Annotated in this window: 53 protein-coding genes, 1 rRNA gene and 1 pseudogene; 24 read left to right on the top strand and 31 right to left on the bottom strand. The window is 50.4% G+C overall.

Going from position 1 to position 57,671, the window contains the following annotated elements; translation table 11 throughout:
* The first annotated feature begins 48 nt into the window (after positions 1-48).
* The 12 genes from rpmH (at position 49) to yieF (ending at position 10,931) form a co-directional block, all read left to right on the top strand.
* Positions 49-189, top strand: a complete 141-nt coding sequence (gene rpmH / locus ACJHX4_RS09245) for a 50S ribosomal protein L34 (protein WP_000831330.1) — start codon at positions 49-51, stop codon at positions 187-189.
* Positions 190-205: 16 nt separating this feature from the next.
* Entirely contained in the window at positions 206-565 is a 360-nt protein-coding gene (gene rnpA, locus ACJHX4_RS09240; protein ID WP_000239730.1) for a ribonuclease P protein component, read from the top strand.
* Positions 529-786 carry a membrane protein insertion efficiency factor YidD gene (gene yidD / locus ACJHX4_RS09235; RefSeq protein WP_001307474.1) on the top strand — a complete coding sequence of 86 codons (258 nt, stop codon included), beginning with the start codon at positions 529-531 and terminating at the stop codon, positions 784-786. The genes rnpA and yidD overlap by 37 nt, the downstream gene beginning before the upstream one ends.
* 2 nt (positions 787-788) lie before the next feature.
* On the top strand, positions 789-2,435 hold the full coding sequence (gene yidC, locus ACJHX4_RS09230) for a membrane protein insertase YidC (RefSeq protein ID WP_000378258.1): 1,647 nt from the start codon (positions 789-791) through the stop codon (positions 2,433-2,435).
* Between the two features lie 105 nt (positions 2,436-2,540).
* Positions 2,541-3,905, top strand: coding sequence for a tRNA uridine-5-carboxymethylaminomethyl(34) synthesis GTPase MnmE (mnmE, locus tag ACJHX4_RS09225; RefSeq protein ID WP_001282361.1), 1,365 nt, complete (start codon positions 2,541-2,543; stop codon positions 3,903-3,905).
* A gap of 241 nt (positions 3,906-4,146) precedes the next feature.
* Positions 4,147-4,221: a tryptophanase leader peptide gene (gene tnaC / locus ACJHX4_RS09220; protein WP_001364348.1), complete on the top strand. Its 75-nt coding sequence runs from the start codon at positions 4,147-4,149 to the stop codon at positions 4,219-4,221.
* 220 nt (positions 4,222-4,441) lie between these two features.
* The gene (gene tnaA, locus ACJHX4_RS09215) at positions 4,442-5,857 is read left to right on the top strand and encodes a tryptophanase (protein ID WP_001296579.1); all 1,416 of its coding nucleotides are present in this window, start codon (positions 4,442-4,444) and stop codon (positions 5,855-5,857) included.
* Between the two features lie 91 nt (positions 5,858-5,948).
* A complete protein-coding gene (gene tnaB / locus ACJHX4_RS09210; RefSeq protein WP_000132074.1) occupies positions 5,949-7,196 on the top strand; it encodes a low affinity tryptophan permease TnaB in 1,248 nt (415 codons plus the stop codon).
* A 131-nt stretch (positions 7,197-7,327) separates the two neighbouring features.
* Positions 7,328-8,503, top strand: a complete 1,176-nt coding sequence (mdtL, locus tag ACJHX4_RS09205; RefSeq protein ID WP_000085967.1) for a multidrug efflux MFS transporter MdtL — start codon at positions 7,328-7,330, stop codon at positions 8,501-8,503.
* A complete protein-coding gene (gene yidZ / locus ACJHX4_RS09200; protein WP_001296580.1) occupies positions 8,478-9,437 on the top strand; it encodes an HTH-type transcriptional regulator YidZ in 960 nt (319 codons plus the stop codon). The genes mdtL and yidZ overlap by 26 nt, the downstream gene beginning before the upstream one ends.
* 156 nt (positions 9,438-9,593) lie before the next feature.
* A complete protein-coding gene (locus ACJHX4_RS09195) occupies positions 9,594-10,343 on the top strand; it encodes a 4'-phosphopantetheinyl transferase family protein (RefSeq protein ID WP_001296581.1) in 750 nt (249 codons plus the stop codon).
* 21 nt (positions 10,344-10,364) lie between these two features.
* A complete protein-coding gene (gene yieF / locus ACJHX4_RS09190; protein WP_001291261.1) occupies positions 10,365-10,931 on the top strand; it encodes a class I chromate reductase YieF in 567 nt (188 codons plus the stop codon).
* A gap of 52 nt (positions 10,932-10,983) precedes the next feature.
* Here yieF and adeP read toward each other — a convergent pair whose 3' ends face one another.
* Positions 10,984-12,321 (bottom strand): adenine permease AdeP, encoded by a 1,338-nt coding sequence (gene adeP, locus ACJHX4_RS09185; RefSeq protein WP_001296582.1) that lies wholly within the window; start codon positions 12,319-12,321, stop codon positions 10,984-10,986.
* Positions 12,322-12,487: 166 nt separating this feature from the next.
* On the opposite strand from adeP, the gene yieH reads away from it, so the two are divergent.
* From yieH to cbrC, 3 genes are all read left to right on the top strand, one after another.
* Positions 12,488-13,153, top strand: coding sequence for a 6-phosphogluconate phosphatase (gene yieH, locus ACJHX4_RS09180; RefSeq protein ID WP_000078061.1), 666 nt, complete (start codon positions 12,488-12,490; stop codon positions 13,151-13,153).
* Between the two features lie 66 nt (positions 13,154-13,219).
* Positions 13,220-13,687 (top strand): hypothetical protein, encoded by a 468-nt coding sequence (locus tag ACJHX4_RS09175; RefSeq protein ID WP_000116776.1) that lies wholly within the window; start codon positions 13,220-13,222, stop codon positions 13,685-13,687.
* A gap of 48 nt (positions 13,688-13,735) precedes the next feature.
* Positions 13,736-14,323 (top strand): PF03691 family colicin E2 tolerance protein CbrC, encoded by a 588-nt coding sequence (cbrC, locus tag ACJHX4_RS09170; protein ID WP_000193060.1) that lies wholly within the window; start codon positions 13,736-13,738, stop codon positions 14,321-14,323.
* 60 nt (positions 14,324-14,383) lie between these two features.
* Here the strand turns inward: cbrC and ACJHX4_RS09165 are convergent, their stop codons facing one another.
* The 26 genes and pseudogenes from ACJHX4_RS09165 to asnC all read right to left on the bottom strand — a co-directional run bounded on the left by ACJHX4_RS09165 (position 14,384) and on the right by asnC (position 42,619).
* Positions 14,384-15,106, bottom strand: coding sequence for a glucosamine-6-phosphate deaminase (locus ACJHX4_RS09165; RefSeq protein ID WP_000766877.1), 723 nt, complete (start codon positions 15,104-15,106; stop codon positions 14,384-14,386).
* Between the two features lie 14 nt (positions 15,107-15,120).
* Complete coding sequence (locus tag ACJHX4_RS09160) at positions 15,121-16,290, bottom strand: alpha/beta hydrolase (RefSeq protein ID WP_001296584.1); 1,170 nt, start codon at positions 16,288-16,290, stop codon at positions 15,121-15,123.
* Positions 16,291-16,316: 26 nt separating this feature from the next.
* A complete protein-coding gene (gene bglH / locus ACJHX4_RS09155; protein ID WP_000489811.1) occupies positions 16,317-17,933 on the bottom strand; it encodes a carbohydrate-specific porin BglH in 1,617 nt (538 codons plus the stop codon).
* An 85-nt stretch (positions 17,934-18,018) separates the two neighbouring features.
* Positions 18,019-19,413: a 6-phospho-beta-glucosidase BglB gene (gene bglB / locus ACJHX4_RS09150; protein WP_000643260.1), complete on the bottom strand. Its 1,395-nt coding sequence runs from the start codon at positions 19,411-19,413 to the stop codon at positions 18,019-18,021.
* Between the two features lie 18 nt (positions 19,414-19,431).
* Positions 19,432-21,306 (bottom strand): PTS beta-glucoside transporter subunit IIABC, encoded by a 1,875-nt coding sequence (gene bglF / locus ACJHX4_RS09145; protein WP_000137323.1) that lies wholly within the window; start codon positions 21,304-21,306, stop codon positions 19,432-19,434.
* 133 nt (positions 21,307-21,439) lie between these two features.
* Positions 21,440-22,276, bottom strand: a pseudogene (gene bglG / locus ACJHX4_RS09140) (transcriptional antiterminator BglG).
* Positions 22,277-22,561: 285 nt separating this feature from the next.
* Positions 22,562-23,287, bottom strand: a complete 726-nt coding sequence (gene phoU, locus ACJHX4_RS09135; protein ID WP_000377784.1) for a phosphate signaling complex protein PhoU — start codon at positions 23,285-23,287, stop codon at positions 22,562-22,564.
* 14 nt (positions 23,288-23,301) lie between these two features.
* A complete protein-coding gene (gene pstB / locus ACJHX4_RS09130; RefSeq protein ID WP_000063125.1) occupies positions 23,302-24,075 on the bottom strand; it encodes a phosphate ABC transporter ATP-binding protein PstB in 774 nt (257 codons plus the stop codon).
* Positions 24,076-24,165: 90 nt separating this feature from the next.
* Positions 24,166-25,056 carry a phosphate ABC transporter permease PstA gene (gene pstA / locus ACJHX4_RS09125; protein ID WP_001251986.1) on the bottom strand — a complete coding sequence of 297 codons (891 nt, stop codon included), beginning with the start codon at positions 25,054-25,056 and terminating at the stop codon, positions 24,166-24,168.
* Entirely contained in the window at positions 25,056-26,015 is a 960-nt protein-coding gene (pstC, locus tag ACJHX4_RS09120) for a phosphate ABC transporter permease PstC (protein WP_000741620.1), read from the bottom strand. Before pstC ends, pstA begins: the two co-directional genes overlap by 1 nt.
* A gap of 85 nt (positions 26,016-26,100) precedes the next feature.
* The gene (pstS, locus tag ACJHX4_RS09115) at positions 26,101-27,141 is read right to left on the bottom strand and encodes a phosphate ABC transporter substrate-binding protein PstS (protein WP_000867146.1); all 1,041 of its coding nucleotides are present in this window, start codon (positions 27,139-27,141) and stop codon (positions 26,101-26,103) included.
* A 313-nt stretch (positions 27,142-27,454) separates the two neighbouring features.
* Complete coding sequence (gene glmS, locus ACJHX4_RS09110; protein WP_000334086.1) at positions 27,455-29,284, bottom strand: glutamine--fructose-6-phosphate transaminase (isomerizing); 1,830 nt, start codon at positions 29,282-29,284, stop codon at positions 27,455-27,457.
* Positions 29,285-29,445: 161 nt separating this feature from the next.
* Positions 29,446-30,816: a bifunctional UDP-N-acetylglucosamine diphosphorylase/glucosamine-1-phosphate N-acetyltransferase GlmU gene (gene glmU, locus ACJHX4_RS09105; protein WP_000933735.1), complete on the bottom strand. Its 1,371-nt coding sequence runs from the start codon at positions 30,814-30,816 to the stop codon at positions 29,446-29,448.
* Between the two features lie 353 nt (positions 30,817-31,169).
* Positions 31,170-31,589 (bottom strand): F0F1 ATP synthase subunit epsilon, encoded by a 420-nt coding sequence (locus ACJHX4_RS09100; protein ID WP_001251965.1) that lies wholly within the window; start codon positions 31,587-31,589, stop codon positions 31,170-31,172.
* Between the two features lie 20 nt (positions 31,590-31,609).
* Positions 31,610-32,992: a F0F1 ATP synthase subunit beta gene (gene atpD, locus ACJHX4_RS09095; protein ID WP_000190506.1), complete on the bottom strand. Its 1,383-nt coding sequence runs from the start codon at positions 32,990-32,992 to the stop codon at positions 31,610-31,612.
* 26 nt (positions 32,993-33,018) lie between these two features.
* Positions 33,019-33,882, bottom strand: a complete 864-nt coding sequence (gene atpG / locus ACJHX4_RS09090) for a F0F1 ATP synthase subunit gamma (protein ID WP_000896498.1) — start codon at positions 33,880-33,882, stop codon at positions 33,019-33,021.
* Between the two features lie 50 nt (positions 33,883-33,932).
* Entirely contained in the window at positions 33,933-35,474 is a 1,542-nt protein-coding gene (gene atpA, locus ACJHX4_RS09085) for a F0F1 ATP synthase subunit alpha (RefSeq protein WP_001176745.1), read from the bottom strand.
* A gap of 12 nt (positions 35,475-35,486) precedes the next feature.
* Entirely contained in the window at positions 35,487-36,020 is a 534-nt protein-coding gene (gene atpH, locus ACJHX4_RS09080; RefSeq protein WP_001288587.1) for a F0F1 ATP synthase subunit delta, read from the bottom strand.
* Between the two features lie 14 nt (positions 36,021-36,034).
* Positions 36,035-36,505, bottom strand: a complete 471-nt coding sequence (gene atpF, locus ACJHX4_RS09075; RefSeq protein WP_001052219.1) for a F0F1 ATP synthase subunit B — start codon at positions 36,503-36,505, stop codon at positions 36,035-36,037.
* 61 nt (positions 36,506-36,566) lie between these two features.
* Positions 36,567-36,806 carry a F0F1 ATP synthase subunit C gene (atpE, locus tag ACJHX4_RS09070; protein WP_000429386.1) on the bottom strand — a complete coding sequence of 80 codons (240 nt, stop codon included), beginning with the start codon at positions 36,804-36,806 and terminating at the stop codon, positions 36,567-36,569.
* A 46-nt stretch (positions 36,807-36,852) separates the two neighbouring features.
* Positions 36,853-37,668, bottom strand: coding sequence for a F0F1 ATP synthase subunit A (gene atpB / locus ACJHX4_RS09065; protein WP_000135618.1), 816 nt, complete (start codon positions 37,666-37,668; stop codon positions 36,853-36,855).
* 8 nt (positions 37,669-37,676) lie between these two features.
* Complete coding sequence (gene atpI / locus ACJHX4_RS09060; RefSeq protein WP_000116695.1) at positions 37,677-38,057, bottom strand: F0F1 ATP synthase subunit I; 381 nt, start codon at positions 38,055-38,057, stop codon at positions 37,677-37,679.
* Between the two features lie 615 nt (positions 38,058-38,672).
* On the bottom strand, positions 38,673-39,296 hold the full coding sequence (gene rsmG, locus ACJHX4_RS09055) for a 16S rRNA (guanine(527)-N(7))-methyltransferase RsmG (RefSeq protein ID WP_000932839.1): 624 nt from the start codon (positions 39,294-39,296) through the stop codon (positions 38,673-38,675).
* Between the two features lie 63 nt (positions 39,297-39,359).
* A complete protein-coding gene (gene mnmG / locus ACJHX4_RS09050; protein WP_000499788.1) occupies positions 39,360-41,249 on the bottom strand; it encodes a tRNA uridine-5-carboxymethylaminomethyl(34) synthesis enzyme MnmG in 1,890 nt (629 codons plus the stop codon).
* Between the two features lie 378 nt (positions 41,250-41,627).
* Positions 41,628-42,071: an FMN-binding protein MioC gene (gene mioC, locus ACJHX4_RS09045; RefSeq protein ID WP_000763739.1), complete on the bottom strand. Its 444-nt coding sequence runs from the start codon at positions 42,069-42,071 to the stop codon at positions 41,628-41,630.
* An 89-nt stretch (positions 42,072-42,160) separates the two neighbouring features.
* Complete coding sequence (gene asnC / locus ACJHX4_RS09040) at positions 42,161-42,619, bottom strand: transcriptional regulator AsnC (protein ID WP_000432970.1); 459 nt, start codon at positions 42,617-42,619, stop codon at positions 42,161-42,163.
* 151 nt (positions 42,620-42,770) lie between these two features.
* Between asnC and asnA the strand changes: the two genes are divergently transcribed.
* The gene (gene asnA / locus ACJHX4_RS09035; RefSeq protein WP_000845115.1) at positions 42,771-43,763 is read left to right on the top strand and encodes an aspartate--ammonia ligase; all 993 of its coding nucleotides are present in this window, start codon (positions 42,771-42,773) and stop codon (positions 43,761-43,763) included.
* A 4-nt stretch (positions 43,764-43,767) separates the two neighbouring features.
* Here asnA and viaA read toward each other — a convergent pair whose 3' ends face one another.
* Positions 43,768-45,219: an ATPase RavA stimulator ViaA gene (gene viaA / locus ACJHX4_RS09030; RefSeq protein ID WP_000956632.1), complete on the bottom strand. Its 1,452-nt coding sequence runs from the start codon at positions 45,217-45,219 to the stop codon at positions 43,768-43,770.
* Positions 45,213-46,709, bottom strand: a complete 1,497-nt coding sequence (gene ravA, locus ACJHX4_RS09025) for an ATPase RavA (protein ID WP_001296585.1) — start codon at positions 46,707-46,709, stop codon at positions 45,213-45,215. The genes viaA and ravA overlap by 7 nt, the downstream gene beginning before the upstream one ends.
* Positions 46,710-46,931: 222 nt before the next feature.
* Here ravA and kup point away from each other — a divergent pair, with 222 nt between their 5' ends.
* The 7 genes from kup to rbsR all read left to right on the top strand — a co-directional run bounded on the left by kup (position 46,932) and on the right by rbsR (position 54,835).
* Positions 46,932-48,800, top strand: a complete 1,869-nt coding sequence (gene kup, locus ACJHX4_RS09020; protein WP_000102319.1) for a low affinity potassium transporter Kup — start codon at positions 46,932-46,934, stop codon at positions 48,798-48,800.
* A gap of 166 nt (positions 48,801-48,966) precedes the next feature.
* Positions 48,967-49,386 carry a D-ribose pyranase gene (rbsD, locus tag ACJHX4_RS09015; protein ID WP_001296586.1) on the top strand — a complete coding sequence of 140 codons (420 nt, stop codon included), beginning with the start codon at positions 48,967-48,969 and terminating at the stop codon, positions 49,384-49,386.
* Positions 49,387-49,393: 7 nt separating this feature from the next.
* Positions 49,394-50,899 (top strand): ribose ABC transporter ATP-binding protein RbsA, encoded by a 1,506-nt coding sequence (rbsA, locus tag ACJHX4_RS09010; RefSeq protein ID WP_021537225.1) that lies wholly within the window; start codon positions 49,394-49,396, stop codon positions 50,897-50,899.
* Between the two features lie 4 nt (positions 50,900-50,903).
* The gene (gene rbsC / locus ACJHX4_RS09005) at positions 50,904-51,869 is read left to right on the top strand and encodes a ribose ABC transporter permease (RefSeq protein ID WP_000211858.1); all 966 of its coding nucleotides are present in this window, start codon (positions 50,904-50,906) and stop codon (positions 51,867-51,869) included.
* 24 nt (positions 51,870-51,893) lie between these two features.
* The gene (gene rbsB / locus ACJHX4_RS09000; RefSeq protein ID WP_001056273.1) at positions 51,894-52,784 is read left to right on the top strand and encodes a ribose ABC transporter substrate-binding protein RbsB; all 891 of its coding nucleotides are present in this window, start codon (positions 51,894-51,896) and stop codon (positions 52,782-52,784) included.
* Between the two features lie 125 nt (positions 52,785-52,909).
* The gene (gene rbsK, locus ACJHX4_RS08995; protein ID WP_001361791.1) at positions 52,910-53,839 is read left to right on the top strand and encodes a ribokinase; all 930 of its coding nucleotides are present in this window, start codon (positions 52,910-52,912) and stop codon (positions 53,837-53,839) included.
* Between the two features lie 3 nt (positions 53,840-53,842).
* Positions 53,843-54,835 (top strand): ribose operon transcriptional repressor RbsR, encoded by a 993-nt coding sequence (gene rbsR / locus ACJHX4_RS08990; RefSeq protein WP_000224470.1) that lies wholly within the window; start codon positions 53,843-53,845, stop codon positions 54,833-54,835.
* Here the strand turns inward: rbsR and mdtD are convergent.
* Together mdtD and ACJHX4_RS08980 are read right to left on the bottom strand one after the other, a co-directional pair.
* Entirely contained in the window at positions 54,801-56,228 is a 1,428-nt protein-coding gene (gene mdtD / locus ACJHX4_RS08985; RefSeq protein WP_001280868.1) for a multidrug transporter subunit MdtD, read from the bottom strand. The genes rbsR and mdtD overlap by 35 nt on opposite strands.
* A 22-nt stretch (positions 56,229-56,250) precedes the next feature.
* Positions 56,251-56,943 (bottom strand): FadR/GntR family transcriptional regulator, encoded by a 693-nt coding sequence (locus ACJHX4_RS08980; protein ID WP_001131164.1) that lies wholly within the window; start codon positions 56,941-56,943, stop codon positions 56,251-56,253.
* Between the two features lie 480 nt (positions 56,944-57,423).
* Between ACJHX4_RS08980 and ACJHX4_RS08975 the strand changes: the two genes are divergently transcribed.
* A 16S ribosomal RNA gene (locus tag ACJHX4_RS08975) occupies positions 57,424-57,671 on the top strand; the annotation flags it as partial.

Here is a 57,671-nt window from a genome sequence, read left to right as displayed (position 1 = left end):
ATATCCAATAAAGCCATTGAATTTATTCAAGTTTAGGTAGAAATCGCCATGAAACGCACTTTTCAACCGTCTGTACTGAAGCGCAACCGTTCTCACGGCTTCCGTGCTCGTATGGCTACTAAAAATGGTCGTCAGGTTCTGGCACGTCGTCGTGCTAAAGGCCGCGCTCGTCTGACCGTTTCTAAGTAATAAAGCTAACCCCTGAGTGGTTAAGCTCGCATTTCCCAGGGAGTTACGCTTGTTAACTCCCAGTCAATTCACATTCGTCTTCCAGCAGCCACAACGGGCTGGCACGCCGCAAATTACTATTCTCGGCCGCCTGAATTCGCTGGGGCATCCCCGTATCGGTCTTACAGTCGCCAAGAAAAACGTTCGACGCGCCCATGAACGCAATCGGATTAAACGTCTGACGCGTGAAAGCTTCCGTCTGCGCCAACATGAACTCCCGGCTATGGATTTCGTGGTGGTGGCGAAAAAAGGGGTTGCCGACCTCGATAACCGTGCTCTCTCGGAAGCGTTGGAAAAATTATGGCGCCGCCACTGTCGCCTGGCTCGCGGGTCCTGATAGCCCTCATTCGGGTCTATCAACGCCTGATTAGTCCGCTACTCGGGCCGCATTGTCGTTTCACTCCAACCTGTTCAAGCTACGGAATTGAGGCATTGCGCAGGTTTGGAGTGATAAAAGGCAGTTGGTTGACGGTGAAACGCGTATTAAAATGCCACCCTTTACACCCTGGTGGTGACGATCCCGTCCCGCCCGGACCATTTGATACCAGAGAACACTAACGATGGATTCGCAACGCAATCTTTTAGTCATCGCTTTGCTGTTCGTGTCTTTCATGATCTGGCAAGCCTGGGAGCAGGATAAAAACCCGCAACCTCAGGCCCAACAGACCACGCAGACAACGACCACCGCAGCGGGTAGCGCCGCCGACCAGGGCGTACCGGCCAGTGGCCAGGGGAAACTGATCTCGGTTAAGACCGACGTGCTTGATCTGACCATCAACACCCGTGGTGGTGATGTTGAGCAGGCCCTGCTGCCGGCTTACCCGAAAGAGCTGAACTCTACCCAGCCGTTCCAGCTGCTGGAAACTTCACCGCAGTTTATTTATCAGGCACAGAGCGGTCTGACCGGTCGTGATGGCCCGGATAACCCGGCTAACGGCCCGCGTCCGCTATATAACGTTGAAAAAGACGCTTATGTGCTGGCTGAAGGTCAAAACGAACTGCAGGTGCCGATGACGTATACCGACGCGGCAGGCAACACGTTTACCAAAACGTTTGTCCTGAAACGTGGTGATTACGCTGTCAACGTCAACTACAACGTGCAGAACGCTGGCGAGAAACCGCTGGAAATCTCCACCTTTGGTCAGTTGAAGCAATCCATCACTCTGCCACCGCATCTCGATACCGGAAGCAGCAACTTCGCACTGCACACCTTCCGTGGTGCGGCGTACTCCACGCCTGACGAGAAGTACGAGAAATACAAATTCGATACCATTGCCGATAACGAAAACCTGAACATCTCTTCGAAAGGTGGTTGGGTGGCAATGCTGCAACAGTATTTCGCGACGGCGTGGATCCCGCATAACGACGGTACCAACAACTTCTACACCGCTAATCTGGGTAACGGCATCGCCGCTATCGGCTATAAATCTCAGCCGGTACTGGTTCAGCCTGGTCAGACTGGCGCGATGAACAGCACCCTGTGGGTTGGCCCGGAAATTCAGGACAAAATGGCAGCTGTTGCTCCGCACCTGGATCTGACCGTTGATTACGGTTGGTTGTGGTTCATCTCTCAGCCACTGTTCAAACTGCTGAAATGGATCCATAGCTTTGTGGGTAACTGGGGCTTCTCCATTATCATCATCACCTTTATCGTTCGTGGCATCATGTACCCGCTGACCAAAGCGCAGTACACCTCCATGGCGAAGATGCGTATGCTGCAGCCGAAGATTCAGGCAATGCGTGAGCGTCTGGGCGATGACAAACAGCGCATAAGCCAGGAAATGATGGCGCTGTACAAAGCTGAGAAGGTTAACCCGCTGGGCGGCTGCTTCCCGCTGCTGATCCAGATGCCAATCTTCCTGGCGTTGTACTACATGCTGATGGGTTCCGTTGAACTACGTCAGGCACCGTTTGCACTGTGGATCCACGACCTGTCTGCACAGGACCCGTACTACATCCTGCCGATCCTGATGGGCGTAACGATGTTCTTCATTCAGAAGATGTCGCCGACCACTGTGACCGACCCGATGCAGCAGAAGATCATGACCTTTATGCCGGTCATCTTCACTGTGTTCTTCCTGTGGTTCCCGTCAGGTCTGGTGCTGTACTATATCGTCAGCAACCTGGTAACCATTATTCAGCAGCAGCTGATTTACCGTGGTCTGGAAAAACGTGGCTTGCATAGCCGCGAGAAGAAAAAATCCTGATTCGGTGAGTTTTCGCTAAAATAAGGGCGGTCAGTTGACCGCCTTTTTTCTTTTCGTAGGGCGGATAAGCACCACACATCCGCCACACAAAGCAACAGGAACATCATGAGCGATAATGACACTATCGTAGCCCAGGCCACGCCTCCGGGACGTGGCGGCGTTGGCATCCTGCGCATCTCCGGCCTCAAAGCCCGTGAAGTTGCCGAAACCGTGCTGGGTAAACTGCCTAAGCCACGCTACGCCGATTATCTTCCGTTTAAAGACGCCGATGGCAGCGTGCTCGATCAGGGGATTGCGCTATGGTTCCCTGGCCCGAACTCGTTCACCGGCGAAGATGTGCTGGAACTGCAAGGTCATGGCGGTCCGGTGATCCTCGACCTGCTGTTAAAACGCATTCTGACCATTCCCGGCCTGCGGATTGCCCGCCCTGGTGAGTTTTCCGAACGCGCATTTCTGAACGATAAACTCGACTTAGCCCAGGCCGAGGCGATTGCGGATCTTATCGACGCCAGCTCGGAACAGGCGGCCCGTTCGGCGCTAAACTCGCTGCAAGGCGCGTTCTCCGCACGGGTCAACCATCTGGTGGAAGCCCTCACCCACTTGCGCATTTACGTCGAAGCGGCAATTGATTTCCCGGATGAAGAGATCGATTTCCTCTCCGACGGCAAAATTGAAGCCCAGCTCAATGACGTAATTGCCGATCTCGACGCGGTACGCGCCGAAGCTCGTCAGGGTAGTTTGTTGCGCGAAGGGATGAAAGTGGTGATTGCCGGACGTCCTAACGCCGGTAAATCGAGCCTGCTGAACGCGCTGGCGGGCCGTGAAGCAGCAATCGTAACCGATATCGCCGGAACCACGCGTGACGTGCTGCGTGAGCATATCCACATTGACGGAATGCCGTTGCATATCATCGATACCGCCGGGCTACGTGAAGCCAGTGACGAAGTTGAACGTATTGGTATCGAGCGCGCATGGCAGGAAATTGAACAGGCAGACCGCGTGCTGTTTATGGTCGATGGCACCACGACAGACGCCGTTGATCCGGCAGAGATCTGGCCGGAATTTATCGCCCGTCTGCCAGCGAAACTGCCGATCACCGTGGTGCGCAATAAAGCCGATATCACCGGCGAAACGTTGGGGATGAGCGAAGTGAACGGTCACGCGTTAATTCGTCTTTCGGCGCGGACTGGCGAAGGCGTGGATGTGCTGCGTAACCATCTCAAACAGAGCATGGGCTTTGACACTAATATGGAAGGCGGCTTCCTGGCGCGTCGTCGTCACCTACAGGCGCTGGAACAGGCGGCAGAGCATTTGCAGCAAGGTAAAGCGCAACTGTTAGGTGCCTGGGCGGGTGAACTGCTGGCGGAAGAGTTGCGCCTGGCGCAGCAGAACTTAAGCGAGATCACCGGGGAGTTTACTTCAGACGACCTACTGGGGCGGATTTTCTCCAGCTTCTGTATCGGTAAGTAACCGCGCTTGCGAAGCCGCATTCTGACTGTCAGATGCGGCTTCGCTTCATTGTTAGCACTCCTGTTATTCCTCAACCCTTTTTTAAACATTAAAATTCTTACGTAATTTATAATCTTTAAAATAGATATTTAATATTGCGTCCCGAACGATTGTGATTCGATTCACATTTAAACAATTTCAGAATAGACAAATTTCTTGAGTATTATACTGTAGCCTCGTGTCTTTCGAGGATAAGTGCATTATGAATATCTTACATATATGTGTGACCTCAAAATGGTTTAATATTGACAACAAGATTGTCGATCACCGCCCTTGATTTGCCCTTCTGTAGCCATCACCAGAGCCAAACCGATTAGATTCAATGTGATCGATTAGTTTGCTATATCTTAATTTTGCCTTTTACAAAGGCCATCTCTCGTTTATTTACTTGTTTTAGTAAATGATGGTGCTTGCATATATATCTGGCGAATTAATGGATATTGCAAATGTAATATTCACAGGGATCACTGTAATTAAAATAAATGAAGGATTATGTAATGGAAAACTTTAAACATCTCCCTGAACCGTTCCGCATTCGTGTTATTGAGCCAGTAAAACGTACCACTCGCGCTTATCGTGAAGAGGCAATTATTAAATCCGGTATGAACCCGTTCCTGCTGGATAGCGAAGATGTGTTTATCGATTTACTGACCGACAGCGGCACCGGGGCGGTGACGCAGAGTATGCAGGCCGCGATGATGCGTGGCGACGAAGCCTACAGCGGCAGCCGCAGCTACTACGCGTTAGCCGAGTCAGTGAAAAATATCTTTGGTTATCAATACACTATTCCGACTCACCAGGGCCGTGGTGCAGAGCAAATCTATATTCCGGTACTGATTAAAAAACGCGAGCAGGAAAAAGGCCTGGATCGCAGCAAAATGGTGGCGTTCTCTAACTATTTCTTTGATACCACGCAGGGCCATAGCCAGATTAACGGCTGTACCGTGCGTAACGTCTATATCAAAGAAGCCTTCGATACTGGCGTGCGTTACGACTTTAAAGGCAACTTTGACCTTGAGGGATTAGAACGCGGTATTGAAGAAGTTGGCCCGAATAACGTGCCGTATATTGTTGCAACCATCACCAGTAACTCCGCAGGTGGTCAGCCGGTTTCACTGGCAAACTTAAAAGCGATGTACAGCATCGCGAAGAAATACGATATTCCGGTGGTCATGGACTCCGCACGCTTTGCCGAAAACGCCTATTTCATCAAGCAGCGTGAAGCAGAATACAAAGACTGGACCATCGAGCAGATCACCCGCGAAACCTACAAATATGCCGATATGCTGGCGATGTCCGCCAAGAAAGATGCGATGGTGCCGATGGGCGGCCTGCTGTGCATGAAAGACAACAGCTTCTTTGATGTGTATACCGAATGCAGAACCCTTTGCGTGGTGCAGGAAGGCTTCCCGACATATGGCGGCCTGGAAGGCGGCGCTATGGAGCGTCTGGCGGTAGGTCTGTATGACGGCATGAATCTGGACTGGCTGGCTTATCGTATCGCGCAGGTGCAGTATCTGGTCGATGGTCTGGAAGAGATTGGCGTTGTCTGTCAGCAGGCGGGCGGTCACGCGGCATTCGTTGATGCAGGTAAACTGTTGCCGCATATCCCGGCAGATCAGTTCCCGGCACAGGCGCTGGCCTGCGAGCTGTATAAAGTCGCCGGTATCCGTGCGGTAGAAATTGGCTCTTTCCTGTTAGGCCGCGATCCGAAAACCGGTAAACAACTGCCATGCCCGGCTGAACTGCTGCGTTTAACCATTCCGCGCGCAACATATACTCAAACACATATGGACTTCATTATTGAAGCCTTTAAACATGTGAAAGAGAACGCGGCGAATATTAAAGGGTTAACCTTTACCTACGAACCGAAAGTATTGCGTCACTTCACCGCAAAACTGAAAGAAGTTTAATTAAAACACTCAGAGTGGCTATAAGGATGTTAGCCACTCTATTACCCTACATCCTCAATAACAAAAATAGCCTTCCTCTAAAGGTGGCATCATGACTGATCAATCAGAAAAAAAACACTCTGCATTTTGGGGTGTTATGGTTATAGCCGGTACAGTAATTGGCGGTGGGATGTTTGCTTTACCTGTTGACCTTGCCGGAGCCTGGTTTTTTTGGGGCGCTTTTATTCTTATTATCGCCTGGTTTTCAATGTTACATTCAGGGCTATTATTATTAGAAGCAAACTTAAATTATCCCGTCGGTTCCAGTTTTAACACCATCACCAAAGATTTAATCGGTAACACCTGGAACATAATCAGCGGTATTACCGTTGCCTTCGTTCTCTATATCCTCACTTATGCCTATATCTCTGCTAATGGTGCGATCATTAGTGAAACGATATCAATGAATTTGGGCTATCACGCTAATCCACGTATTGTCGGGATCTGCACTGCCATTTTCGTTGCCAGCGTATTGTGGATAAGTTCATTAGCCGCCAGTCGTATTACCTCATTGTTCCTTGGGCTGAAGATTATCTCCTTTGTAATTGTTTTTGGTTCTTTCTTCTTCCAGGTCGATTACTCCATTCTGCGCGATTCCACCAGCACCACTGCGGGGACGTCTTACTTCCCGTATATCTTTATGGCTTTGCCGGTGTGTCTGGCGTCATTTGGTTTCCACGGCAATATTCCCAGCCTGATTATTTGCTATGGCAAACGCAAAGATAAGCTCATCAAAAGCGTGGTCTTCGGTTCGCTGCTGGCGCTGGTGATTTATCTCTTCTGGCTCTATTGCACGATGGGGAATATCCCGCGAGAAAGCTTTAAGGCGATAATCTCCTCAGGCGGCAACGTTGATTCGCTGGTGAAATCGTTCCTCGGCACCAAACAGCACGGCATTATCGAATTTTGCCTGCTGGTGTTCTCTAACTTAGCTGTTGCCAGCTCGTTTTTTGGTGTCACGCTGGGATTGTTCGATTATCTGGCGGATCTGTTTAAGATTGATAACTCCCACGCCGGGCGTTTCAAAACCGTGCTGTTAACCTTCCTGCCACCCGCGTTGTTGTATCTGATCTTCCCGAACGGCTTTATTTACGGGATCGGCGGTGCCGGACTGTGCGCCACCATCTGGGCGGTAATAATTCCTGCTGTACTGGCAATCAAAGCCCGCAAGAAGTTTCCCAATCAGATGTTCACGGTCTGGGGCGGCAATCTTATTCCGGCGATTGTCATTCTCTTTGGCATAACCGTAATTTTATGCTGGTTCGGTAACGTCTTTAACGTGTTACCTAAATTTGGCTAAATCTTTCAGGAAGCCAGCCATTCGCTGGCTTCTTGCCTGTCAGGAAATCTCTTTTGTCCAAATGGCAACTCGCCTGATTATCCTTCACCACGTATGCTTTGCGTCACCTTACTATCAGGACGCTTTAGCCCATGTCCCGCTTTTTGATTTGTAGTTTTGCCCTGGTTTTACTTTATCCCGCAGGGATTGATATGTACCTCGTTGGTTTACCGCGCATCGCCGCCGATCTCAATGCCAGCGAAGCGCAGTTGCATATTGCGTTCTCCGTTTATCTGGCGGGGATGGCGGCTGCGATGTTATTTGCCGGTAAAGTGGCCGATCGTTCAGGGAGAAAGCCTGTCGCCATACCCGGCGCGGCGCTATTTATTATCGCCTCGGTGTTCTGTTCACTGGCTGAAACCAGCGCGTTATTTCTTGCAGGGCGATTTCTACAGGGACTGGGCGCGGGCTGTTGTTACGTAGTGGCGTTCGCCATTTTGCGCGACACGCTGGATGATCGACGTCGGGCTAAAGTGCTGTCGTTACTCAACGGCATTACCTGCATCATTCCGGTGTTAGCGCCGGTGCTCGGACACCTGATTATGCTTAAATTCCCTTGGCAGAGTCTGTTCTGGACGATGGCAACGATGGGCATCGCGGTACTGATGTTGTCTTTGTTTATTTTAAAAGAAACGCGCCCTGCGGCCCCCGCAGCTTCGGACAAACCACGAGAAAATAGCGAGTCACTGCTTAACCGGTTTTTCCTCAGCCGTGTTGTTATCACCACCCTCAGCGTTTCGGTGATCCTCACCTTCGTCAACACGTCGCCAGTATTGCTGATGGAAATCATGGGTTTTGAGCGCGGAGAATACGCCACCATTATGGCGTTGACCGCTGGCGTCAGCATGACCGTTTCATTCTCCACGCCGTTTGCGCTGGGAATTTTTAAGCCACGTACGTTGATGATCACCTCACAGGTGTTATTCCTGGCGGCGGGGATCACCCTTGCCGTTTCACCTTCCCATGCGGTTTCGCTGTTTGGTATCACGCTGATTTGCGCCGGTTTCTCGGTAGGTTTTGGCGTAGCGATGAGTCAGGCGTTGGGGCCGTTTTCATTACGCGCGGGCGTAGCCAGCTCGACCTTAGGTATTGCGCAAGTTTGCGGTTCGTCACTGTGGATTTGGCTGGCGGCGGTGGTTGGTATCGGTGCATGGAATATGCTGATCGGGATTCTGATTGCCTGTAGCATAGTGAGCCTGTTGCTGATTATGTTCGTCGCGCCTGGACGCCCGGTTGCCGCTCATGAAGAAATCCATCACAACGCTTGATCTCAATCTGCTGCTCTGTCTGCAACTGCTGATGCAGGAGCGCAGCGTGACCAAAGCGGCGAAGCGGATGAACGTGACCCCTTCGTCGGTGAGTAAGTCGCTGGCAAAGTTAAGAGCGTGGTTTGACGACCCGCTCTTTGTGAACTCACCGCTGGGGCTGTCGCCCACACCGCTAATGGTCAGCATGGAGCAAAATCTGGCGGAGTGGATGCAAATGAGCAATCAGTTGCTGGACAAACCACTCCACGAAACGCCGCGCGGTCTTAAGTTCGAACTGGCGGCGGAATCGCCGCTGATGATGATCATGCTTAATGCGCTGTCGAAACGGATCTACCAACGATACCCGCAGGCGACCATCAAATTACGTAACTGGGATTACGATTCCTTAGATGCCATTACTCGTGGTGAAGTGGATATTGGTTTTTCCGGTCGCGAAAGTCATCCCCGTTCGCGGGAGCTGTTAAGCTCGCTACCGTTATCCATTGATTATGAAGTGCTGTTTAGTGATGTGCCCTGCGTCTGGTTACGCAAAGATCATCCGGCACTGCATGAAGCATGGAATCTGGACACCTTTTTACGTTATCCGCATATCAGCATTTGCTGGGAACAGAGCGATACCTGGGCGCTGGACAATGTGTTACAGGAGCTGGGGCGCGAACGCACGATTGCTATGAGCCTGCCGGAATTCGAGCAGTCACTGTTTATGGCAGCACAGCCCGACAATCTGCTACTGGCGACCGCGCCGCGCTACTGCCAGTACTACAATCAACTCCACCAACTGCCGTTGGTTGCTCTTCCTCTCCCGTTTGATGAAAGCCAGCAAAAAAAGCTGGAAGTCCCTTTTACCCTTCTGTGGCATAAACGGAACAGCCGTAATCCGAAGATCGTCTGGTTACGGGAAACCATTAAAAATCTTTACGCGTCGATGGCATAACCGAATCGTATGAAACGCGACCCAATTTCACAATGAAATGTAAAAAAGTTGTAATAAATTTATCTGAATCGAACTTTTAGCCGCTTTAGTCTGTCCATCATTCCAGTAAATGATTACTCTTGTATTCATAATGGACCATTAAGCATGGAGCGAAAAATGGCGACTCACTTTGCCCGAGGGATTTTAACGGAAGGACATCTGATTTCTGTTCGTCTCCCCTCCCAGTGTCATCAAGAAGCCCGAAACATTCCCCCTCATCGTCAAAGCCGTTTTCTGGCGTCCAGAGGTTTACTCGCAGAACTGATGTTCATGCTGTATGGCATTGGCGAATTGCCGGAAATCGTCACCCTGCCGAAAGGAAAACCGGTTTTCAGCGATAAAAATTTGCCTTCGTTTTCTATTTCCTATGCCGGGAATATGGTCGGCGTGGCGTTAACAACCGAAGGTGAATGTGGCCTCGATATGGAACTACAGCGTGCGACACGCGGGTTTCATAGCCCACACGCGCCCGATAACCACACCTTTTCCAGCAATGAATCGCTATGGATCAGTAAACAAAACGATCCTAACGAAGCGCGGGCGCAGCTCATCACGCTGCGCCGGAGCGTGCTAAAACTAACCGGTGATGTTTTGAATGACGATCCGCGCGATCTGCAACTACTGCCCATTGCCGGACGCCTGAAATGTGCTCATGTAAATCATGTAGAAGCGTTATGCGACGCGGAGGACGTGCTGGTGTGGTCCGTGGCGGTCACGCCCACGATTGAAAAGCTCAGTGTCTGGGAGTTAGATGGCAAACACGGCTGGAAAAGCCTGCCCGATATTCACAGCCGCGCCAACAATCCTACCAGCCGGATGATGCGTTTTGCCCAGCTCTCTACCGTGAAGGCTTTTTCGCCAAATTGATAGACAACCACAGGAGTCATCATGTCTGAAAAATTGCAGGTGGTTACGTTACTGGGGAGCCTGCGCAAAGGCTCATTTAATGGCATGGTTGCACGTACCCTGCCGAAAATTGCTCCGGCGAGTATGGAAGTCAATGCGTTGCCTTCCATTGCCGACATTCCCCTGTATGACGCTGACGTACAGCAGGAAGACGGTTTTCCAGCAACGGTTGAAGCTCTGGCGGAACAGATCCGTCAGGCTGACGGTGTGGTGATCGTCACGCCGGAATATAACTACTCGGTACCGGGTGGGCTGAAAAATGCCATCGACTGGCTTTCCCGCCTGCCGGATCAACCGCTGGCTGGTAAACCGGTATTGATTCAGACCAGCTCAATGGGCGTGATTGGCGGCGCGCGCTGTCAGTATCACCTGCGCCAGATTCTGGTTTTCCTCGATGCAATGGTGATGAACAAGCCAGAATTTATGGGCGGCGTGATTCAGAACAAAGTTGATCCGCAAACCGGGGAAGTGATTGATCAGGGTACGCTGGACCACCTGACCGGGCAATTGACCGCATTTGGTGAGTTTATTCAGCGAGTTAAGATCTAAATAAAAACCCGCCAGCAATCATGCATGGCGGGTTTTTAACGCGCTATCGATTTTAGTGAGCGTCGATAAAGACAATCTTCAGGATAAACAGCAGCGCAACGATGATTACGCACGGGCTAAGGTCACGCAGACGTCCGGTACCAATCTTCATCACGCAGTAGGAGATAAAGCCCAGCGCGATACCTTCAGTAATCGAGAAGCTGAACGGCATCATCACAGCGGTAATAAACGCCGGAACAGATTCAGTAAGATCCTGCCAGTTCACGCGAGCAAGACTTGAGGTCATCAACACGCCAACGTAAATCAGCGCACCAGCTGCAGCGTAGCCTGGCACCATCCCCGCCAGCGGCGACAGGAAGATAACCAGCAGGAACAGCAGACCAACAACCACTGCCGTCAGACCGGTACGACCGCCAACGGAAACGCCGGAAGAAGATTCAATATACGCCGTAACAGAAGAAGTACCGATAAACGAACCGGTCACCGAAGAGATACTGTCGACATACAGCGCCTGCTTCATGCGCGGGAATTTACCTTTCTCATCAGCCAGACCTGCTTTATCGGTCACGCCAATCAGCGTACCGGAGGAGTCAAACAAGTTGACCAGCATGAAAGAGAAAATCACCCCTGCCAGCCCAAGGTTAAACGACCCGGCTAAATCTACATGACCCACGACACTCATTACGCTCGGCGGCGCAGAAACGATGCCATTATAGTGGACATCACCCAGCATCCAGCCCAGCAGCGTTGTCACCACGATGGAAACCAGCACCGCCGCGTGAATATTGCGCGAGGCCAGAATGGCGATGATGAAGAAGCCGAGGATCCCCAGCAGCACGCTGTGAGAAGTCAGATTACCGATGCTCACCAGCGTTTCCGGGTTAGCGACAATCACACCTGCGTTTTTCAGCCCCATCATGCCAATAAACAGACCGATACCACTGGTGATGCCCACACGTAGACTTACCGGGATGTTGGCTATCATCCAGTAGCGAACGCGGAAAATCGTCAGTAACAGCAGACCAATCGCGCCCCAGAAGATTGCGCCCATCCCGACTTGCCACGGCAAGCCCATCGCCTGTACAACGACAAAAGCGAAGAACGCATTCAGGCCCATTGCCGGTGCCAGTGCAACTGGCAGGTTAGCAAACAGCCCCATCATAATACTGCCGAATGCAGCAATCAGACAGGTCGTGACGAAGACGGCGCTGGTATCCATGCCAGCAACGCCAAGAATTTGCGGGTTAACAAAAACGATGTAAACCATCGTCAGGAAGGTGGTAAAACCGGCGATCACTTCGGTCCGTGCCGTCGTGCCATGTTCGCGCAGTTTAAACACGCGTTCCAGCATCCCCTGGCCAGAAGCCTGGGTTGTGTGTTGTTGACTCATTATCTATTTCCGAACAAGGAGGGAAAATCCGTCGCTATCGTATACCAAAATGAGACAATATGGACGGCTGAAGATAACTTTTTTTCATTGTATTTGCTTATACGGCAACGATTGCGTCATGCGAATTGGCATGACGAAAACGTTAAACTAACGATAAAGGAAAGACATGTCCCAGATAGAAGCGGTATTTTTCGACTGCGACGGTACGCTGGTCGATAGCGAGGTCATTTGCTCTCGCGCCTATGTCACGATGTTCAGGGAATTTGGCATTCACGTTGACCTGGAAGAGATTTTTACCCGTTTTAAAGGCGTAAAACTCTACGAAATCATCAACATCATCAGTAAAGAACAGGGCGTGACGATGATCCAGGCCGATGCCGAGCACGTTTACCGTGCGGAAGTGGCGCGCCTGTTTGATAGCGAGCTTGAGGTGATTGCAGGAGCGAACGAATTGCTGGCTAGTGTGAAAGTGCCGATGTGCGTCGTCTCTAACGGCCCGGTCAGCAAGATGCAGCATTCGCTTGGTAAGCTCAACATGCTGCACTACTTCCCGGAAAAACTGTTCAGCGGCTATGATATCCAGCGTTGGAAGCCCGATCCGGCATTAATGTTCCATGCGGCAAAAGCGATGAATGTGAACGTTGAAAACTGCATTCTGGTCGATGACTCCAGTGCCGGTGCGCAATCAGGGATAGATGCCGGAATGGAAGTGTTTTACTTCTGCGCTGACCCGCACAATAAACCGATCGTTCACCCGAAAGTCACCACCTTTACCCATCTTTCGCAATTACCGGAACTGTGGAAGGCGCGTGGTTGGGATATTACGGCATAGTTATTCACACTCCCTTCACTTACTCCACTTAAATTGGCACGCAAAGGTAAGTAAAGGGAGTTTGATATGTCTGTTTCACGTCGGGTAATTCATCACGGACTGTATTTTGCGGTTTTAGGGCCGTTAATTGGTGTTCTGTTTCTTGTCCTCTACATATTCTTCGCAAAAGAACCGCTGGTTCTTTGGGTGATAATACATCCAATTTTTCTCTTATTGTCGATAACTACGGGAGCTATTCCTGCGTTGTTAACCGGTGTAATGGTTGCCTGTCTGCCGGAAAAGATCGGGTCACAGAAACGTTATCGTTGTCTGGCTGGTGGCATAGGTGGAGTTGTTATCACCGAGATCTATTGCGCTGTTATCATACATATTAAGGTCATGGCTTCCTCAGTGTTGTTTGAAAACATTCTTTCTGGTGACAGTCTCGTTGTCCGCATCATTCCTGCATTGCTGGCAGGTGTGGTGATGAGCAGAATCATTACACGTCTACCCGGACTGGATATTTCATGTCCTGAAACAGACTCTTTAAGTTAAGCGGGATGTTTTATCTTTTGGCTACTCAAAAGCAGACAGGATGTTTCTATGACTCAAAATATCAGGCCGTTACCCCTATTCAAATATCATCCCAAGCCACTGGAAACAGGCGCATTTGAACAGGATAAAACCGTAGAGTGCGATTGCTGTGAACAACAGACGTCAGTTTATTACTCGGGTCCCTTTTATTGCGTTGATGAAGTTGAACATCTCTGTCCGTGGTGTATTGCGAACGGTTCTGCTGCTGAAAAGTTTGCAGGTAGTTTTCAGGATGATGCCAGCATCGAAGGTGTTGAATTTGAGTATGATGAAGAGGACGATTTTGCCGGTATTAAGAACACATATCCTGATGAAATGCTGAAAGAGTTGGTTGAACGCACGCCAGGTTATCATGGATGGCAACAGGAATTCTGGCTCGCGCATTGTGGCGATTTCTGTGCTTTTATCGGCTATGTGGGCTGGAATGATATAAAAGATCGCCTCGATGAATTTGCCAACCTTGAAGAAGATTGTGAGAATTTCGGTATTAGAAATTCTGATCTAGCTAAATGCCTGCAAAAGGGTGGTGATTGTCAGGGTTATCTCTTCCGCTGTCTCCACTGCGGCAAGCTGAGACTGTGGGGCGATTTTTCATAGTTATTTATATGATGAGAACAGGCCGGCGCGTAATTCACACATCCGGCCTTATTTTTAAGCTTAACCGAGCGCTAATTCTGCGGCAGCGGCTTTATCAGCGATTACCATCAGCGAAGGATGCAGCTGCAACACGGAAGCAGGAACATCTTCGGTAACCGGACCTTGCAGAACATTTTTCAGTGCCTGCGCTTTACCCGCGCCACTGACAATTATCAGCAAGTTTTTCGCCGCCATGATGCTTTTCGGCCCCATCGTCACGTAGCTGTCAGGCACTAATGAAAAGTCGCCACCCAACTCGCCATGCGCCACAATATCAACCATCTCTCCCTGGATCGGGAACTCCACGGTTTGCTCATGGAAATGGGTCGTATTTGGCAAATTGCCACAAAAATGACCATCTACACCTAATCCCAACACCACCAAATCCAGGCCACCTTCACGCGCCAGTTTCTGATCATGCTCGCGGTAGTTATCAATAGTGAGCTTCTGGATATTCTCTTCTTTGATCCCTGCAGGGGTGAAAAACAGATTACGCAGATTGGTAATCGTTACGCCTTCCCCTTCTTTGCCACGAAATGGAATTTCATCGAAATTGTAGAAATAGCAGTTATCGTACCAGGGCTTACCTTTAACCAGAGTGATGAGATATTCGTACATGCCTTTGGGCGTGCTACCGGCGGTAATTGCCAGGTTAACGCGACGCATCTTTGACATATAACCAAGCAGATGATGTGCGGCGACACGGCTCATTTCCTGGTAATCTTCGGTAATGATCAATTTCATCTTAATGCCTTATTTTATTTAAATAATTTCTGTACAAAGGCTGCATAGGCTGGTCGCCAGACATCCATTTCATGGTTCAGACCGGGATATTCCTGGTAATCAAACTTTATTTTTTTCTGCTCAAGCTCAGTTTTCAGCCCGGCGATATCCTTGCCGGTTACGACATCTTTATCGCCCACGACCACAGTAAAATTACGTAGTTGCTGGTTAATAGCTGCCGGATCGTTCAGCCGGGCAGCGACCCCTTCATCTGGTACGGTCGTCGTGGTAACACCACTGAATGTGGCCAGCCAGCCAAAGCTTTCCAGATGATTAATTCCCGATACCAGTGCCTGATACCCACCTTGTGAAAGCCCTGCCAGTGCGCGACCATCGGCATCTTTACGGACATTAAAACGCTTGCTAATCAGCGGGATAATATCGTTCATCAGTTCGCGATCTGCCGCTTTAGCATTTAACGGATAAAAGACTTTACGTCTCTCCTGAGGAACGAAATCTTCGGGAATAATGCCCTTCGCATCGGTTTCGGTATCCGGGATCACCACCAGCATCGGTTTAATTTTCCCTTCAGCCAGCAGGTTATCCATGATTTGCGGGATACGCCCCTGATCAATAGCGGAACGTCCGGTATCACCAAAGCCGTGATAGAAATAGAGCACTGGCAAAGGCTCGCCTATGCCGGTGTATCCTGGCGGGGTCCAGACATACATCTGACGTTCGGATTGCAATGCGTTGGAGTGGTAAGTTATGGCGATCAAATCACCATGCACAACAGAACGTGTATCCAGATAACTGCCCGGTACCAGAATCATACTGGAGTTAACCTGACGCTGAGGCTTAGTCATTGCCGTGCCTGTATCAATGCTGCGTACACCATCAACATTGAAAAAATACTCGTACAGATTGCCTTTCAGGACAGGCGTGCGCCACGACCAGACTCCCGCTTCATCTTTGGTCATCGGGTGAATATTGTCCGGAACCGGAACACCCACCACTACGGAGACATTTTTTGCCCCAGGGGCAAAGTAGCGAAAGGTCACGCTGTTATCGGTATTGACCTGAGTCACATACTGTTTCACCGGAATAGTGGGTGCCGGGCTGGCTGGCATATCCGCTGCTATGGCCCATTGAGCAGAAATACCGCTGGCAATAGCCAGCGTTAAAGCAGCAATTTTTATATTCATCGTAATATTCCTTTTATTAAGTTCCATTACCACCAGATTTCAGCCTGGGCACCGACAGCAAACTGGTCGTCTTTATTGTCTTCAAAGGTGAAGCCATCCAGTTCGTTTTCCAGAGCTTTGATATATGTAGCGTAGAAACGAATTTCCGGGCGCGAGGTCAACATACTGGTATTGACTTTAAAGGTATGGAAGAGCGTGGTTTTATAACCAGACTCATTATATTTATTGCTATTCGCATCTTTGTTTTGCTGGGTGAAATAGCCCAGTTCAACACCTGTCTGGTTATATTGGTCCCAAATATAGGCCGGGCGAACAACCGCACGAATAGATTCGAAATCAGAATGTGCGCCTGTTTCGTAGCTATAAATATCGTTACCGAAGGAGTAAACAATCGCGTTAGCCACAATGAAATGATCGCCGATATAAGCTTCGCCCTGCGAAGTCAGACGAACTGCAGTTCCGCCTGTGTGATCACCATAATAACGACCATTAAAGGTAGTAAATGGACTTGCACCAGCATAACGACCAAAGTTACTGGCGATAGAGTTATTCGCAACCAGGAAGGAGAATTCGTTGAAGCCACCCTTATCAAATTTCTGCGTTAAAGATGTACCAAACATCCAGGTATCTTTCCAGTCATAATACCCGTTATTATCCTGATTATCTTTTTCCGATGCGCTTTCATTTGCTGAGACATAACGACCGCTCACCATTAAGGTGGCTTTATCCCATAACGGGATATCTTTATAGCGTAAATCAATGGTATTGGTATTAATCTGCTGTTTGTTTTGCAGGCTGCGATCGTAATCATCGACATCTTCACGAACCAGCGCGATATCAATTTTACCCGGACCGACTTTCCAGTTTTCCAGACCTACACCTGCGGCAGCATCGGTACGCTGCGTTTTCCAGTCAAGCATCTGGATTTCAATTTTCGGCGCACCGTGTTTACCCACCCAGAAATCAGCCTCTGGCGCAAAGGGCAGGAAACCTTTGGTGGTAACGTACATATCAGAGAACTGCATAAAGTTCTCGCCACCGGCGTTATCGCCAAACCAGCCAGTAGAGTACTGCTGACCCACGTTACCATCCATCATCACGATGGCATCAACCCGTTTGCCGTTTTCGTTGTAGACACGTTGTTTTAACTGCAAATCAAACCAGCCGGAGTATTCGTTACCAAAGCGGCCCAGAGAACCAATTGCCCATGATTTAGGTGAACCATGGGAGGCTGTGCCCCAACCAGAACGGTAGTAGCCGTTGTAACTAAAGCCGATTTCATCTTTCACAAATTTACTGAAATCTTTCAGAGTCATGGAAGAATAAATCGAGCCTGTCTCACTGGCATTTTTCTCTTCATTTTTAACCAGTACAGCATCAGGCTTTGCGGCACGACTGGTCGGGAATGGATTGGCGGCATACCCTTGATCATTCGCACTTACGCTACGATTCACCGTCGCTGGCGTATACTTTTTCTTCTCTTCATCTTTATATTTTTTCAGTTCGCTTTGCGTTTCTCTTAACGCCTTTTCTAATAGCTCAAGGCGTTGTTCCACGGTTAATGATTCAGCCAATGATTGTGCGGAAAAGGCTAACGGTGCCATTAATAAAATGGCAGAGGTAATAATATTTCGTCTAAACATAATATCCCTTTATGGTGCAAAGAAAGAATTAACGCATCGCATCCAGACTGTTCTGAATGCGACGATATTTAAGGTGCTTTATTGGTTATTTTTTTAATGATAGCCCCCGAGTTTTGATCACTTCTGCATACCATCCGAAGCTTTTCTTGCGCGTTCTTGTGAGGCTTCCTTCACCATTATCATCACGATCCACATAAATAAAGCCGTAGCGCTTAGACATTTGTGAATGAGATGCACTGACTAAATCAATTGGCCCCCAACTGGTGTACCCCATAATATCCACACCATCGGCAATCGCTTCATTTACCTGTACCAGGTGATCATTTAAATAGGCAATTCGATAATCGTCCTGTATCGAACCATCCACTTCAACGCTGTCTTTTGCGCCTAATCCGTTCTCGACAATAAATAACGGTTTTTGATAACGATCCCAAAGCGTATTTAACAGAATCCGTAATCCAACCGGATCAATTTGCCACCCCCACTCTGAACTTTTCAGATGCGGATTTGGGATCATATTCAGTATGTTGCCCTGCGCATTTTTATTAATGCTTTCGTCGTGGGAAACACAACCGGTCATGTAATAACTAAAAGAGATGAAATCTACGGTATGTTTTAAATCTTCTGCGTCACTTTCAGTCATCTCAATGGTGATATTGTGGTCGCGGAAGAAACGCTGCATATAGCCGGGATACTGACCACGCGCCTGAACATCACCAAAGAACATCCAGCGCCGGTTCTCTTCCATGGCCTGCAACATATCCTGTGGCTGGCAGGTGAGGGGGTAAACCAGCCCACCGAGAAGCATATTGCCAATTTTCGCTTCGGGGATCAGGCTATGACAGGCTTTAACTGCCCGCGCACTGGCAACCAGTTGATGATGGATCGCCTGATAAACTTCCGCCTCGCCACTCTCTTCTGCCAGCCCCACGCCCGTGAATGGCGCGTGTAATGACATGTTGATTTCATTAAATGTCAGCCATAACACAACTTTATGTTGGTAGCGGGTAAAGACCGTGCGTGCGTAATGCTCGAAGTGATCGATGACCGCCCGATTAGCCCAACCGCCGTAGTTTTTCACCAGCCCATATGGCATTTCGTAATGGGATAACGTTACCAGCGGCTTGATCCCCGCCTGCGCCATTTCATCAAACAGCCGCTCGTAAAACGCTAACCCCGCTTCATTCGGTTCGGCTTCGTCGCCCTGAGGGAAAATTCGCGCCCAGGCAATGGAAATACGCAGACAGGTGAAGCCCATCTCGGCAAATAACGCGATATCTTCCGGGTAACGGTGATAAAAATCGATGGCGACATCTTTGATATTCTCTTTCCCCAGGATGCGCGGTTCCATTTTTCCCATTACGCCATGAGGCTGTAAATCTGAGGTCGTGATCCCTTTGCCATCTTCCTGCCATGCGCCTTCCACCTGATTGGCAGCTGTTGCACCACCCCAAAGAAATGTTTCTGGAAATGCTTTCATAATTAACTCCTTTTATCGTTAGCGAATGATGGATAACAGCGGCTCACCAGCGTTTATCTGCACCGTGCCGTGGGGTAATACGTCCGTAAAATCATCGCTATTACTGATTAATACCGGCGTCGTCAGATCAAATCCGGCCTCGCGAATAGCAGGGATATCAAAAGAAATCAGCCGATCGCCTGTATTGACCTTGTCACCCACGTTGACGTGAGCGGAAAAGAATTTGCCGTCCAGTTTTACGGTGTCGATACCGACATGAATCAGGATCTCCACGCCATCATCTGACTCAATGCCAATGGCGTGTAATGTGGCGAACAACGAAGCAATTCGACCCGCCACCGGAGAACGCACTTCACCAACAGAGGGCAGAATGGCAATACCTTTACCCAACAGGCCACTGGCAAACGTGGTATCAGCGACGTGAATGAGCGGCACAATATCTCCCGTCATCGGTGAACAGATACCGCCCTGCTCAGGTGTAATAATCTCTGGTGTTTTCTCTTGCTGGGCAACTTGCGCTGGCTGACGTTTAGCGGTGATGAAATGAAGCATCACCGTACCGACAAATGCGCAACCGATGGCAATGACACCACCAATAACGCTGGCCCATACGGTGAAATCAATCCCCGTTGACGGGATGGTTTGCATGAAGGTGAAAATACCTGGCAAACCAAAGGAGTAAACTTTCGTTTGCGCGTAGCCAATGATGGTGGCCCCCAATGCCCCACTTATGCAGGCGATAACGAAGGGGTACTTACGCGGCAGGTTGACGCCATATACTGCCGGTTCGGTGATACCAAACAGCCCCGTCAACGCCGCCGATCCCGCTACCACTTTTTTCTGCGCATCGCGTTCGCAGAGGAAGACGCCGAGCGCCGCCCCGACTTGCGCCATAATGGCGGGCATTAACAGCGGGATCATGGTGTCGTAGCCCAGCACGGTGAAGTTATTGATAATTAAAGGTATCAAACCCCAATGCAGACCAAACATCACAAAGATTTGCCAGAAGCCGCCCATTACCGCGCCTGCAAATGCAGGAACCGCCTGATAAAGCCAGAGATAACCGGCAGCAATCAGTTCACTTATCCAGGTTGATAGCGGCCCCACCAGCAGAAATGTGATGGGCGTGATGACCATCAGACATAGCAAGGGTGTGAAGAAATTTTTGATTGCCGAAGGTAACCACGCATTAAGTCGGCGTTCCAGAATGCTGCACAACCAGGCAGAAAAAATAATGGGAATAACCGATGACGAGTAATTCAACAATGTGACCGGAATACCCAGGAAATCCAGGCCCAGCGCATCCACTTTTTGCCCGTTCTCGAAGGCAGTCAGAATTAATGGATGCACTAACGCTCCGCCAATCACCATGGCAGTAAATGGATTGCCGCTGAAGCGTTTCCCTGCGGTGTAGCCCAGGATTATCGGGAAGAACCAAAACAAGGCATCACTGGCGCTAAATAAAATTAAATAAGTACCACTTTGTTCGGTCGTCCACTGAAAAGTGAGTGCCAGAGCCAACATACCTTTCAGGATCCCGGTTGCCGCCATCAAACCGATCAGAGGCGTAAAAATACCTGAAATAACATAAACAAAGCGGTTTAACAGATTACCTTTATCATCATTTTCCGGTGCCTGTTGCGCTTTTTCGCCAAGGCCTGCCACGCTGTTAACCGCCAGGAAGACATCGGCCACATGGTTACCTATGACAACCTGAAACTGGCCACCGCTTTCCACCACCATAATAATACCGGGGGTCTTTTTCAGTACCTCAGCTTGCGCTTTGCTTTCATCCTTTAACTTAAAACGTAATCGCGTTGCACAATGCATCAGACTCACAATGTTATCTGCGCCCCCGACTCCTGCGACTATTGTTCTGGCTAACTCCGTCATAACTTGCCCTCTACCGCTTTGCGGCAAAACTCAAAAAAAAAACCTGAAAAAAACGGCCTGACGTGAATCAAGCAATTTTTTTCAGGTTTTGCCCGCTTAGTGCGGTAACAATCCTTTATTCAGTAATAATATTTCAGTGTTCTTTGCGCACGCGCTCTATATTTATGGCTAAAAACATAATCTCTGCAGGTGAGATTTTACGTTGATACTGCAAACCAATAAAAATGGCGATCCGCTCCGCACATTGCCATGCTTGCGGGTAATTTTGCTTTACTGCTTATTGTAATGATTCATCACTATCGTTAATCGATGCATGTTCAATAATACGCCAGGATAAAAATTTCAGATGCGTAACCAGTCGCTGATAACTCAAGCTTTCTTCCTGGTAATTAAGGCTGAACTGAAATTTTATTAATTGCAGCATTTCTCGCATTAATTGCGTGACACCTGCAACATCCTCCATATTTCCGCTCATTTGGGCACTGACCAGATGCATGGCAATAAAGCCCACTTCATCTTTCGGTAACTGCACGCCCAACCGTTTATCAATAATGGTTAACGCTTCTTCCCCTAGCTGGAACTCTTTCGGGTAAAGTCGCTGGATATCCCACAGCAGCGGGTTGGGCAGTAGCACGTTTTGCTGAAAGCGTTTAATCGCAAACTGGCAATGGTCAGTTAGCGAGATATAAATACTGTCCTGCAACTTTCCCAGACGCTCCTGCGCCAGAGAGATAATACGATCACAGGTTGCCATCACCTCAAGAGGCATATGACTTAAGAGTTCGCTTAATCGCCCGTTCAGTTCATGACTGCTCAAGGCATACTCTTTTTCTATTCCACTTGAGTTAATTCTTTCGCCTGGGCGTTTTTGAAAGCCAATTCCGCGCCCCATGACGACTTTTTCCCGCTGTTGATCATCAATAACCACCACAACATTATTGTTGAGAATTTTGGTGATTTGCATGTTCATAGCAAGGACCTTTTTTATAAACAAAAAAACCCGACTTCACCAGTATTCTCTGGTTATGTCAGGTTTTGCCTGCGAATGCAGTAACAATCCAGTCATTAATTAATGGTTTTTATAACGAACATCCAGGTTCGAAAATTAATTTAGTTGCGTGCAGAAAAAATAGCAATGCTCTATTTATAAAAGTATGACCATGCTCGCAGTTATTAATTTTGTGTAATTTTAGGATTTTATAAAGTTATATATAACAAATCCCAATAATTAAATTATTGGGATTTACTTGGTGAATTATTTATCGCTATCTTTTTCTGCCAGCAGTTTATCGAGCTCGTCACCACCGACGTGACGGAAATCCTGCCCCTTCACGTAGTAGAAGATAAACTCACAAATATTCTGGCAGCGGTCGCCAATACGTTCGATAGAACGCGCACAGAATAACGCGGTAAGTACGCTCGGAATGGTACGCGAATCTTCCATCATGTAGGTCATCAGTTGACGAACAATACCTTCGTACTCCTGATCGACTTTTTTATCTTCACGATAAATACGTACCGCTTCGTCAATGTCCATCCGCGCGAACGCGTCCAGCACGTCGTGCAGCATCTGGATGGTATGACGGCCCAGCGACTCCAGACTTACCAGCAACGGCTGATGCTGCTGGGAGAATTTCTCCAGCGCAGTACGGCAGATTTTATCCGCCACGTCACCAATACGCTCCAGCTCGGCAATGGTTTTACTGATTACCATCACCAGACGCAGGTCGCTCGCCGTCGGCTGACGTTTGGCGATAATGCGCACGCAGGCTTCATCGATCGCCACTTCCATCATGTTGACGTTCTTGTCGCCTTCGATGACGCGCTTCGCCAGATCGCTGTCCTGGTTATGCATCGCGGTGATTGCATCAGAAAGCTGCTGCTCCACCATGCCGCCCATGGTCATCACCTGCGTGCGGATGCTTTCCAGTTCGGCGTTGAACTGGCCGGAAATATGTTTATTAAGATTGAGACTGTCCATAACGCACTCCTGAATCAACCGTAACGACCGGTGATGTAGTCTTCTGTTTGTTTTTTCGCTGGCTTGGTGAACAGATCGTCCGTGTTGCTGAACTCAATCAATTCGCCCAGGTACATAAACGCCGTGTGGTCGGAACAACGCGCAGCCTGCTGCATGTTGTGGGTGACGATCACCACGGTGTAATCCTGCTTCAGTTCGGTGATCAGCTCTTCAATACGCCCGGTAGAGATAGGGTCGAGTGCCGAACACGGTTCGTCGAGCAGCAGCACTTCCGGGCGAATGGCGATACCACGCGCAATGCACAGACGCTGTTGCTGACCACCAGAGAGAGAGTAACCGCTCTGGTGCAATTTATCTTTGGTTTCGTTCCACAATGCGGCTTTGGTCAATGCCCACTGCACGCGCTCGTCCATGTCGGCACGGGAGAGCTTCTCAAACAGACGCACGCCAAAGGCGATGTTGTCGTAAATGGACATCGGGAACGGCGTCGGTTTCTGGAACACCATGCCCACTTTCGCACGCAGCAGGGCGATATCCTGAGAGTTGGTCAGGATGTTGTCGCCATCGAGCAGAATTTCACCTTCCGCACGCTGCTCCGGGTACAGTTCAAACATTTTGTTGAAGGTACGCAGCAGCGTTGATTTACCGCAGCCGGACGGCCCGATAAACGCCGTAACCTGGTTTTTGGCGATATCCAGGTTGATGTTTTTCAGGGCATGGAATTTGCCGTAGTAGAAGTTCAAATTACGAACCTGAATTTTACTCGGGGCAGTTTCAACCATACTCATTGCAATCTTTTCCTCATCGTGCCTGATGCACTTCGCGAATCAGGCTTACCGTAGGCCGGATAAGGCGTTTACGCCGCATCCAGCAAAGTGTTAACCGTGTTTATTCTTCGCAAAAACAACGCGCGCCAGAATGTTCAGCAGCAGTACGCACAGGGTAATGATCAACACCCCGGCCCAGGCCAGTTGCTGCCATTCCGCAAACGGGCTCATCGCAAACTTAAAGATCGTCACCGGCAGGTTGGCGATCGGCTGCATCATGTCCGTGCTCCAGAACTGGTTGGAGAGCGCAGTAAACAGCAGCGGTGCGGTTTCACCAGCAATACGGGCAATCGCCAGCAGGATACCGGTCATGATCCCGGACACCGACGCTTTCAGCGTGATCGAGGCGATCATCTTCCACTTCGGCGTACCCAGCGCATAAGCCGCTTCACGCAGGCTGTCCGGCACCAGTTTCAGCATGTTCTCGGTGGTGCGGATAACAATCGGCACCTGCAACAGCGCCAGCGCAATCACGCCCGCCCAGCCGGAGAAGTGCTCCATCTGCGCCACCACGATGGTGTAAACAAAAAGACCAACCACAATCGACGGCGCGGAGAGCAGAATGTCGTTAATGAAGCGAATCACTTCTGCCAGCCAGGATTTACGACCATATTCAGCCAGGTAAATCCCCGCCATAATGCCCAGCGGCGTACCGAATACCGTAGCCCACAAAATTAACAGGCCGCTACCCGCCAGGGCGTTCGCCAGACCACCGCCTTCCGTATTGGGTGGTGGCGTCATTTCGGTGAACAGCGCCAGCGACATACCGTCGATACCGCGAGTGATGGTGGACATTAAAATCCAGATCAGCCAGAACAGACCGAAGGCCATCGTCGCCATTGAGAGCGTCAGCGCAATACGGTTTTTGAGGCGGCGACGCGCCTGCATTTTGCGGCGGGATTCAGCCAGTGCCGCAGTGGTTTGCATTTCAACCATAGCCATTAGCGTGCCCCCTCATTCTTAGCCAGGCGCATAATCATAAACTTCGATGCGGCGAGGACGATGAAGGTAATCACAAACAGGATCAGGCCCAGTTCCATCAGTGCAGCAACGTGCAGACCCGACTCTGCTTCGGCAAATTCGTTCGCCAGCGCAGAGGTGATACTGTTGCCCGGCATGTACAGCGAGGCGCTGTCGAGCTGGTAGGTGTTACCGATGATAAAGGTCACCGCCATGGTTTCACCAAGCGCGCGGCCCAGCCCCAACATAATGCCGCCGATAACACCATTTTTGGTGAACGGAAGAACGATACGCCAGATAACTTCCCAGGTGGTGCAGCCAATACCGTAGGCCGACTCTTTCATCATCACCGGGGTTTGTTCGAACACATCGCGCATTACCGCCGCAATGTACGGAATAATCATGATGGCGAGGATCACGCCTGCCGCGAGGATACCGATACCAAAGGCCGGGCCGGAGAACAGCGCGCCGACAATCGGGATATTCGACATGATATTGCCGACCGGCTCCTGGAAGTAAACGGCGAACAGCGGCGCAAAGATAAACAGGCCCCACATGCCGTAAACGATACTTGGAATGGCTGCCAGCAGCTCAATGGCGATACCCAGCGGGCGCTTCAGCCAGCCAGGCGCAAGCTCGGTCAGGAACAGGGCGATACCGAAACTCACCGGGACGGCGATCAGCAGCGCGATAAACGAGGTCACCAGCGTACCGTAGATCGGCACCAGCGCCCCGTAGATATCGTTCGGCGCATCCCACTCTTTGGTCCACAGGAAAGCCAGACCAAATTTCTGAATGCTCGGCCAGGAGGAGATGATCAGAGAGACAATAATGCCACCCAACATCAATAGCACAATCAGCGCCGCCAGTTTTACCAGCACGCTGAAAATTATGTCGCCCTTTTTACCCGGTGGGTTAAAAGCAGGCTTGGTTGCAGCCATAAGTTACTCTTCAGTTAAACGCGTTTACAAAGTCATTTTGTAATGCCGGATGCGGCGTAAAACACCGTACCCGGCCTGAGTTTTATTAGTACAGCGGCTTGCCGCTACTGTCTTTAATATTGGTCTTCCACGCAGCGCGAACCTGTTCCACTACGCTATCCGGCAGGCTGGCGTAATCCAGGTCGTTCGCCTGTTTAGCCCCGGTTTTGTATGCCCAGTCGAAGAACTTCAGCACTTCTGTGCCTTGTTCTGGTTTCTTCTGATCTTTGTGGATCAGAATGAACGTGGTAGAGGTAATAGGCCACGCATCTTCGCCTTTCTGGTTGGTCAGATCCTGAGCGAATGTTTTGCTCCAGTCTGCGCCTTTTGCTGCATTAGCGAAGTTTTCTTCGGTCGGACTAACCGGTTTGCCATCAGCGGAGATCAATTTGGTGTACGCCAGGTTGTTCTGCTTCGCGTAAGCATATTCAACGTAACCAATTGCACCCGGCAGACGCTGAACGAACGCGGCGATACCGTCGTTACCTTTACCGCCCAGACCGATCGGCCATTTTACGGTAGAGCCAGTACCAACGTTGTTTTTCCACTCTTCGTTCACTTTCGCCAGGTAGCTGGTGAAGACGAAGGAAGTCCCGGAGCCATCTGCGCGGCGTACTACAGCAATGTTCTGTGAAGGCAGTTTCAGACCCGGATTCAGTTTGGCGATGGCTTCATCATCCCACTTCTTGATTTTGCCCAGGTAGATGTCGCCGAGGGTTTTACCATCCAGCACCAGTTCGCCAGACTTCAGACCTGGAATATTAACCGCCAGCACCACGCCGCCAATCACGGTCGGGAACTGGAACAGGCCTTCCTGAGCCAGTTTTTCATCAGACAGCGGCGCGTCAGAGGCACCGAAATCAACGGTGTTAGCGATAATCTGTTTTACGCCACCGGAAGAACCGATACCCTGGTAGTTAACTTTATTACCGGTTTCTTTCTGGTAAGTGTCAGCCCATTTGGCATACACCGGCGCAGGGAAGGTTGCACCTGCACCTGTCAGGCTTGCTTCTGCAAACACAGAGAAAGCACTCATCGATAAGGTCGCGGCGACAACAGTTGCGACGGTGGTACGCATAACTTTCATAATGTCTCCTGGGAGGATTCATAAAGCATTGTTTGTTGGCTACGAGAAGCAAAATAGGACAAACAGGTGACAGTTATATGTAAGGTTTATGACAGTTTTATGACAGAGAGAGAAAGTCTTTAGTCTGATTTAAATAAGCGTTGATATTCAGTTAATTACAAATATTAATAACGAAGAGATGACAGAAAAATTTTCATTCTGTGTCAGAGAAAAAGTAGCCGAAGATGACGGTTTGTCACATGGAGTTGGCAGGATATTTGATTAAAAACATAACAGGAAGAAAAATGCCCTGCTTACGCAGGGCATCCATTTATTACTCAACCGTAACCGATTTCGCCAGGTTACGCGGCTGGTCAACGTCGGTGCCTTTGATCAGCGCAACGTGGTAAGCCAGTAGTTGCAGCGGAACGGTGTAGAAGATCGGTGCAATCACCTCTTCCACATGCGGCATCTCAATGATGTGCATGTTGTCACTGCTCACAAAACCCGCATCCTGATCGGCGAAGACATACAACTGACCGCCACGCGCGCGAACTTCTTCAATGTTGGATTTCAGTTTTTCCAGCAATTCGTTGTTCGGTGCAACGACGATAACCGGCATATCGGCATCAATCAGCGCCAGCGGACCGTGTTTCAGTTCGCCTGCAGCGTAGGCTTCAGCGTGAATGTAAGAGATCTCTTTCAGCTTCAATGCACCTTCCAGCGCGATTGGGTACTGATCGCCACGGCCCAGGAACAGCGCGTGATGTTTGTCAGAGAAATCTTCTGCCAGCGCTTCAATGCGTTTGTCCTGAGACAGCATCTGCTCAATACGGCTCGGCAGCGCCTGCAGACCATGCACGATGTCATGTTCAATGGAGGCATCCAGACCTTTCAGGCGAGACAGTTTCGCCACCAGCATCAACAGCACAGTTAACTGGGTGGTGAATGCTTTGGTGGAGGCCACGCCAATTTCCGTACCGGCGTTGGTCATCAGCGCCAGATCGGATTCGCGCACCAGAGAAGAACCCGGAACGTTACAGATTGCCAGCGAACCAAGGTAACCCAGCTCTTTCGAAAGACGCAGGCCCGCCAGGGTATCCGCGGTTTCGCCAGACTGTGACAAGGTGATCATCAGGCTGTTACGACGCACGGCAGATTTGCGATAGCGGAATTCAGAGGCGATTTCGACGTCGCACGGAATACCTGCCAGCGATTCAAACCAGTAGCGGGAAACCATACCGGAGTTATAAGAAGTACCACAGGCGAGGATCTGAATATGCTCAACCTTCGACAGCAGTTCATCGGCGTTCGGTCCCAGCTCGCTTAAATCAACCTGACCGTGGCTGATGCGCCCGGTAAGGGTGTTTTTGATCGCGTTCGGCTGTTCGTAGATCTCTTTCTGCATGTAGTGGCGGTAAATACCTTTATCGCCCGCGTCATATTGCAGATTGGATTCGATATCCTGACGTTTTACTTCCGCGCCAGTTTTATCGAAGATGTTTACCGAACGGCGAGTGATTTCCGCAATATCGCCCTCTTCAAGGAAGATAAAACGACGAGTCACTGGCAACAGCGCCAGCTGGTCAGAAGCGATAAAGTTTTCGCCCATACCCAGGCCAATCACCAGCGGACTACCAGAACGTGCCGCCAGCAGGGTATCCGGATGACGGGAGTCCATGATCACTGTACCGTACGCACCACGCAGTTGCGGGATAGCACGCAGAACTGCCTCACGCAGAGTACCGCCTTGTTTCAGCTCCCAGTTCACCAAATGTGCAATCACTTCGGTGTCGGTTTCAGAAACGAAGGTATAGCCACGCGCTTTTAACTCTTCACGCAGCGGTTCATGGTTTTCGATGATGCCGTTATGCACCACCACAATGTGTTCAGAAACATGCGGATGCGCGTTAGCTTCTGAAGGTTCACCGTGGGTCGCCCAGCGAGTGTGAGCAATACCGGTGCCGCCATGCAGAGGATGTTCTTCCGCTGCCTGAGCCAGCATCTGTACTTTACCGAGGCGACGCAGGCGGGTCATATGACCTTCAGCATCCACCACGGCCAGGCCGGCAGAGTCATATCCGCGATATTCCAGACGACGTAAACCTTCAAGAAGGATTTCTGCTACATCACGTTGCGCGATCGCGCCAACAATTCCACACATAGTTTTTGATTCCGATTTATATCGTTGTCGGTCAACCTGTATGCCCGTTTTTTCGGGCGCCCCGAGCCTTGTAGAGAGTGGGGTTATTTTTATAGTTACTGCTTGTGGGCGGGAGATTATGTTATCTCCTCATCCCATATGACCGGATTACCCGACCAGAATTACTTTTTCTTTATCGGACGACGCCAGCCTTCTTTTTGAGTCTGCGGCACACGGCTGATAGCCAGGGCATTTTCGCCGACATTACGCGTCACAGTTGTACCCGCAGCAATGGTCGCGCCTTTGCCTACTGTTACCGGGGCCACCAGTTGAGTGTCGGAACCGACAAACACATCGTCGCCGATAATGGTCTTAAATTTATTCGCACCATCGTAGTTGCAGGTAATGGTTCCCGCACCGATGTTAACGTTATCGCCAATTTCCGCATCGCCCAGGTAAGTCAGATGACCAGCTTTCGAGCCTTTACCCAGACGCGCTTTTTTCATCTCAACGAAGTTACCGACGTGTGCACCTTCCAGCAACTCAGCACCAGGACGCAGACGGGCAAACGGGCCAATAGTACAGGCCGCTGCCAGATTCGCATCTTCCACGACGGTATATGGACTGATTTCGCAATCATCGCCAATCACGCTGTTTTTAATCACGCAACCGGTGCCGATTTTCACGCGATGACCGAGAGTCACGTTGCCCTCGATGATAACGTTAGTATCAATTTCAACATCGCGCCCGTGAGTAAGCGTACCGCGCAGATCAAAACGCGCCGGATCGCGCAGCATAACGCCTGCTAACAGCAGTTTTTCAGCCTGTTCGGACTGGTAAACGCGCTCCAGTCGGGAGAGTTGCAGGCGGTTATTCACGCCTTCTACTTCGCTTAAACGTTGCGGATGAACGGCGACGATTTCACGTCCTTCCTGATACGCCAGCGCAATAATGTCGGTGATGTAGTATTCGCCCTGAGCATTATTGTTGGTCAGCTTCGCCAGCCAGCGTTTCATATCTGCGCCGTTGGCAATCAGAATGCCGGTGTTGATCTCCTGAATCTGACGCTGCTCGTCGGTGGCATCTTTGTGCTCAACAATGCCGGTAACTTTGCCGTTTTCACGGGTGATACGTCCATAACCGGTCGGATCATCCAGTTTTACCGTCAGCAGACCAATGCCACCCTGCGGTTTAGCATCACGCAGACGCTGGAGTGTTTCGACAGAGATCAGCGGCACGTCGCCGTAGAGCATTAAAATGTCTTCATCATCGGCAAAGAAAGGTGCGGCCTGCTGCATCGCATGACCCGTACCCAGCTGTTCTGCCTGAAGCACCCAGTTCAGGTTGTCGTCTTTCAGCGCCTGCTTAAGCAGATCGCCGCCGTGACCATACACAAGGTGAACGTGCGCTGCGCCTAATTCATTCGCAGCATCAATGACATGCTGAACCATCGCTTTCCCGGCAAGGGTATGCAGCACTTTCGGAAGATCGGAATACATGCGCGTGCCTTTGCCTGCGGCAAGGATCACTACGCTCATAGCATTATTCAACATACGCGTCCTGACTGTAATTTGAGAACGAATTTAAACCGCTTCACCTTGAAAAAACTACATTTTTTTCATCGTGAAATGGACAGAGGATAAATTGTTCAATAACGGATTATCCCCGCTGACGAAAGCGCCATTTTCGACCATCGTCACGCCTTTTGTCTGCAGAAAATTAAGGCAGTACCTTCATTTAAGCGTCAGGTGGATGTTTTTGCTCTTATTTCGATCAATGAATAAACGGGAAAACAGGGGTGTTTTATATCATCAGGATCTATGTGAACGCTTTTCAGGACGGGTCAATACGCGTAAAAAAAAGCCAGCCTGTTGCCAGACTGGCTTTTGTGCTTTTCAAGCCGGTGTTACATCGCTTTTTTGGTCAACTCGATAACGCGCAGCTGCGCGATCGCTTTGGCCAGTTCCGCAGACGCCTGAGCGTAATCTACGTCGCCGTGAGAGCTGCTAATGTGCTCTTCAGCCTTACGTTTCGCTTCCATGGCTCGCGCTTCGTCGAGATCCTGGCCGCGAATTGCGGTGTCGGCCAGAACGGTCACGTTGCCAGGCTGCACTTCAAGAATGCCGCCAGACAGATAGATAAACTCTTCGTGACCGTGCTGTTTCACGATGCGAATCATACCAGGCTTAATGGCGGTGAGCAGCGGTGCGTGGCCAGGGTAGATCCCCAGTTCACCTTCGCTACCCGTTACCTGGATTTTCTCGACCAGACCAGAGAACATTTGTTGCTCTGCGCTGACGACGTCCAGGTGGTAAGTCATTGCCATATCACCCTCCGATTAAGGCGTTAAAGTTTTTTGGCTTTTTCCACAGCTTCTTCGATGGAACCGACCATGTAGAACGCCTGCTCCGGCAGGTGATCGTATTCGCCTTCCATGATGCCTTTAAAGCCACGGATGGTGTCTTTCAGGGAGACGTATTTACCCGGAGAACCGGTGAATACCTCTGCCACGAAGAACGGCTGGGACAGGAAGCGCTGGATCTTACGAGCACGCGCTACCACCAGTTTGTCTTCTTCAGACAGTTCATCCATACCCAGGATGGCGATAATGTCTTTCAGTTCCTGATAACGTTGCAGGATGGACTGAACGCCACGCGCGGTGTCGTAGTGTTCCTGACCAACCACCAGCGGGTCCAGCTGACGGCTGGTGGAGTCCAGCGGGTCAACGGCCGGGTAGATACCCAGAGACGCGATCTGACGGCTCAGTACCACGGTTGCGTCAAGGTGCGCAAAGGTGGTTGCCGGAGACGGGTCAGTCAGGTCATCCGCAGGTACGTATACCGCCTGTACGGAGGTGATAGAACCGGTTTTGGTGGAGGTGATACGTTCCTGCAGAACGCCCATCTCTTCCGCCAGGGTCGGCTGATAACCTACCGCTGAAGGCATACGGCCCAGCAGTGCGGATACTTCCGTACCGGCCAGGGTGTAACGATAGATGTTGTCAACGAACAGCAGAACGTCACGACCTTCGTCACGGAATTTCTCAGCCATGGTCAGACCGGTCAGAGCAACGCGCAGACGGTTTCCCGGCGGCTCGTTCATCTGGCCATACACCAGGGATACTTTGTCGATAACGTTGGAGTCGGTCATTTCGTGGTAGAAGTCGTTACCCTCACGAGTACGTTCACCTACGCCCGCAAACACAGAGTAACCGGAGTGCTCGATCGCGATGTTACGAATAAGCTCCATCATGTTTACGGTTTTACCTACACCCGCACCACCGAACAGACCAACTTTACCGCCCTTAGCGAACGGACACATCAGGTCGATAACTTTGATACCGGTTTCCAGCAGTTCCTGAGAGTTTGACAGCTCTTCGTAGGAAGGTGCTGCGCGGTGAATCGCCCAACGCTCTTCTTCACCGATCTCGCCTTTCATGTCGACCGGTTCACCCAGTACGTTCATGATACGACCCAGAGTCGCTTTACCTACCGGGACTTCGATCGGGTGTTCGAGGTCTTTTACATCCAGACCGCGACGCAGACCGTCGGAGGAACCCATTGCGATGGTACGCACGATACCGCCGCCGAGCTGCTGCTGAACTTCCAGCACCAGACGCTCATTACCATTTTGCACCTCAAGAGCATCGTACACGCGCGGTACGGCATCCTGAGGGAATTCGACGTCAACTACGGCGCCGATTACCTGGACAATCTTTCCAGTAGCCATCTTAAATCCTCTACGAAATAACCTGTTTAAACCGCGGCGGCCCCCGAGACGATCTCGGTGAGTTCCTGAGTAATGCTGGCCTGACGAGCTTTGTTGTATACCAACTGCAGCTCTTTAATCAGGCTGCCGCCATTGTCGGTCGCGGCTTTCATCGCCACCATACGGGCGGCCTGCTCGCTGGCCAGGTTTTCAACCACGCCCTGATAAACCTGAGATTCGACATAACGACGCAGCAGGGTATCCAGCAACGCCTTCGGATCGGGTTCGTACAGGTAATCCCAGGATTTATGTTTCAGATCATCATCATCTGATGCCGGTAACGGCAGCAGCTGGCTGATGGTCGGAACCTGAGACATGGTGTTAATAAATTTGTTGCTGACAATGTAAAGCTTGTCCAGACGGCCTTCGTCGTAGGCCTGCAACATCACTTTTACCGGACCGATCAGTTCGGACAAGGAAGGGTTATCCCCCATGCCGGTGACCTGGGCAACAACATTGCCGCCCACGGAGTTGAAGAACGACACGCCTTTCGAGCCGATCATTGCGAGGTCGCATTGAACGCCTTTGTCGGTCCAGGTCTTCATTTCCGCCAGCAGTTTTTTGAACAGGTTAATGTTCAAACCACCGCACAAACCACGGTCGGTCGACACCACCAGGTAGCCCACGCGTTTAACGTCGCGGTCTTCCAGGTAAGGGTGCTTATATTCCAGATTACCGTGTGCAAGGTGACCAATCACTTTGCGCATGGTTTCTGCATAAGGACGGCTGGCCGCCATGCGATCCTGCGATTTACGCATTTTGGAAGCGGCGACCATCTCCATCGCTTTAGTGATCTTTTGCGTGTTCTGGACGCTTGCGATCTTACTACGTATCTCTTTTGCGCCGGCCATGAGCTTCTCCTCAATGCCTTGCGGCCTGCCCAAAGGCAAGCCGCCAGACGTTACCAGGATTGGGTTGCTTTGAAGGAATCGAGGATGCCTTTCAGCTTGCCTTCGATTTCGTCGTTGTAGCCACCGGTCTGGTTGATCTCTTGCATCAACGGAGCGTGATCACGGTCGACGTAAGCCAACAGAGCGGCTTCGAAGCTGCCGATTTTCGACAGTTCAACATCCGCCAGGTAACCACGTTCTGCTGCGAACAGAACCAGAGACTGTTGCGCAACAGACATCGGCGCATACTGTTTCTGCTTCAGCAGTTCGGTCACTTTCTGACCGTGGTCAAGCTGCTTACGTGTTGCATCGTCAAGGTCGGATGCAAACTGAGAGAACGCTGCCAGTTCACGATACTGTGCCAGAGCGGTACGGATACCACCGGACAGTTTTTTCATGATCTTGGTCTGTGCTGCACCACCAACACGGGATACGGAAATACCCGGGTTAACCGCAGGACGAATACCGGCGTTGAACAGGTTGGTTTCCAGGAAGATCTGACCATCGGTAATGGAGATTACGTTGGTCGGAACGAACGCAGAAACGTCACCCGCCTGAGTTTCGATAATCGGCAGCGCAGTCAGAGAACCGGTTTTCCCTTTCACTTCACCTTTGGTGAAAGCTTCAACGTATTCGGCGTTAACACGCGCAGCACGCTCCAGCAGACGAGAGTGGAGGTAGAATACGTCGCCCGGGAATGCTTCACGTCCTGGCGGACGACGGAGCAGCAGGGAGATCTGACGGTAAGCAACAGCCTGTTTAGACAGGTCATCGTAAATGATCAGCGCATCTTCACCGCGGTCACGGAAGTATTCACCCATTGCGCAACCAGCGTACGGTGCCAGGTATTGCAGTGCAGCGGATTCAGACGCGGTTGCTACCACAACGATGGTGTTAGCCAGTGCGCCGTGCTCTTCCAGTTTACGTACCACGTTAGAAATGGTGGACGCTTTCTGGCCGATAGCGACATAGATACATTTGATACCGGAATCGCGCTGGTTGATGATGGCATCGATAGCCAGTGCGGTTTTACCGGTCTGACGGTCACCGATGATCAATTCACGCTGACCACGACCGATTGGGATCATGGAGTCAACGGCTTTATAACCGGTCTGTACCGGCTGATCTACGGACTGACGTTCGATAACGCCCGGAGCGATTGCTTCTACAGCAGAGAAGCCGTCGTGATCCAGCGGACCTTTACCATCGATTGGTGCACCCAGAGTGTTAACCACACGGCCCAGCAGGCCACGGCCAACCGGAACTTCCAGGATACGGCCAGTACACTTAACTTTCATGCCTTCGGCAAGGTCAGCGTACGGCCCCATAACAACCGCACCTACAGAGTCGCGCTCGAGGTTCAGTGCGATAGCGTAACGGTTACCCGGCAGGGAGATCATTTCACCCTGCATACAATCGGCCAGGCCGTGAATGCGGATAACACCGTCACTTACAGAAACAATAGTACCTTCGTTGTGAGCTTCACTCACAACATTGAACTGAGCAATGCGCTGCTTGATCAGTTCGCTGATTTCGGTGGAATTCAGTTGCATGCTCCAGTCCCCTTAAGACTGCAAGACGTCTGCAAGGCGCTCAAGACGACCGCGTACGCTGCCATCAATGACCATATCACCCGCTCGGATGATAACACCTGCCATTACAGACTTATCGATTTTGCAATTCAGCTTAACTTTGCGTGACAGACGTTTTTCCATCGCAGCAGAAATTTTCGCGAGCTGTTGTTCACTCAACGCGGCAGCGGAAATGACGTCTACCTCAGCGGTAGCCTCACTCACAGCACGCAGGTGAATAAACTGCTCCAGAACATCCGGGAGCGCGTTAAGACGACCATTTTCGGCCATTACCCGAATCAGGTTCTGACCGTTTTCGTCCAGTTGCTCACCACAAACTGCGATAAACGACTCGGCGAGCGTTTCTGGCGCAAGCGCGCCAGAGAGAAGCTCTGCCATTTGTTCGTTTTTGGTTACCTCGGCGGCAAACGCCAGCATGTCCTGCCAGCGTTCTACACTTTGGTGTTCGACGGCAAAGTCAAAAGCTGCTTTGGCGTAGGGGCGAGCTACCGTAATAAATTCAGACATCAGCCCCTCCCTCCTTACAGTTCAGCGACAAGTTTATCCACGATGTCGCTGTTAGCAGCTTCATCCACGGAACGTTCGATGATCTTCTCGGCGCCAGCAACAGCCAGGATAGCAACTTGCTTACGCAGCTCTTCACGGGCACGTTTACGCTCGGCTTCAATTTCCGCCTGCGCCTGGGCCACGATTTTAGTACGTTCCTGTTCTGCCTCAGCTTTCGCTTCATCCAGAATCTGCGAGCGGCGTTTGTTAGCCTGCTCGATGATTACCTGGGCTTCCGCTTTCGCTTTTTTCAGCTGGTCGGTCGCGCTGGCCTTTGCAAGGTCAAGGTCCTTATGTGCTCGTTCTGCGGAAGCAAGGCCGTCAGCAATTTCTTTTTGACGTTTTTCGATGGCTGCCATTAATGGCGGCCATACGTACTTCATGCAGAACAGAACGAACAGGACAAACGCGATGGCCTGGCCGAGGATTGTTGCGTTAAGATTCACAGCACAATGCCTCTATTTAGTTAACGTTCTGATATTGCTCTTTAAATAAAAGCAACGCTTACTACGCGACAGCGAACATCACGTACAGACCCAGACCTACAGCGATCATCGGGATAGCATCCACCAGACCCATAACGATAAAGAACTGAGTACGCAGCAGAGGAATCAGATCAGGTTGACGCGCTGCGCCTTCCAGGAATTTACCCCCGAGGATGCCGATACCGATCGCAGCACCGATTGCCGCCAGACCCATCATCACAGCGGCAGCCATGTACAGCAGATCCATATTCAGGTTTTCCATGACAGTCTCCAGTTTGTTTCAGTTAAAACGTAGTAGTGTTGGTAAATTAATGTTCTTCAGACGCCATCGACAGATAGACGATCGTCAGAACCATGAAGATGAAGGCTTGCAGCGTAATGATCAGGATGTGGAAAATGGCCCACGGCACATTCAGGATCCACTGTGACCACCACGGCAACAGACCAGCAATCAGAATGAAAATCAGCTCACCGGCATACATGTTACCGAACAGTCGCAAACCGAGTGAAACTGGTTTGGACAGCAGGCTTACCCCTTCAAGGATTAAGTTGACAGGAATGAACGCCCAGTGATTGAACGGCTGCAGCGTCAACTCTTTCGTGAAGCCGCCGATGCCTTTCATTTTGATGCTGTAGAACAGAATCAGGATAAATACGCCCAGTGCCATAGACAGCGTTACGTTCACGTCAGCAGACGGAACCACACGCAGTGCAGGCAGACCCAGTACATGTTCAGCAATGTACGGCAGCAGGTCGATAGGCAGTAAATCCATCAGGTTCATCAGGAATACCCAGACGAAGATCGTCAGGGCCAGCGGAGCAATCAGCTTGCTTTTGCCATGGTACATGTCTTTCACGCTACCATTAACAAAGCCGATCACCAGCTCAATCGCGGTCTGAAACTTACCTGGCACGCCGCTGGTTGCCTTTTTGGCTACACTACGGAATAAAACCAGGAACAACAGACCCAGCACCACCGAGAAGAACATGGAGTCAATATTGATTGTCCAGAAGGTGGCTGGGGGGTTATGTGGATCCACCAGCGAGAATGTACGCAGGTCCAGCTGAAGGTTATTCAGGTGGTGTCCTATGTAATCCTGCGGCGTCATATTTTCTGAAGCCATGATGCCTTTTACCCTTTGTTGTTAATTACAGCCGGTGCCAGTATCTGAACCACCAGCACCAAAACCCACGTAACGATCAGCGGCAAGAATACCGCCTTTAAAACCGCCAACGCCACCACCAGTAACACCAACATCGCCAGAACTTTGAAAGCTTCGCCAAATGCGAATGTCCAGGCCACCCGGCCTTTCGCTGGTGTATGCGCCTGGTGACGCCAGGCAAATATCATAAACAAAACGTTAGGCAGAAAGACTGCCAGGCCCCCGCTTATTGCAGAGACGCCCCAGAAGGGGTCTTTGAGGCTGAACAGCAATCCACTTGCTATCACCACCAGTAACTGAACGAGCAGAAGCTTCCGAGCAACGTTTCGACTCACGAGCGACACAGACATCACGTTTTCACTCCTGCTCCCTTCGAGGTATGCCGCGTGTCGTATAAAACTTTCTTTAAGGCTTAGAGTCAAGCATCAAAAAGCGGTCAAATTATACGGTGCGCCCCCGTGATTTCAAACAATAAGTAGCCAAAAGGTGAATAAATGTTTAAATATTTTTCCAGTGCATACAATTGCGACTTTTCTGCAAACCCTGTTCGATCATGAAAAACTGTAAATAACGCGTAAACACTGGTGATAAAGCGTGCTTCAGATCACATATTGCGCATGTTCGCGCACAGCATATTTATTTACTTGGCAAATGATGCCTTTGCAAGTTTATGATATTTCAGTCTAAAAACAGATACTGTTTTAATAAATGACATTTACATAACAAAAACCAGCCATTGACATTTTTAATAATGTTTTAACAGTCAATGATGATTCTTAGCGCCGATTTTTAGCAGACTGATATTTTCACTTATGACTTATTTTCTGCTTACCAAAAAAAGCCACGTTATCTTGTTGATACAAAAGAGTGAACGTGGCGTTAAATGTAACCAGTTATATCAGTAGAAAACCTGGTTGTTGTTAACAGTCTAACCGGTCAATTTTTTATGATTTTTTTGATAAAAATTAAATTTTATTTGCTTTAATCACCACCAGATGACGTTCGCCATCCAGGGCTGGAACCTGAAGTTTAACCACTGATTCGACCTGATATTCTTCGGGCAACAAAGCGATTTCATCTTCCGGCATTTGCCCTTTCAGCGCGTAGAAACGGCCTTGCTCACCAGGAAGATGGTGGCACCAGCTCACCATATCGTTCAGAGAGGCAAAAGCGCGGCTAATTACGCCATCAAATGGCGGCTCTGACGGAAACTCTTCTACCCTGCTCTGTACTGGCTCAATATTCTCCAGTTTAAGCTCATGTTGCACCTGACGAAGGAAACGCACGCGTTTACCAAGGCTATCCAACAACGTGAAATGAGCTTCAGGACGCACGATAGAGAGTGGAATGCCAGGCAGTCCCGGTCCGGTGCCGACATCGATAAACCGTTCACCTTGCAGATACGGTGCCACCACAATGCTATCGAGAATATGGCGTACCAGCATCTCATTAGGATCGCGGACCGAAGTCAGGTTGTACGCTTTATTCCATTTATGCAGCATATTCACGTAGGCAATAAGCTGGTTTTTCTGGTGATCGGTAAGCGAAATACCTGCGTCTTTCAGCAGTAAGGAGAGTTTGTTGAGCACGGTGATTACCTGTTCTTGATGCGTTGCCTGGTAAGCGGGTGCTTACCAGGCATTTTTAATGCGTTATGCGCTACGACGCAGCATACCCTGTTTTTTCAGCCACACCAGCAGAATGGAGATAGCCGCAGGCGTGACGCCAGAAATACGCGAAGCCTGGCCAATAGAGGCCGGTTTGTGATCGTTAAGTTTGGCGATCACTTCGTTAGAAAGACCGGATACCTGGCGGTAATCCAGCGTCGCTGGTAGCAGGGTATTCTCGTTACGCAGCTGCTTTTCGATCTCATCTTGCTGGCGCGCGATATAACCTTCGTATTTAACCTGAATCTCAACCTGTTCCGCAGCCTGTTCATCTGTCAACGCAGGGGCAAACGGTGTCAGCGTGGTTAATTTTTCATAAGTCATTTCAGGACGACGTAGCAGATCTTCACCACTGGCTTCACGGGAAAGCGGCGCAGTCAGGTGAGCATTCACTTCGGCTGCAGCTTCCGCCGACGGGGTTACCCAGGTCGATTTCAGACGCTGACGCTCACGCTCGATATTCTCAAGTTTCTCGTTAAAGCGCGCCCAACGTTCGTCATCCACCAGGCCCAGTTCACGACCGATTTCAGTCAAACGCAGATCCGCATTATCTTCGCGCAGCATCAGACGATATTCTGCGCGCGAGGTAAACATACGATACGGTTCTTTGGTTCCTAAAGTGCACAGGTCATCAACCAGTACGCCGAGATACGCCTGAGAACGCGCCGGAGCCCAACCTTCTTTGTCAGCAGACAGACGGGCAGCGTTAAGACCAGCCAGCAAACCTTGCGCAGCGGCTTCTTCGTAACCGGTAGTGCCGTTAATCTGACCAGCAAAGAACAGCCCCTGGATAAACTTGCTCTCCAGCGTCGGTTTCAGGTCGCGTGGATCGAAGAAGTCATACTCAATGGCATAACCCGGACGCACGATCTTCGCGTTTTCCATCCCCTGCATGGAGCGGACGATTTGCATCTGCACATCGAACGGCAGGCTGGTGGAGATACCGTTCGGATAAATTTCGTTAGAGGTCAGCCCTTCCGGTTCAAGGAAGATCTGATGCTGATTTCTGTCGGCAAAGCGCATGACTTTGTCTTCAATCGACGGGCAGTAGCGTGGGCCGACACCTTCGATCACCCCTGCGTACATTGGGCTACGATCGAGATTACTGCGGATCACATCATGGGTTTTCTCGTTGGTATGAGTGATATAACACGGCACCTGCTGGGGATGCTGGGACGCATTGCCCATAAACGAGAATACCGGCATTGGGTTATCGCCATGCTGTTGCGCCAGTACGCTAAAGTCGATGGTTCGAGCATCAATACGCGGTGGTGTCCCGGTTTTCAGACGACCAACGCGCAGCGGCAGTTCACGCAAACGGCGAGAAAGCGGAATGGACGGCGGATCACCAGCACGGCCACCGCTGTAATTATCCAGACCGATATGAATTTTACCGTCGAGGAACGTCCCAACGGTGAGCACGACAGCTTTGGCACGGAACTTCAGTCCCATTTGGGTAACGGCACCGACCACGCGATCGTTTTCGACAATAAGATCTTCAACCGCCTGCTGGAAGATCATCAGGTTCGGTTGGTTCTCCAGCGCCGTACGTACCGCCTGACGGTAGAGCACACGATCTGCCTGAGCTCGGGTAGCGCGAACCGCCGGTCCCTTGCTTGCGTTTAGTATCCTAAACTGGATACCCGCCTGATCGATCGCTTTCGCCATCAGACCGCCGAGTGCATCCACTTCTTTTACCAGATGTCCCTTCCCAATACCGCCGATCGCCGGGTTGCAGCTCATCTGCCCCAGAGTGTCGATATTGTGTGTCAAAAGCAGAGTCTGTTGACCCATACGCGCCGCGGCCATCGCGGCCTCGGTGCCTGCATGACCCCCGCCAATGATGATGACGTCAAAAGGATCCGGATAAAACATGGTGATTGCCTCGCATAACGCGGTATGAAAATGGATTGAAGCCCGGGCCGTGGATTCTACTCAACTTTGTCGGCTTGAGAAAGACCTGGGATCCTGGGTATTAAAAAGAAGATCTATTTATTTAGAGATCTGTTCTATTGTGATCTCTTATTAGGATCGCACTGCCCTGTGGATAACAAGGATCCGGCTTTTAAGATCAACAACCTGGAAAGGATCATTAACTGTGAATGATCGGTGATCCTGGACCGTATAAGCTGGGATCAGAATGAGGGGTTATACACAACTCAAAAACTGAACAATCGTTGTTCTTTGGATAACTACCGTTTGATCCAAGCTTCCTGACAGAGTTATCCACAGTAGATCGCACGATCTGTATACTTATTTGAGTAAATTAATCCACGATCCCAGCCATTCTTCTGCCGGATCCTCCGGAATGTTGTGATCAAGAATGTTGATCTTCAGTGTTTCGCCTGTCTGTTTTGCTCCGGAATTTTTGAGTTCTGCCTCGATTTTATCGATAGCCCCACAAAAGGTGTCATATTCACGACTACCAATACCGATTGCGCCAAAGCGGACCGCAGAAAGATCGGGCTTCTGTTCCTGCAATGCTTCATAGAAAGGAGAAAGGTTGTCCGGAATATCTCCGGCACCGTGGGTTGAGCTGATAACCAGCCAGATCCCCGAGGCAGATAAATCTTCCAACAGCGGACCGTGCAGCGTTTCGGTGGTAAAACCCGCCTCTTCCAGCTTTTCAGCCAGGTGTTCTGCTACATATTCGGCACCGCCGAGGGTGCTGCCGCTGATAAGAGTGATATCTGCCATAAACCGCCACCTTTATTAAGAGTGGCGTATTGTACGCTGTGAACGCGTTGGGATCTACCTGTGGAAAAGTATGGGATTAAAAAAGCCGATCAGGGCTTAATGGTACGCATGATCGGGTTCTGCAGGACGATCAGTGTCTCGGTGGACTGAATTTCATCAATTGTTTGGATCTTGTTGATAAGTACATGCTGGAGAGCATCGATCGAACGGCACATCACTTTTATAAAGATGCTGTAGTGGCCGGTTGTGTAATAGGCTTCAGTGACTTCATCGAGGCTTTCCAGCTTTGCCAGCGCGGAAGGATAGTCTTTGGCGCTCTTTAATATAATGCCGATAAAGCAGCCTACGTCATAACCAAGCTGCTTCGGGCTGACATCAATACGCGCCCCGGTAATGATCCCCGCCTGCTTCATTTTCTCTACTCGAACGTGAATCGTCCCCGGACTGACGCCAAATTGTTTCGCCAGTTCGGCGTAAGCGGTGCGCGCATTGCCCATTAATGCTTCCAGGATGCCACGGTCCAGATTGTCGATCAGATAATTTTCCATAGGATTTTCTTATGCGGATTGATGATTCATTCTATTTTAGCCTTCTTTTTTAATGAATCAAAAGCACGTGAGGCTTTTTATTGAATGATTATTGCATGTGTGTCGGTTTTTGTTGCTTAATCATAAGCAACAGGACGCAGGAGTATAAAAAATGAAAACCGCTTACATTGCCAAACAACGTCAAATTAGCTTCGTGAAATCTCACTTTTCTCGTCAACTGGAAGAACGTCTGGGGCTGATCGAAGTCCAGGCGCCGATTCTTAGCCGTGTGGGGGATGGCACGCAGGATAACTTGTCGGGCTGTGAAAAAGCGGTGCAGGTAAAAGTGAAAGCTCTGCCTGATGCCCAGTTCGAAGTGGTTCATTCACTGGCGAAGTGGAAACGTCAGACCTTAGGGCAACACGACTTCAGCGCGGGCGAAGGGCTGTACACGCACATGAAAGCCCTTCGCCCCGATGAAGACCGTCTTTCCCCGTTGCACTCGGTCTATGTAGACCAGTGGGACTGGGAACGCGTAATGGGCGACGGCGAGCGTCAATTCTCGACTCTGAAAAGCACGGTAGAGGCGATCTGGGCGGGAATTAAAGCAACCGAAGCTGCGGTTAGCAAAGAGTTTGGCCTGGCACCGTTCCTGCCGGATCAGATCCACTTCGTACACAGCCAGGAGTTACTGTCTCGTTATCCGGATCTCGATGCCAAAGGGCGTGAGCGGGCGATTGCGAAAGATCTTGGCGCGGTATTCCTCGTCGGGATTGGCGGCAAGTTGAGTGATGGTCATCGTCACGACGTGCGCGCACCGGATTATGATGACTGGAGCACCCCGTCAGAGCTGGGCCATGCGGGTCTGAACGGCGATATTCTGGTGTGGAACCCGGTACTGGAAGATGCGTTTGAGCTTTCTTCCATGGGGATCCGCGTGGATGCCGACACGCTGAAGCATCAGCTGGCGCTGACCGGTGACGAAGATCGCCTGGAGCTGGAGTGGCATCAGGCGCTGCTGCGCGGTGAAATGCCGCAGACCATCGGCGGCGGTATCGGGCAGTCTCGTTTGACCATGCTGCTGCTGCAACTGCCACATATCGGCCAGGTTCAGTGTGGTGTATGGCCGGCAGCTGTTCGCGAGAGCGTCCCTTCTCTGCTGTAATAATTTATCGCCGCCAGCGTCTGAGCAGGCGGCTTCGCATCCCGGTATCAAAGCGCCAGATATGATCGAAAATGCGCATGATGCCGGGTTTGCCATGTGCAGACATCGCCACGGCATGAAAGCGATGCTGATGTACCCGCTGTAGCTCTTTCACTTTACTCGTCACGTCGTCAGGCAACCGCTGGGCGATAAAATCAGAAATCACCACCGCATCGGCATCAAACCATTCCCGGCTTTGCAAGCGTTCCATAATGGCGCGAAAACAACTGGCAAGATCGGTGCCGCCACGAAACTGCTGGCTTAAAAAACGGATTGCTTGTTCGATGCCTTGTGGGCCTGAAAGCTCATAACGGACGATCTCGGTGGAAAATAGCATAATATAGCAGCGCCGGTTTTCAGCGAGAGCAATGCGCATCAAGGCCAGGCAGAACGCTTTCGCACACTGTTCATTAAAGCCGCCCATTGAGCCGGAAGTATCCACACAGACAATAAACGGTCCGCGCGGCTGTTCGTCGTAATCTTTATGCACCACCGGGCGTTCGATCACTTTTTCACGCCACGACTCACCATGCAGGCGATAGGTGAGCAACTGTTTTTCCACCAGCCGACGGTAAAACTCATACTCCAGTTCTGTTATCCCTAGTGTCGCCAGTTCTGGCGGCAGGAGACGTAAAATATCATCGCTTTGTTGCAGACCATCAACCTGCTCAGGAACCGTCGCCGGTTCGCGCACCAGGGTGCGGAAGGTTTCCATCTGCGCATCGTTGCGCGGTATTGATTTGGCTTCCCGGGAACGCCCCAGCTGTTCTGCCAGGCGTTTCAGTTCCGGCTGTTCGTTAAGAAATTCACCGTATTTCACAATCAACTGATAGTCGCCACGTTTAAGCTGACCGGCGCTCATATCCCACAGACGACCAGCTGCGGTATTGTTATCTGCGAGAATCGGTTCAAGTTGTCCGCTCAGCGTCATGCGTTCCTGAACTTCACTCAACAGTTGTTCGCGTTCTTCTTCTAATAGCTGTTGATTTAACGTCGTTGCTTGCACGATCAGACTTAAACGCCAACGCTGGAGAAAAAGCGTGTGTAACGCTGAAGTGATCGTGCTGTTAGCATCAACCAACTGTCGGGCTTGTTCTGCCCATGGGGAATTCAGACGATGCAGTAAGTCCAGGATCTGTGGTAGCTGCACAATAAACTGCGGCGTGGAGAGGAGCTGGCTTTGCTGATAGCACATCACCTCTTCGGTGAGTTCCGGCGGGACTCGGGCATCTTTCAGCCGACTGCGCAGCGCCTCACGCCAGCGGGGAACATCATCAGTGATTGCCGCCTTCAGTCGTGGGAATTTTTCAAAGAAGACTGCCAGCTGCGGTGAGGCCAGCAGCGCGATGATCATCTCTTCGATCAATCCCTCTTCGCTGACGGCCAGCATCACATTAAGCGTATCCAGCGTTAGCATTGTTGTGCCTGGCGAATCTGTGCGCCGACATCCTGTAGGCTGGCTTCAATGCGACCTAACCAGTCGCCAGGGATAAACAGACATTTTTGCTGTTCGCTGAATAAAGCGTGTTGCTTGCGCCAGTCGCTTTCAAGCTCTTCCAGTTGTTGTTTTATTTCACCTGGCAGACCTTCAGCCGATGAACCGGGAAGTGCCAGCGTACTGCCTTGTAAACTTACATCGCGTACAACAAGATGTTGGGCGCTATCCACTTCCAGATTCAGTTTCTGGGCAAAGCCGATACCGTTCAGTTTGCCGCGAATCTCACCACCTTTACTCAGCCACTGTTCCAGCGCGCTACGCTCAAAGGAGATATGAACCACTTCCATATCATGCAATTTTAACGGTTTTTGCAGCAGCAGAGTCAGAGTGGAAGCAGTAACGTTAACAGGAAGTTGATACTGCTGACGACGGCTGAAAATGCCGCCCAGACGAATTACCGTTAAGGCTGTTTTATCGCTTTGTTGCTGCTGGAGTTGCAGGTGACGTTGCACAATCGCGCCCAGGCGGGTCAACATCCCTTGCTGTTGCCAGGCATGACCGGTCATCAATACATCAATTTGTTGTTGTATCAAATTCAGGCTTTGCGCGTCATACCACAGGCAATCTTTCAGCAAAATGAGATCAACCGGGGCAACAGCACTGCGACCGCTAAAAAAGGCGCTGGCCTGCAATAAGCGGATCGCTTTTTTCCAGCGACGATCCGAGACATAAGGCGCATCCGGTAATTTATCCAGTTGCTGGCGCAGCATAAAAATCAGCTCAAATACATGATCGGGCAGCGTAATTTCACCAATCTCTTTCTGCCAGCGTTCATATTCTTCATCTGTGATCTGCAAGGAGGCAGGAACCGGATTGTCATTTTCATCCTGTTGACTGGTCAGCATGGAGCGGAAATTCGCTTTATCCTGCACTTTATCTAACCACAGACGAATCAGCATGCGGTCATATAACGCTTCCAGACTGCTGTCTGCTTCCGGCAGCTCGTTGGAGGCCGCCACCAGCAGACGCATCGGGATTTTTTCTACGAGTGCGCCGTTGCGGAACTGGCGCTCGTTAATGGCGGTGAGCAAGGTATTAAGAATTGCCGGACCCGCTTTCCAGATCTCATCCAGAAAGACGATTTCAGCTTCCGGCAGGTAACCGCTGGTTAAACGTTCATAGCGCCCTTCATCTTTTAGCGCCTGAATAGAAAGGGGACCAAAAACTTCTTCCGGCGTGGAGAAGCGGGTCATCAGATATTCAAACGCGCGGGCATTCTGAAAGGCGAATTTTAAGCGCCGGGCGATCAAACTTTTGGCAATACCTGGTGGGCCAAGGAGGAACACACTTTCACCACTTAATGCCGCTAATAAACACAAGCGGATGGCGTGGCTACGTTCATAAAGCCCCTTTTCCAACGAACTGCTCAGGCGGGAAATTCTTTCCGCTAATAAATGAGGGTGAGCCATAATGAAGTGGCGTCCTTTCATCAAAAGTTCTGCGTAAATTGCGAGTATAGACGTTTCTTGCTGGTGGCTAAAATAGTCTCAAAGGAGGGGTATTTTTCTTTGAGCCAGGTTAATGTGGCCGCATTTAGGAGTACGATTTTGCCGTTAATCGTGCATACTGTGCGCTTTTTTGTGGGCCAAGGGACTAAGCACACATTTCATATTTCAACGAAAGACTAGTCTATGAGCACTGATAATAAGCAATCATTGCCCGCGATTACCCTCGCGGCGATTGGAGTTGTCTACGGCGATATTGGTACCAGCCCGTTATATACACTTCGTGAATGTTTGTCCGGCCAGTTTGGTTTTGGCGTTGAACGCGATGCCGTGTTTGGCTTTTTATCGCTGATCTTCTGGCTGCTAATCTTTGTGGTTTCCATTAAATATCTCACCTTCGTGATGCGGGCAGATAACGCCGGTGAAGGGGGGATCCTGACGTTGATGTCGCTTGCCGGGCGTAATACGTCGGCGCGAACCACATCAATGCTGGTGATTATGGGGCTAATCGGCGGCAGCTTTTTCTATGGTGAAGTCGTCATTACTCCCGCTATTTCGGTGATGTCCGCCATTGAAGGTCTGGAAATCGTCGCCCCGCAGCTGGATACCTGGATAGTTCCCCTCTCAATTATCGTTCTCACATTATTATTCATGATTCAAAAACATGGCACAGCTATGGTCGGTAAGCTGTTTGCGCCGATCATGCTGACCTGGTTTTTGATTCTGGCAGGGCTGGGGTTACGTAGCATTATTGCTAACCCGGAAGTGCTGCATGCACTGAATCCGATGTGGGCGGTGCATTTCTTCCTTGAATACAAAACGGTTTCTTTTATTGCATTAGGGGCAGTGGTGCTGTCGATTACGGGGGTCGAGGCGCTGTATGCTGATATGGGGCACTTTGGTAAGTTCCCTATTCGTCTGGCGTGGTTCACCGTCGTATTGCCTTCCTTAACCCTTAATTACTTCGGCCAGGGAGCGCTGTTGTTAAAGAATCCGGAAGCGATTAAGAACCCGTTCTTCCTGTTGGCACCGGACTGGGCGCTGATCCCGCTGCTGATCATCGCCGCACTGGCGACGGTAATTGCCTCGCAGGCGGTTATCTCTGGCGTCTTCTCATTGACGCGTCAGGCGGTACGTCTGGGATATTTGTCGCCGATGCGCATTATTCACACCTCCGAAATGGAGTCAGGGCAAATCTATATTCCCTTTGTGAACTGGATGCTCTATGTCGCGGTCGTGATTGTGATTGTCAGCTTTGAGCACTCCAGCAACCTGGCGGCGGCGTACGGGATTGCGGTGACCGGAACCATGGTGCTGACGTCTATTCTCTCGACTACCGTGGCACGTCAGAACTGGCACTGGAATAAGTATTTTGTTGCGCTGATCCTGATTGCTTTCCTTTGTGTCGATATTCCCTTGTTCACCGCTAACCTCGATAAACTGCTCTCCGGTGGCTGGTTGCCATTGAGCCTCGGTACGGTGATGTTTATCGTGATGACCACCTGGAAGAGCGAGCGTTTCCGCTTGCTGCGGCGGATGCATGAACATGGTAACTCTCTGGAAGCGATGATTGCTTCGCTGGAGAAATCACCGCCCGTTCGCGTGCCTGGGACCGCGGTGTATATGTCGCGTGCAATCAACGTCATTCCCTTTGCGCTGATGCATAACCTTAAACATAACAAGGTATTGCATGAGCGGGTGATTCTGTTAACTCTGCGCACCGAAGACGCGCCATATGTCCATAACGTCCGTCGGGTACAGATTGAACAACTGTCGCCCACTTTCTGGCGCGTGGTGGCAAGTTATGGTTGGCGAGAAACGCCAAACGTGGAAGAAGTTTTCCACCGCTGCGGTCTGGAAGGATTAAGCTGCCGGATGATGGAAACCTCCTTCTTTATGTCGCATGAGTCGTTGATCCTCGGCAAACGCCCGTGGTATTTGCGTCTGCGCGGCAAGCTGTACTTGCTGCTGCAACGTAATGCGCTGCGGGCACCGGATCAATTTGAAATCCCGCCAAACAGAGTTATCGAACTGGGTACTCAGGTCGAAATCTAACGCCAGACGCCTCCTTTCTCCATAAGGGGGCGTTTTTGTTTTCATGGTTAATCACCATGTAAAACGTTTCGAGGTTGATCACATTTCCGTAACGTCACGATGGTTTTCCCAACTCAGTCAGGATTAAACTGCGGGTCAGCGAAACGTTTCGCTGATGGAGAAAAAAATGAAAAAAGGCACCGTTCTTAATTCTGATATTTCATCGGTGATCTCCCGACTGGGACATACCGATACGCTGGTGGTGTGTGATGCTGGTTTACCCATCCCCAAAAGTACAACGCGTATCGATATGGCATTAACCCAGGGTGTACCTTCTTTTATGCAGGTGCTGGGCGTCGTCACAAATGAAATGCAGGTCGAGGCTGTCATTATCGCGGAAGAGATCAAACAACATAATCCGCAACTCCACGAAACGTTGCTCACTCACCTTGAGCAGCTGCAACAACACCAGGGAAACACCATTGAAATTCGTTACACCACGCATGAACAATTCAAACAACAAACCGCAGAAAGTCAGGCGGTAATTCGCAGCGGAGAATGTTCTCCGTATGCGAATATCATTCTCTGTGCTGGCGTGACGTTCTGAGGCCGTCATGGAAGCATTACTTCAGCTTAAAGGCATCGATAAAGCCTTTCCGGGCGTAAAAGCCCTCTCGGGCGCAGCGTTAAATGTCTATCCGGGCCGCGTGATGGCGCTGGTGGGCGAAAACGGCGCGGGTAAATCCACCATGATGAAAGTGCTTACTGGTATCTATACTCGCGATGCCGGTACGCTTTTATGGTTGGGGAAAGAAACGACATTTACCGGGCCGAAATCTTCCCAGGAAGCCGGGATTGGGATTATCCACCAGGAACTGAACCTGATCCCGCAGTTAACCATTGCCGAAAACATTTTCCTCGGTCGTGAGTTTGTTAATCGCTTTGGCAAAATTGACTGGAAAACCATGTATGCCGAAGCGGATAAATTGCTGGCTAAACTTAACCTGCGCTTTAAAAGCGACAAACTGGTGGGTGATCTTTCCATCGGTGACCAGCAAATGGTTGAAATCGCCAAAGTGCTGAGCTTTGAGTCGAAAGTCATCATTATGGATGAACCGACCGATGCGCTGACCGATACCGAAACCGAATCCTTGTTCCGCGTCATCCGCGAGCTGAAATTGCAAGGCCGCGGTATTGTCTATATCTCCCACCGCATGAAAGAAATCTTCGAGATTTGCGATGACGTTACCGTTTTTCGTGACGGACAATTTATTGCTGAGCGTGAAGTGGCATCACTGACCGAAGATTCTCTGATTGAGATGATGGTGGGCCGCAAGCTGGAAGATCAATATCCGCACCTGGACAAAGCGCCGGGAGATATCCGCCTGAAAGTCGATAATCTCTGCGGACCTGGCGTTAACGATGTCTCTTTTACTTTACGCAAAGGCGAAATTCTTGGCGTCTCTGGTTTGATGGGCGCTGGGCGTACCGAACTGATGAAAGTGCTCTACGGCGCACTGCCGCGCACAAGCGGTTACGTCACCCTGGATGGGCATGAAGTCGTTACCCGTTCGCCGCAGGATGGCCTGGCAAACGGCATTGTTTATATCTCCGAAGACCGTAAACGTGACGGTTTAGTGCTGGGCATGTCAGTAAAAGAGAACATGTCGCTGACCGCGCTGCGCTACTTCAGCCGCGCTGGCGGCAGTTTGAAGCATGCCGATGAACAGCAGGCTGTGAGTGATTTCATTCGTCTGTTTAATGTGAAAACGCCATCGATGGAACAGGCAATTGGTCTGCTTTCCGGTGGCAATCAGCAAAAAGTAGCGATTGTCCGTGGTCTGATGACACGCCCTAAAGTGTTGATCCTCGATGAGCCTACCCGTGGCGTAGATGTCGGCGCGAAAAAAGAGATCTATCAACTGATTAACCAGTTCAAAGCCGATGGCTTGAGCATCATTCTGGTGTCATCGGAGATGCCAGAAGTATTAGGCATGAGCGATCGCATCATCGTCATGCATGAAGGGCATCTCAGCGGGGAATTTACTCGTGAGCAGGCCACCCAAGAAGTGTTAATGGCTGCCGCTGTGGGCAAGCTTAATCGCGTGAATCAGGAGTAAAAAAATGACAACCCAGACTGTCTCTGGTCGCCGTTATTTCACGAAAGCGTGGCTGATGGAGCAGAAATCGCTTATCGCTCTGCTGGTGCTGATCGCGATTGTCTCGACGTTAAGCCCGAACTTTTTCACCATCAATAACTTATTCAATATTCTTCAGCAAACCTCGGTGAACGCCATTATGGCGGTCGGGATGACGCTGGTGATCCTGACGTCGGGTATCGACTTGTCGGTAGGTTCTCTGTTGGCGCTGACCGGCGCAGTTGCTGCATCTATCGTCGGCATTGAAGTCAATGCGCTGGTGGCTGTCGCTGCCGCTCTCGCGTTAGGTGCCGCAATTGGTGCGGTAACTGGGGTGATTGTAGCGAAAGGTCGCGTCCAGGCGTTTATCGCTACGCTGGTTATGATGCTTTTACTGCGCGGCGTGACCATGGTTTATACCAATGGTAGCCCAGTGAATACCGGCTTTACTGAGAACGCCGATCTGTTTGGCTGGTTTGGTATTGGTCGTCCGCTGGGCGTACCGACGCCAGTCTGGATCATGGGGATTGTCTTCCTCGCGGCCTGGTACATGCTGCATCACACGCGTCTGGGGCGTTACATCTACGCGCTGGGCGGCAACGAAGCGGCAACGCGTCTTTCTGGTATCAACGTCAATAAAATCAAAATCATCGTCTATTCTCTTTGTGGTCTGCTGGCATCGCTGGCCGGGATCATTGAAGTGGCGCGTCTCTCCTCCGCACAACCCACGGCGGGGACTGGCTATGAGCTGGATGCTATTGCTGCGGTGGTTCTGGGCGGTACGAGTCTGGCGGGCGGAAAAGGTCGCATTGTTGGGACGTTGATCGGCGCATTAATTCTTGGCTTCCTTAATAATGGATTGAATTTGTTAGGTGTTTCCTCCTATTACCAGATGATCGTCAAAGCGGTGGTGATTTTGCTGGCGGTGCTGGTAGACAACAAAAAGCAGTAATAACGACTACAGGACATCTTGAATATGAACATGAAAAAACTGGCTACCCTGGTTTCCGCTGTTGCGCTAAGCGCCACCGTCAGTGCGAATGCGATGGCAAAAGACACCATCGCGCTGGTGGTCTCCACGCTTAACAACCCGTTCTTTGTATCGCTGAAAGATGGCGCGCAGAAAGAGGCGGATAAACTTGGCTATAACCTGGTGGTGCTGGACTCCCAGAACAACCCGGCGAAAGAGCTGGCGAACGTGCAGGACTTAACCGTCCGCGGCACCAAAATTCTGCTGATTAACCCGACCGACTCCGACGCAGTAGGTAATGCTGTGAAGATGGCTAACCAGGCGAACATCCCGGTTATCACTCTTGACCGCCAGGCAACGAAAGGTGAAGTGGTGAGCCACATCGCATCTGATAACGTACTGGGCGGCAAAATCGCCGGTGATTACATCGCGAAGAAAGCGGGTGAAGGTGCCAAAGTTATCGAGCTGCAAGGCATTGCCGGTACATCCGCAGCCCGTGAACGTGGCGAAGGTTTCCAGCAGGCCGTTGCTGCTCACAAGTTTAATGTTCTTGCCAGCCAGCCTGCAGATTTTGATCGCACCAAAGGCTTGAACGTAATGCAGAACCTGTTGACCGCTCATCCGGATGTTCAGGCTGTATTCGCGCAGAATGATGAAATGGCGCTTGGCGCGCTGCGCGCACTGCAAACTGCCGGTAAATCGGATGTGATGGTCGTCGGATTTGACGGTACACCGGATGGCGAAAAAGCGGTGAATGATGGCAAACTAGCAGCGACTATCGCTCAGCTACCCGATCAGATTGGCGCGAAAGGCGTCGAAACCGCAGATAAAGTGCTGAAAGGAGAGAAAGTTCAGGCTAAGTATCCGGTTGATCTGAAACTGGTTGTTAAGCAGTAGTTTTAATCAGGTTGTATGACCTGATGGTGACATAAATACGTCATCGACAGATGAACGTGTAATATAAAGAAAAGCAGGGCACGCGCCACCCTAACACGGTGGCGCATTTTATGGACATCCCGAATATGCAAAACGCAGGCAGCCTCGTTGTTCTTGGCAGCATTAATGCTGACCACATTCTTAATCTTCAATCTTTTCCTACTCCAGGCGAAACCGTAACCGGTAACCACTATCAGGTTGCATTTGGCGGCAAAGGCGCGAATCAGGCGGTGGCTGCTGGGCGTAGCGGTGCGAATATCGCGTTTATTGCCTGCACTGGCGATGACAGCATTGGTGAGAGCGTTCGCCAGCAGCTCGCCACTGATAATATCGATATTTCTCCGGTCAGCGTGATCAAAGGCGAATCAACAGGTGTGGCGCTGATTTTTGTTAATGGCGAAGGTGAGAATGTCATCGGTATTCATGCCGGCGCTAATGCTGCCCTTTCCCCGGCGCTGGTGGAAGCGCAACGTGAGCGTATTGCCAACGCGTCGGCATTATTAATGCAGCTGGAATCACCACTCGAAAGTGTGATGGCAGCGGCGAAAATCGCCCATCAAAATAAGACTATCGTTGCGCTTAACCCGGCTCCGGCTCGCGAACTTCCTGACGAACTTCTGGCGCTGGTGGACATTATTACGCCAAACGAAACGGAAGCAGAAAAGCTCACCGGTATTCGTGTTGAAAATGATGAAGATGCAGCGAAGGCGGCGCAGGTACTGCATGAAAAAGGTATCCGTACTGTACTGATTACTTTAGGAAGTCGTGGTGTATGGGCTAGCGTGAATGGTGAAGGTCAGCGCGTTCCTGGATTCCGGGTGCAGGCTGTCGATACCATTGCTGCCGGAGATACCTTTAACGGCGCGTTAATCACGGCGTTGCTGGAAGAAAAAACATTGCCAGAGGCGATTCGTTTTGCCCATGCAGCCGCTGCGATTGCCGTAACACGTAAAGGCGCACAACCTTCCGTACCGTGGCGTGAAGAGATCGACGCATTTTTAGACAGGCAGAGGTGACGCTTGGCTACAATGAAAGATGTTGCCCGCCTGGCGGGCGTTTCTACCTCAACAGTTTCTCACGTTATCAATAAAGATCGCTTCGTCAGTGAAGCGATTACAGCCAAAGTTGAAGCGGCGATTAAAGAACTCAATTACGCGCCATCAGCTCTGGCGCGTAGCCTCAAACTCAATCAAACACATACCATTGGCATGTTGATCACTGCCAGTACCAATCCTTTCTATTCAGAACTGGTGCGTGGCGTTGAACGCAGCTGCTTCGAACGCGGTTATAGTCTTGTCCTTTGCAATACCGAAGGCGATGAACAGCGGATGAATCGTAATCTGGAAACGCTGATGCAAAAACGCGTTGATGGCTTGCTGTTACTGTGCACCGAAACGCATCAGCCTTCGCGTGAAATCATGCAACGTTATCCGACAGTGCCTACCGTGATGATGGACTGGGCTCCGTTCGATGGCGACAGCGATCTTATTCAGGATAACTCGTTGCTGGGCGGAGACTTAGCAACGCAATATCTGATCGATAAAGGTCATACCCGTATTGCCTGTATTACCGGTCCGCTGGATAAAACTCCGGCGCGCCTGCGGTTGGAAGGTTATCGGGCTGCGATGAAACGTGCGGGTCTCAACATTCCTGATGGCTATGAAGTCACTGGTGATTTTGAATTTAACGGCGGGTTTGACGCTATGCGCCAACTGTTATCACATCCGCTGCGTCCTCAGGCCGTCTTTACCGGAAATGACGCTATGGCTGTTGGCGTTTACCAGGCGTTATATCAGGCAGAGTTACAGGTTCCGCAGGATATCGCGGTGATTGGCTATGACGATATCGAACTGGCAAGCTTTATGACGCCACCATTAACAACTATACACCAACCGAAAGATGAACTGGGGGAGCTGGCGATTGATGTACTCATCCATCGGATAACCCAGCCGACCCTACAGCAACAACGATTACAACTTACTCCGATTCTGATGGAACGCGGTTCGGCTTAGATTTACGCTGTCTTTTGATCAAATTATTACCATCGGTTGTTTTCAGTAGCATGAACATTGCTGCTGAAGCAACAGTAATAATGCCCATCGTGATAAACGTATAGTGGAATTGTTCGACTGTCGTTGTGCCTTCCATCCCTTCGTAAACGCGAAGGACGGCCGCACTTACAGCAACGCCTAAACTGATAGACAGTTGCTGCGTGACCGCCAGAACACTGTTACCGCTGCTGGCGTTGTCATCGGTCAGATCGGCAAGTGTGATGGTATTCATCGCGGTAAATTGCGTCGACATAGCCATCCCTAATATAAACAACGGCAAGATCAGCATCCATATCGCCATTGCTGGTGATTGCAAAGAGAACTGAGCGATCATTAGCCCAATAATCACCGTGATCCCCACTAACGTATGGCGATAGCCCAGACGACGTAAGACTTGGGTAACCATCGATTTTGCAATAATGGAACCTAACGCTGTCGGTGCCATCATACAGCCAGCAATAAACGCCTGATACCCAAATCCTACCTGTAACATCAATGGCATAAGGAACGGTACACAGCCGGTCCCCAGACGGGTTGCAATATTGCCTACGATACCGATCGAGAAAGTGCGGGTTTTAAATAAATCTAATGAAATTAATGGGTTTGGCGTGCGTCGCGCATGGAGAATATAGAGAAGCAGTAACCAGATGCTGGTGACAATTACCGTCAAGGCAATCCAGCTGGCGACAATCTTTTCCCCGAATAGCTCTATTCCGCTTGAGAAGAGAACAAGGCTGAGGCCAAACAGCAAAAAGCCAGTGGTATCGAATCTGCGTCGTGCGGTGGTGAAATTGGGCATATGTTTGCGCGCGTAAAGAAGGCCCGCAATACCTATGGGGATATTGATTAAAAATATCCAGTGCCAGGTTGCCCAGGTGACCAGCACGCCGCCAAGAACGGGGCCTAAAATTGGCCCCACCAGACCCGGCATGGCGACAAAATTCAATACAGGAAGAAGTTCATTACGAGGATAAGCGCGCAGTAAGGCCAGCCGAGCAACAGGCATCATCATTGCGCCGCCTATCCCCTGAATAACCCGGAAGACAACCAGCTGTGGTAGCGAGTTGGAAAGTGCGCAGGCCAGAGAACCCAACGTGAACAGACTCACGGCAAGGGTAAAAATGCGACGCGTACCGAAGCGATCGGCTAGCCATCCGCTTACCGGAATAAGCATCGCCACCGTCAGCGTATAACTGATGATGGCTGATTGCATCGCGAGAGGAGAACGATTAAGGCTATGAGCGATTGCGGGTAAGGCGGTATTCAGAATAGTGGCATCAAGTGCCTGCATGAAGAAGGCCATCGCCGCGATCCACGGCAAACCCGCCATACTGCGCTTCTTTTTATCGCTCATTCAAAGTCCTGTTATCGGGTTATCACTTATCTGGTGAGCGTAGCAGCGCCTGACAAGCTTTAAATGCCGCGTCGCCATCGCTTTGGATAATCGCATCGACAATCGCCTGGTGCAGATCCAGCTTTATCACTGTGTCGCTGGTAATTGACGTGAAGTAAGTGTGATAAACCGAATGGAATAGCGAGGCGAATGAGGTCAAAAACGGATTGGCGCTCATTTCATAGATATGCTCATGCCAGGCCATATCGACTTCGATCCAGCGTTCACGGCGAAAGTTCTCTTTTAATGCCGCCATTTCGGCCATTAACGTATTGAGATGCGCCTTCTGTTCCGCGGTGCCAACCGTTGCTGCCAGTAGGCAAGCTTGCGGCTCCAGACAGATACGCATAACCAGAAAGTGATCGATGACCTGATGAAAGTTCTCTTCTGTCATCCACCAGGTAAGCAATTCCTGATCAAGAAAATTCCAGTTCGATTGTGGCATGACTCGGGTACCAATTCGCGGTCGCGGTAAAACCATCCCTTTTGCCGTTAACGTTTTGACCGCTTCGCGTACCGCTGTACGACTCACTCCAAATTGCTCGCCCAGCTCAATCTCACCAGGCAAAATGGTGCCGGGTTCATATTCACCTTTTAAGATCCGCTGCGCCAGCTTTTCAGCCAGAACATACGAAAGGTTTTTCTGTGCAGCTAACTGTTGTGCGCTTAAAGGCATTACTAATCTTCCTTTTTCTTTTTATTCCTCCTTAGTATGCCACCAGGAAGTGTGATTACGGTTGCAAAAACGGCAAATTGCTTGTTTTATGGCACATTAACGGGGCTTTTGCTGAAAAAATGCGCGGTCAGAAAATTATTTTAAATTTCCTCTTGTCAGGCCGGAATAACTCCCTATAATGCGCCACCACTGACACGGAACAACGGCAAACACGCCGCCGGGTCAGCGGGATTCTCCTGAGAATTCCGGCAGAGAAAGCAAAAATAAATGCTTGACTCTGTAGCGGGAGAGCGTATTATGCACACCCCGCGCCGCTAAGAAAAAACGAAGCGGCACTGCTCTTTAACAATTTATCAGACAATCTGTGTGGGCACTCGAAGATACGGATTCTTGACGTCGCAAGACGAAAAATGAATACCAAGTCTCAAGAGTGAACACGTAATTCATTACGAAGTTTAATTCTTTGAGCATCAAACTTTTAAATTGAAGAGTTTGATCATGGCTCAGATTGAACGCTGGCGGCAGGCCTAACACATGCAAGTCGAACGGTAACAGGAAACAGCTTGCTGTTTCGCTGACGAGTGGCGGACGGGTGAGTAATGTCTGGGAAACTGCCCGATGGAGGGGGATAACTACTGGAAACGGTAGCTAATACCGCATAACGTCGCAAGACCAAAGAGGGGGACCTTCGGGCCTCTTGCCATCGGATGTGCCCAGATGGGATTAGC

Source organism: Escherichia sp. WS2035 (assembly GCF_046487065.1).
Lineage (GTDB): Bacteria > Pseudomonadota > Gammaproteobacteria > Enterobacterales > Enterobacteriaceae > Escherichia > Escherichia coli.
Note: the sequence above shows the minus strand (reverse complement) of the source record. Positions and strands in the feature narration are given on the sequence as shown.

What these genes read in the sequence shown, in the direction of transcription:
- viaA (WP_000956632.1), bottom strand. Translation starts at nt 45,219, where the DNA reads ATGCTAACGCTGGATACGCTTAATGTGATGCTGGCCGTCAGCGAAGAG.
- yieH (WP_000078061.1), top strand. Translation starts at nt 12,488, where the DNA reads ATGTCCCAGATAGAAGCGGTATTTTTCGACTGCGACGGTACGCTGGTC.
- atpB (WP_000135618.1), bottom strand. Translation starts at nt 37,668, where the DNA reads ATGGCTTCAGAAAATATGACGCCGCAGGATTACATAGGACACCACCTG.
- atpH (WP_001288587.1), bottom strand. Translation starts at nt 36,020, where the DNA reads ATGTCTGAATTTATTACGGTAGCTCGCCCCTACGCCAAAGCAGCTTTT.
- ACJHX4_RS09160 (WP_001296584.1), bottom strand. Translation starts at nt 16,290, where the DNA reads ATGAATATAAAAATTGCTGCTTTAACGCTGGCTATTGCCAGCGGTATT.
- mnmG (WP_000499788.1), bottom strand. Translation starts at nt 41,249, where the DNA reads ATGTTTTATCCGGATCCTTTTGACGTCATCATCATTGGCGGGGGTCAT.
- pstB (WP_000063125.1), bottom strand. Translation starts at nt 24,075, where the DNA reads ATGAGTATGGTTGAAACTGCCCCGAGTAAAATTCAGGTTCGTAATTTG.
- pstC (WP_000741620.1), bottom strand. Translation starts at nt 26,015, where the DNA reads ATGGCTGCAACCAAGCCTGCTTTTAACCCACCGGGTAAAAAGGGCGAC.
- glmS (WP_000334086.1), bottom strand. Translation starts at nt 29,284, where the DNA reads ATGTGTGGAATTGTTGGCGCGATCGCGCAACGTGATGTAGCAGAAATC.
- yieF (WP_001291261.1), top strand. Translation starts at nt 10,365, where the DNA reads ATGTCTGAAAAATTGCAGGTGGTTACGTTACTGGGGAGCCTGCGCAAA.
- pstS (WP_000867146.1), bottom strand. Translation starts at nt 27,141, where the DNA reads ATGAAAGTTATGCGTACCACCGTCGCAACTGTTGTCGCCGCGACCTTA.
- atpE (WP_000429386.1), bottom strand. Translation starts at nt 36,806, where the DNA reads ATGGAAAACCTGAATATGGATCTGCTGTACATGGCTGCCGCTGTGATG.
- adeP (WP_001296582.1), bottom strand. Translation starts at nt 12,321, where the DNA reads ATGAGTCAACAACACACAACCCAGGCTTCTGGCCAGGGGATGCTGGAA.
- yidD (WP_001307474.1), top strand. Translation starts at nt 529, where the DNA reads ATGGCGCCGCCACTGTCGCCTGGCTCGCGGGTCCTGATAGCCCTCATT.
- ACJHX4_RS09175 (WP_000116776.1), top strand. Translation starts at nt 13,220, where the DNA reads ATGTCTGTTTCACGTCGGGTAATTCATCACGGACTGTATTTTGCGGTT.
- rbsK (WP_001361791.1), top strand. Translation starts at nt 52,910, where the DNA reads ATGCAAAACGCAGGCAGCCTCGTTGTTCTTGGCAGCATTAATGCTGAC.
- mdtL (WP_000085967.1), top strand. Translation starts at nt 7,328, where the DNA reads ATGTCCCGCTTTTTGATTTGTAGTTTTGCCCTGGTTTTACTTTATCCC.
- glmU (WP_000933735.1), bottom strand. Translation starts at nt 30,816, where the DNA reads ATGTTGAATAATGCTATGAGCGTAGTGATCCTTGCCGCAGGCAAAGGC.
- ACJHX4_RS09100 (WP_001251965.1), bottom strand. Translation starts at nt 31,589, where the DNA reads ATGGCAATGACTTACCACCTGGACGTCGTCAGCGCAGAGCAACAAATG.
- atpA (WP_001176745.1), bottom strand. Translation starts at nt 35,474, where the DNA reads ATGCAACTGAATTCCACCGAAATCAGCGAACTGATCAAGCAGCGCATT.
- rpmH (WP_000831330.1), top strand. Translation starts at nt 49, where the DNA reads ATGAAACGCACTTTTCAACCGTCTGTACTGAAGCGCAACCGTTCTCAC.
- atpI (WP_000116695.1), bottom strand. Translation starts at nt 38,057, where the DNA reads ATGTCTGTGTCGCTCGTGAGTCGAAACGTTGCTCGGAAGCTTCTGCTC.
- pstA (WP_001251986.1), bottom strand. Translation starts at nt 25,056, where the DNA reads ATGGCTATGGTTGAAATGCAAACCACTGCGGCACTGGCTGAATCCCGC.
- mdtD (WP_001280868.1), bottom strand. Translation starts at nt 56,228, where the DNA reads ATGAGCGATAAAAAGAAGCGCAGTATGGCGGGTTTGCCGTGGATCGCG.
- bglB (WP_000643260.1), bottom strand. Translation starts at nt 19,413, where the DNA reads ATGAAAGCATTTCCAGAAACATTTCTTTGGGGTGGTGCAACAGCTGCC.
- atpG (WP_000896498.1), bottom strand. Translation starts at nt 33,882, where the DNA reads ATGGCCGGCGCAAAAGAGATACGTAGTAAGATCGCAAGCGTCCAGAAC.
- asnC (WP_000432970.1), bottom strand. Translation starts at nt 42,619, where the DNA reads ATGGAAAATTATCTGATCGACAATCTGGACCGTGGCATCCTGGAAGCA.
- phoU (WP_000377784.1), bottom strand. Translation starts at nt 23,287, where the DNA reads ATGGACAGTCTCAATCTTAATAAACATATTTCCGGCCAGTTCAACGCC.
- rbsC (WP_000211858.1), top strand. Translation starts at nt 50,904, where the DNA reads ATGACAACCCAGACTGTCTCTGGTCGCCGTTATTTCACGAAAGCGTGG.
- ACJHX4_RS09165 (WP_000766877.1), bottom strand. Translation starts at nt 15,106, where the DNA reads ATGAAATTGATCATTACCGAAGATTACCAGGAAATGAGCCGTGTCGCC.
- asnA (WP_000845115.1), top strand. Translation starts at nt 42,771, where the DNA reads ATGAAAACCGCTTACATTGCCAAACAACGTCAAATTAGCTTCGTGAAA.
- ravA (WP_001296585.1), bottom strand. Translation starts at nt 46,709, where the DNA reads ATGGCTCACCCTCATTTATTAGCGGAAAGAATTTCCCGCCTGAGCAGT.
- rbsB (WP_001056273.1), top strand. Translation starts at nt 51,894, where the DNA reads ATGAACATGAAAAAACTGGCTACCCTGGTTTCCGCTGTTGCGCTAAGC.
- mnmE (WP_001282361.1), top strand. Translation starts at nt 2,541, where the DNA reads ATGAGCGATAATGACACTATCGTAGCCCAGGCCACGCCTCCGGGACGT.
- yidC (WP_000378258.1), top strand. Translation starts at nt 789, where the DNA reads ATGGATTCGCAACGCAATCTTTTAGTCATCGCTTTGCTGTTCGTGTCT.
- tnaB (WP_000132074.1), top strand. Translation starts at nt 5,949, where the DNA reads ATGACTGATCAATCAGAAAAAAAACACTCTGCATTTTGGGGTGTTATG.
- tnaA (WP_001296579.1), top strand. Translation starts at nt 4,442, where the DNA reads ATGGAAAACTTTAAACATCTCCCTGAACCGTTCCGCATTCGTGTTATT.
- ACJHX4_RS08980 (WP_001131164.1), bottom strand. Translation starts at nt 56,943, where the DNA reads ATGCCTTTAAGCGCACAACAGTTAGCTGCACAGAAAAACCTTTCGTAT.
- kup (WP_000102319.1), top strand. Translation starts at nt 46,932, where the DNA reads ATGAGCACTGATAATAAGCAATCATTGCCCGCGATTACCCTCGCGGCG.
- rbsD (WP_001296586.1), top strand. Translation starts at nt 48,967, where the DNA reads ATGAAAAAAGGCACCGTTCTTAATTCTGATATTTCATCGGTGATCTCC.
- rbsA (WP_021537225.1), top strand. Translation starts at nt 49,394, where the DNA reads ATGGAAGCATTACTTCAGCTTAAAGGCATCGATAAAGCCTTTCCGGGC.
- bglH (WP_000489811.1), bottom strand. Translation starts at nt 17,933, where the DNA reads ATGTTTAGACGAAATATTATTACCTCTGCCATTTTATTAATGGCACCG.
- atpD (WP_000190506.1), bottom strand. Translation starts at nt 32,992, where the DNA reads ATGGCTACTGGAAAGATTGTCCAGGTAATCGGCGCCGTAGTTGACGTC.
- bglF (WP_000137323.1), bottom strand. Translation starts at nt 21,306, where the DNA reads ATGACGGAGTTAGCCAGAACAATAGTCGCAGGAGTCGGGGGCGCAGAT.
- yidZ (WP_001296580.1), top strand. Translation starts at nt 8,478, where the DNA reads ATGAAGAAATCCATCACAACGCTTGATCTCAATCTGCTGCTCTGTCTG.
- cbrC (WP_000193060.1), top strand. Translation starts at nt 13,736, where the DNA reads ATGACTCAAAATATCAGGCCGTTACCCCTATTCAAATATCATCCCAAG.
- ACJHX4_RS09195 (WP_001296581.1), top strand. Translation starts at nt 9,594, where the DNA reads ATGGCGACTCACTTTGCCCGAGGGATTTTAACGGAAGGACATCTGATT.
- mioC (WP_000763739.1), bottom strand. Translation starts at nt 42,071, where the DNA reads ATGGCAGATATCACTCTTATCAGCGGCAGCACCCTCGGCGGTGCCGAA.